The organism is Mycobacterium neglectum (assembly GCF_002591975.1).
In the GTDB taxonomy this organism is placed as follows: Bacteria; Actinomycetota; Actinomycetes; order Mycobacteriales; family Mycobacteriaceae; genus Mycobacterium; species Mycobacterium neglectum.
Genome location: NZ_NVQE01000047.1, coordinates 1 through 45,196 on the forward strand (window position 1 = coordinate 1; position 45,196 = coordinate 45,196).

Below are 45,196 nucleotides of genomic sequence, written 5' to 3' on the forward strand. Positions count from 1 at the left end.
CACTGCGATCAGCCCTCGAACGCGAGACCGCCGAATCTGTCGTACCCGAAGTGCACAATGATCAAGTGAGCGCAGCCTGATGCTCACCGGACCGCCACCGAAGTTCCACGGAACTCGGGACATCCTCGGAATTGCGTGCGACGAAGTTGCTGAAGGTGGCGGACTGGCGAGAAGCCGTCGAAAGCGGTGGATCCTAGGAGCACCGCCATCGCCGCTACGGTGCCTGGCCGCACCGGCATGTTGGGCAGATGATCGAGTGGATTCCCGAGGACGATGCGTCCTGTCGCGCGATTTCTTCTGAACGGTGCGAGGCGCGAGACGGTCACGCTGTACACCTCGAACGGGTCGGCTCGGGCGAACCATGTCGTTCCGAAAACTGCTGCGCCGACCAACATTGCGACGGCGTAGACGAGAATCCAGTCTTGATGGCCGTCAGCGAGCCTGGATCGGAACTTGCTAACTCCAGCCACACGAAGGCAAACAGTCCCACCACCGCTGGCCAGTATTCCCACCCCTGCCGGTACCGCACCCGCGCCGCTGAGGGCGTCGCATTCCGCGGGCCAACCCGAGCAGCCAGCGCACCGCAACGTCAAGATGATCCCCCGACAAGGATGTCGCGCCATCCAACTTCGATACCTCGATGAGGCGAACACCCCGCGCATCGTTGCTGGGCTCCTACTGGCTTCTTACGCACTTGGATCGTGCCACACAGCGGCCACCCTTTGGGGGGGCGAAGTACCTTTCAGGCCCGCTGTTTCGGGCGCACATTCCAAGCATGCGACCATCGAACAAGGCGATGTTATGAACCGGTAGGTAGCGAGACGTCACACGCGACGCGGGTTGCGGGACAACGCGTTGGCCGAATTCACACTCACGTTTCGATGGTTTGGGCATCAGACGGCCCAAGGCATCAGCACCGTCCTGCACTTCTTCGAAAGAGTTGCGGTTGGAATGAGCCGTGATCTACGGAGTAGGATAGTATATGGACGACGGCTGGGGCGTTGATCCACCCCTAGCTGGCATTGACGCCTCAGTCGTCTCCGTTGCTCAGTAACGCCATCACGCCGACTCGGCAACGGTGGTGGGACTACCGAGAGTCGCCAGGGCAGGATGGTTCACCCAACTGCCAGTCTGGCCCGCTTACCTTCGGGGCCACGATTAATAGACATTGAAAGTTCTGCGTATAGCACGGGCGGCGCCAATCATTCAAACGAGCAAGAACTTAGCCAGAACAGCTTCGTGGACACCGACGCCTTGAGCCCGAGATACCGCCATTTCTTACTGAGAGAGCATTCAAGAATCTCTTGATCACCCCCGGGCCCCGGGAGGCCAGATGCGTCGTCATCAGCGGCGCCAGGCGATCAGCAGTATCAAGCTGATTCGTCAACCCTTGACTGTTAGCCACGCCCAACGTTTCGACGAACAAACGATCAACCCTCTTGCCCTGCCAACTCTGCCGCAGTCGATCGATTATCGCGGTTCGGACCGTTCCTTGTCCGCTCAAGATAGTGAGTTCCCGCGCACAAATGCAGGAACATGTACGCTCGCACTTCTTGCGTGCCTAGCGTCTGAACGCCTATCACCATTCGCAGCCAAGCTGCGACGGTATAAGGTCGCAGAGACGCGTCGCAGGCCTTAAGCCCCGAACAGTAGGTACAGGCCGGCGAAGGTGTAGCCGACCATTGTCAGCATCATCGCGAGCTGGCCCGTCAGTTGATGGCCTACCGGAAGCACTCGCAGCGCTTTGTCGTGTGCCGCGATCACGGCCAACATATGCCCGGTGACAACGGAGGCGACCTTGATGGTCCACAGCAACGTCGGATTCAGCGATAGGAAGTACTGCACGTCGGCGGAGTCCAGGCCAAGTAAGTGCCAGCCCCTGCCAAGCGGATCGGCAAGCCGCACGATGGTCTCCTGGCCGCGCTCGACGAGGTAGGAGAGGTAGTGCGCGAAGATGTAGCCCACGACGATCGGAATGAGACTGTGAGCGAGCAGCGCTGGGAGCTCACGGCGTTGCTCGCGACTGACGCCGGCGGTCGCGCGAGCCGCGGCAGAGAATGTCAGGCCCACCGCGAGCACGAAAAGTATGAGCCCGAGCGATCGCAGCACCGTGCCGCCCGCGGAGATACCGACCAGAGGGATGCTGGCGGAATTGCGTGCGACGAAGTTGCTGAAGGTGGCGGACTGGGAGAAGCTGTCAAACGCGGTCGATCCGAGCAGCACGGCCATCACCGCGACGGTGCCTGGACGTACCGGCATGGTGGGCAGATGATCGAGCGGATTCCCGATGACGATGCGTCCTGTCGCACGATTTCTTCTGAACGGTGCCAGCCGCGAGACTGTCACGCTGTACACCTCGAACGGATCGGCTCGAGCGAACCATGGCGTCCCGAAAACTGCTGCGCCGACCAACATCGCGACGGCGTAGACGAGAATCCAGATCTTGATGGCCGTCAGCGAGCCAGGATCGGAACTCGCTAGCTCCAGCCAGACGAAAGCGAATAGCCCGACCACTCCCGGCCAGTATCCCCACCCCTGCCGATACCGGATTCGCCCCTCTGAGGGGGTCGCACCGCGCCGCCTGATGTGCAACAGCCGCCACACAGTGCGCACCGGCGAGATAACCCGCCAAACCGGGCCGATGACAACCGATATGGCGACCAACCCGACCCACAACAGCACATAGAACGCACCCGGCAACGCATTGTCATTGCCCTGGGGACCCCAGATAGCAGCAACAGCCACCCACGCGGTAAAGACCGCGGCGGCAATCGCGACTATCCAGCGGACAGCATGGGAGTCGACGACAGCAGATATCCACTTCGGCAGCTCTTGTCCTGGCTTCGCCGGGTCAAACCGCGGCGTCCTCCACGCCACAGCCACCACGGCAAAAGTCGCAGCTAACGCCCATGCGGCCCCAATCAGCGCGTATGACAACGGCACTGGAAGATCGGTCGATCCCCCTACGCCATGCGCTAGGAACGTCTCAGCGGCTTCGCGCGTCAAGGCCGGACTTCGATGGTGACGACTGTGACATGCAAGTCGTGCAATTCCACTGCGACGCGGCCGGGGATGTCGACGGTGAACTCGAAGCGCTGACCTGAGGTGGCTGCAACCTCGAAGACGTGTTCGGGCACCGAATGCACGTGCAGACTGTCGACAGCGTCGCTGGTCACTTGGAGCACTATCGGTTGCCCGGCGACCGCTTGAGTCTCCGCGTTCATGGGTGTCACCGTGCCGTTGGCGACTGTGACATCGATGACCGTCCCGGCTTCAGCACTCGCACTTGTCGGGGACGTGGTCGCAACTGGTTGAGCGGAGGTCGCCGGCGAAGCGGAAGAAGCATCCGTAGAGGACGGTGGCGAGCCACACGCGGCCATGACGACGGCAGCCGCCCCAATTGCGCTCGCTCTCAACCAAATACCGCATTCAACCATGGATTTGTCCGTCCAATCTCGTCATGCCGAGAATTGTGCACCCCACGCTGGTACAGCACATCAGCGCAAGACCAGTCGTTTCACAGCAGCTACTTCTCTGATGGAGTATCGGGTTCGTTGCTACTCGGTGACCGCGGACCGCTCGGGAGGCGCCGCAGCACTCACCGAGCCGGCATCAGCGGACCGACGGGCTCGGTCGATTGCGAAGATGCCGAGCGCCACGGCGATCACAGCGAAACCTAGAGCAGTCCAGGCGATCACCGAAGTCATAGCGTTCCCCCCGCTAGCAACAGTCTCCGCACTCGACCCGAGAGTCACTGTCGGCATGGGGAACTCGGGATCACTGCCTTCGGGCGCCGGTTCAGTCCAAGCGTCGGCGGTGCCATCGGCGAAGGTCTGAATGGTTGGCAACGCAAGCGTCTCGACGTCCGGCAACGGACCCGCTTCGAGGACGAAATCATCGAACTGACCAGGCAGGATTCCCTGGCCGGTTGCGGTCCACGTTACCGAACTGACCACCTCATCGACTGGTGTGCCATCGTCTCTGTAGATCGGCGGATTCGTCTTCTTCTTCGTTATGTCGAGTTGCCAGCCTGCAACCGGTTGAGCCCGCACGGTTCGGATCTGGATTCCGTCAGGGATCCGCAGTTCCACTTTGGTGGTAGCCGGGTTATCCGACTCTGCGGGGACCCGCAGGGTGATCAGACCCGTCTCCCCTGGCACCCCACCGTCAATGTATGCACCTACATGGGCGGTCGCCGCTGGGCTCGCAAGCAGTGCCGCCACTCCACTGATCATGAGAACTCCAACAATGCGCAGCAGGACTTTCAACACCGGCCACCTCCATATAAAGGATTGCAATCTTCGCTCGGCTTCGAGAGGGCTTCCCGCAGTTCAGCATTGCGTGTCAGAAGTGCCGGCTGGCACGCCGACACCGCTTCGGTGGCAGTATACGGGGTGGGACCGTAGACGCGGGCACCAGGGGTTCGGCGCGTTGCGTTTGCGTCTAATACCCGCGCTGGCTTGTGAATCATCACTTGCTCGTGAGTTTGTCAGGTGAAAGGGCTCCGGAAGGCCGCACCAGGGCGCATTCATTGAGCGGCGGAGGCGGTCCAGTACAGTCCGCCCACGTCGAGGACGGTGTTCGCGTCATGCCGGTATTTCTTCTCGATTCTCACATCGGTGGCCCAAGTCAATGTAGCCGCCGGCCTCTGCGCACTCCTGCTCGCGTGCTACGTCGTCATGGGAGCGGAGGCAGGCTGGGTGTGGTACCGAGGCCGCCGAGCAGGGCTGATATCGGGGCTCGGCAACGCAATGGTGTTTGGCGGCGCCAGCGCTGTGATCGTGCCGCGGCGACGGTAGGAGTGGCTGCAGGGTTGCTGCACGACCACCACGCGTCAGCTGGCGCCGAACGCGATGACCACCCGCCGATTAGCGGTCATGAAGACGGCCATCACGATCATCCAGAACCGGACGCTCCGCCGAATACCGAAGCGGTTCCCCCGCCCTCGGCGCCGGCGCCTGTGGCCCCTCCGGCGCCCACCCCAGATCCTTCACACAGCGCTGAGGGTGATCACCCCCACAGGGAGTGACACCGCCTGATCGCTCGCGGTTATCTGTCAGCAAGTGGCGGACATCAGACCGTGGCGTCGCGTTCTTGGCCCTTTTTCGGTAGCCGGCTGCTAGTGAGAAGGCAACCGGGTCGTATCGCTCAAGTGGTCATCATGCCGGCGTTTAGGTGAAAGTGTTGTGTCAGCCCGTCATCCGGACGCGGGGCATCGTCCGCGATCAACGTGATGAGACCAGCCTCAACAGTGCTGCGGCTTCTGTACTTACCCGTCCAGAACGGACCCGTCCAGAAATGCGGCCAGGTCCTGCGACGGCAGCGACACAGCGCGCCTTCTAATGGTCATGGTCGAAGAGAACGAGGGTGTTGGCCAGGTTGCCGTCGATGAAGTATGCACGGCAGCTGAAGGGGTCATGGATCGTGGACCCGAACGCGTTGCCGTCGACATCCACGACACCAGAAACGTTCAACACCGTTATGCGGGAATGGTCGACCCCCTTGAGCGGGTCATCGAGTAGTGAGAATAGATCCTTGCTGTCAGGGTCCAGGACTGCGCTTGCCACCTCGAGGTTTGACAGCATCGCCGTCGACGGCGAGGCCAAACGCTTAAGCACCTCAGATTCGCAGCGGTCCTGCGCCGTAAGGTCCTTCGAGGTACCGTCTGTAGAGTCGGCGAGGCCGAAACCGCGTGTCGCGACGGCGATTACGGCTAAGATCATTACGCAACCCGCCGCGGCCGCGAACAACCACGCACGCCTCCGGTTCTTCCGGGGTGCGGGTGGCGAACTACCCATTCCTTCCCTCTTCAATCTCGCGTGTCGAAAGCTATCTGCGGGTCGCGAGGCCGTAGTCGGGTCGTCTGGCAGCACAGGTACTAAAAACTCCGCAGCCTCGGGACCGAATAAGCCACAGTCCACAAGGTATCCGCTATCAGAGACCTGCCTGCAGGCCGACAACACTCCACCAGGCAGCCTCCGCCGTGATGGCTCGGGCGAAGGGAGACATGCATTGCTCCATCCCGTTGGGTTCCGGCTGCCGGCGTATGGCCCGACCTTCCGACATTGCTTCCTCACCCGCCCACCTGCTCATCGTTTGGCAGCCCGCTTTGCGGGCCGACGCAGTGCAGCGCGCAGGCGCGCCGACCTTTCGGGGCCTATCAGCTCAAGAAAGTAGGTGAGGACCAGATCGCGTTGGCCGCCGGAGTCCAAGGCCTCGCGCATAAGGCCGGCGCTGTGTTGCTCACGCGTCGAGGTGGGCCAATACCGGTAGGCTTTGCCGTCGCGCTGCCGGGACAAGTAGCCCTTGCTGTGCAGATTGTCCATCGTGGACATTACTGTGGTGTAGGCGATGTCGCGTTCTGCCGCTAGTTCGTCGAAAATCTCTCGCACCGTCGGGGTAGTGTCGGAATCACGGTTCCAGATGCAATCCATGATGACGGCTTCGAGTTCCCCAAATCCATGTGTGCGCAACTTTGGCCTCCCGGCCGCCCGTGTCGAGCCAGTGTCGCCCATGGTGCCCCTTTGACGGAATGCGTACTGCCTACGTACCAAGAGCGTAATGCAGTCACACCGTTTGGAATACCGAGACCATGTCGCCTCCCTCGTTGTGCCTGTGCCATTGCGCGATGCAGCGGGTCTCGCGTCACAAGCCTTCTGCGAAGTCGTATGTCCAGGGAATGGTTTCGCCAGGACGGGGGACGCCGTAGACCACGGCGATCTCGTCACGATCGCGCAGCATGATGGCGGCTGGGTTTCCGGCCTGTGGTGCGCCGTTGACGAAAACGCGCACGACCTTACCCTCGACGGCGCGCAGTGCCCCGATGTTGTCCGGCGACAGGCTGACCTGCCATTCGGTGAAGAAATCCCCCAGGCTGAACTGTCTTTTCACCGGGGACTCAACATGAATCACACCATTACCGTCATGGGTGTGGAGCGGACTGATAGTGCCGCGTTTGGTGTCGATACCCAGCCCGGCTGGAACCGGCACGGGCTCACCGTCAACCAGCACATCCAGATGGGCGTGAATGTGCTCCATGGCCCCTTCGCTACCTAGCATCGGCAACCCGGCTGCGGCCACCGCCGCACTCGCATCCGCAGGCGTCGGCCACGGCGGCATCGGTTCGGCGCCCACGGCGACGGTGGCCGGTGGACTCTGCATCTCGCCGATTCCGTCTCTGGTGTGCCCGGCCCGGGGCGATTTGGTGATGCTGAAGATCACGATCACCACGATGGGAGCTGCGACAACAACGCCGGCGGCGAGCCACAGCCAGCTGCTGCGTCGGCTCGACTGCGCACGTGCGACGGCCTTACGTCCATCTCGTGAAGACTTCGTCGCCATGAAGGCGCTCCGTTCATCTGCAGGCATGCTGTCATAGGTATCTACTGCATAGCTTAGTAAATAATCGTCCGCCCACTGCCGTTGCAGTGCTTTGGCGGGACGCTCGATCTGGCAGCATCGAGGCGGGTTAGTCCGGCGACGTCAGATGTGGTGCTGTCGCTCGGACTTCAGCTGGTCGATCTCCGCCCGCAGCCGCGTCATTTTCTCACGGTCAGGCATGTCGGTCCCGTGGCTGCTCCGCATCACCATGAACATCATCGCGCCCATACCAATCGGGCAGGCCAGCGCGGCACCCGCCAGGAGTAGATGCTCCATTCCGGTCTCCCTTCGGCGCGAAGACCCTGCGCGCCAAGGTTCACACACGCGGGCTGCGATCTACGTACACGAATAGTAGAGCTGATGGAAATGCATCACCAGTGGAGAACCGGTGCTCACTCGCCTGCGTGCACACGCTGTGTGCGCCATCGCGGCTGTTCTCGCGGTGGGATGTGTCACGGGACGCGATGCCGTCGCGCAGGGCGGCACCTTTGAGTTCGTGTCACCCGATGGCGAGACCGACCTGTTCTACGATCCGTCGGACAATCGGCGGCAGCGTTGGTGACCTTACGGTGCTGTCAATATGAGCCAGTCGCGCACCAAATCAACACCGGCCTTGCGGAAAATACCCCCGCCGGGTACGTCTAGAGGGCGCGCATAAATCGGCCCGAGTTGCTTCGCGGGCATTGCGACCGCGGGAGGTGCGTATGTACGCCGGGTTGGCGTGGACCTTGCTGGTCGCTGTCGCTGGCGTCGCGAGTGTCTATGGTGCGCACCGACTTACGGCAGTGTCTCCTACGGCGCTGGTGTCGCTGCCCTTCCAATCCGGATGGGCACCCGAGGAGCACGCCCTGTCGCGCTATCACGTCCGGTGGTACCTGGCCACGCTGGTCTTTCTGGCCTTCGACGTCGAAATGCTGTTCATGTATCCCTGGGCGGTCGTTGTCGTAGAGATGGGCACTACCGCGGTCATTGAGATGTTTCTGTTTCTGGCCGCGCTGCTCGTAGCGGTCGCCTGGGCATGGCGAGAGGGTGCGCTGCGGTGGACCTGAATCGATGGTTGGCCAAGTACGCCGCCCGGCGGGCGCACGTGTTCATCGCCGAAGTACCGGGAAACTGGGTTCTTCGCGCCGCGGTGCAGGACTTGATCGCTGCTCGCGCATGGCGACAGGCCGTCTCACCGGCCGACGCCGACGTCTTGGCGGTATGCGGAACCGCAGACGACGACCTCCTCGACCTCATCGATCGCATCTGGGACCAGCTGCCCGGCCCCCGGGCTCGCGTCGACATCCTCGATGTGTCGCCGGCGAGCCCAGAACTGGACCGCGCGGTCGGCGTCCTCATCGATGTCAAACGGCAGCGGACGGATGCCAGGGATCGTGTGCGGTCGCCCGAGCCGATACGTCATCACGACCCAGGCCCCCAGGGTCACCACATGCCCGACAGCGGACAAGGCAACGGTGCTGGACATCAGCACGTGAAGCTCGGTGGCGGCCCGCCGCACGGCAGCTCCCATCTTCAGCATCCCGAGGAAAGCCGTGAGCCGGCTGACCACGACGCATACGAGCACCACCACCATGACGCCCATGGCAGCCACGCCGAGCAGGACGAGCATGGCGGTCACGACATGGGACACAGCAGCCATGACCACATGGATCACGGCGATATGAATATGGCGCCGGCGGGGATTGCGCTGGCTCAAGGCGGTGAGGACCGCGACGGGTTGGAAATGGACGAGTTGCACCTACGATTGGGTCCGTTCCTCGCCTACTGGCCGGCTGGGCTGGTGCTGCGCTGCGCGCTGCAGGGCGATGTCATCACCGCTGCTCAGGCTCAGCTGATGGGTGCCGGCCACGGTGAGCAACCGCGGTCACCGCTGGCCAATTCGAGGGAGGCGGCCCGCCAGGCCGACCATCTCGTGGACCTCTTGGTGCTGGCCGGCTGGCCTCGCGCCGCCGCGCGCGCACGACGGTTACGCGAGCGACTGCTTAACGACCCCGTCGACGACTCCGCGGCGCAGAAACAGGTCGCCGCGTTGGCCACTCTGGTGCGCCGCTCTCGGGTGCTGCGGTGGGCGCTGCGCGACCTCGCCCCGATCGCAGTCGACGACATCGACCAGTACGGGCTGCCCGCGTCGCTGGGCGGAGATACCTATGATCGGTTGCTCACACGGCTCGACGTGGTGCAAGGATTGATTCGCCACGAGGCCGACACGCCCCGGTTGCACATGCCGTGGAGCGCCATCGAGCACATGCTGCCCACGCTGGTCGAGGGTCTAGATGTTGCCACGGCACGGCTGGTGATCGCAGGATTAGGTATCGCCACTGACCACGCCAAGGCTGAGCAGCGATGACTGAGGTGGCGACAGTTAGCGGCGGGTGGGCGCTGGCGGCCGCTGCCCTCTTGGGCGTGCTTGCACTGTTCGCGGCCAGCCTGGACAGCACACTTTCCGCACGGGCCAACGGCGTGGGCGGCGCGAGTAGCGCGGCGGGCGCACCGCTGTTTGAGGTGGCCCGCCTGATGCGTCAGCGTCGTCGGACCCTGGTGGCCGCTGACGCGTTGGTGTGGCGCATCGGGTGCATCGGGCCCATCGTGGTCGCGCTGCTGATGATCGTCGTTGTGCCGCTGGGGCACTGGACGCTGCTGGATCTTGATGTCGGTGTTATGTGGGTTAACGCCGTGGACGTGATGATGTGGGCGGTGGTGTGGCTGGCCGGCTGGGGACCCAATTCGGTGCATTCACTGATCGGCGGCTACCGGTTCCTCGCCCACGCGCTGGGTTATGAACTGCCTCTGATGTTCGCCCTCGTCGCGCCCGCCATCGCCGCGGGCAGCCTGCGGGTCGGGGACGTGGCCGCCGCCCAGCACGATTTGTGGTTCGTGGTGTGGATGCCGGTCGCATTCGTGGCGTATTGCCTTGGTGTCTTGGCGTTTTCGGTGTGGGGTCCGTTCAGCCCGGCGCTCGGAGACGACATCGCCGGTGGCATGACCGCCGAGCTGTCCGGGGTTGACCGGCTGGTGTTCGTTGCCGGGCGCTACGCCGTTCTGGTCGCCGGCGCGGCGTTCGCCGTGCCGATGTTCCTGGGCGGCGGCGCCGGACCGCTGCTGCCCGACTGGATGTGGTCCGTTGTGAAAACCGTTGCGCTGCTTGGCGTGTTGGTGTGGCTGCGGCGCGCGATACCCGCGCTGCGGCCGGACAAGTTCATGGAGATCGGCTGGGTCGTGTTGCTGCCCGCCGTCTTGGCCCAAGATCTAGTGGTGGCGGTCATCGCCATCGGCAGGAGTTGACACACCATGATCGTCCATATCCTGTTCTGGCTGCTCGCAGTCATCGCCGTCGCTGCCGGGGCCGCGGTGTTCTGGGTCAATTCGATGGCGCGCGCCACGTATGCGCTGGCGGCCTCGTTCATCGCGGTCGGTGTCGCAGTTGTGCTCTTGCAGCAGAACTACATCGGCGTAGTCACCATCTTGATGATGGTGATGGAGATGGCGGTAATGGCCGTCTACATGGTCATGTTCATGGGCATGAACCCCGCGCTGATGCCGATGAGCATGGTTCACGACAACCGGCGCGCACTTGCCGCCGCCGTCGCCACCTTCGTGTTCTTGGCCTCCGGGATTCTGCTGATCCACTGGCCCGCCCGGCAGGGCCAGCCCCCGCAGGACGTCACCATGGCACTCGGCGAGGAGCTGATGGGTCCCCACATGCTCACCATGGCGGTGATCAGCCCGGTCATGGTCGCCACGATCGTCGCGGGGATCGTGTTGGCGGCCGCCCGTACCCGCTACGACCGTTTCGGTGACGACCTCACACACCGCCGGGCACGCGACCCGCAACCCGGAGGAGTGGGCCGATGACACTACAAACGGTGTTGTTGGTGGCCGCCGCGCTGTTCAGCGTCGGGCTCTACGGTGCGCTGTCCCAGCAAGTCGTGGTGATGGTGATGATGGGCCTGGAGCTGATGATCAACGCGATCATCCTTGCCGCCGCGGGGTTTTGGTGGTTCGTCATGCCCGCACCCAGCGGCCAGGTGCTCCTGCTGGTGGTCATCGCCGCCATGACGGTGGAGATGGCCATGGGATTCGCCGTGGCCACCGCGCTGCACCGCGAGCGTCGCGCCGACATGACCGACACGGCAGCCGACCTTTCCGGATGAGCAGCCCCGTGATCCCTGCGCTGCTGTGGCTGCTGGTCGCAACACCGGCCGCGGTGGGAGTCGCCTTGTTGATCTCCCGCCGCGACAATCGGTGGACCGAAGTGATCTCGTTGGCCACCGCGCTCTCGTGCGTCGCCGTGTCGGTGATCGTGTCGGTGGCGCGGCCGTCGGTGCAGGTTGCCTTCATGGCCGGCGCGCCGTTCGCCCTTCGGGTCGACGCGCTGGCGGGGACAGTGCTGCCCGCAGTCACCACCGTGACGCTGCTGGTGCTGATGTTCTCGGCCGGGAACATCCGCGAGGCGCGGGGCCGCTTCCACGGGTTGATGCTGGTGTTCGCCGCCGCCGCCATCCTGACAGTGACCGCCGCGACCCTGCCCGCGCTGCTGCTGGGATGGGAGGTGATGGGGGCAGCGTCGTATGCGCTGATCGGGTTCTGGTGGCGTGAGCAAAACCGGGTATCGGATGGTTTGACCGCCTTTGTGACCACCCGCACCGCCGATCTGGGGCTGTATCTGGCCGCCGGCGCCGCGCTGGCCGGCGGCGCCGGGATGGCGCTGAACAGTTTCGCCGACGCCCGGGGCGGGTGGCGCGATGTCCTCGCGCTCGGGGTGCTCGTGGCCGCGCTCGGCAAAGCCGCGCAGCTGCCGTTCTCCTTTTGGCTCTCGCGGGCGATGTCGGGTCCCAGTCCGGTCAGCGCCCTGCTGCATTCGGCGGCGATGGTGGCGATGGGCGGATTCCTGCTACTGCGGACACAACCCCTGCTGGCCGCCACCGGCTGGGCCGCGACCGCGGCGGCATGGGTGGGTGTGATCACCGCGGTGGTGCTCGGCGCGGTCGCGGTGGCCCAGCGCGACATCAAGCAGCTGCTCGCCGCGTCCACCGCAGCCCAGCTCGGATTCGTGGTGATGGCCGCCGGGGTGGCTGCCGTCGGCGGCGGCGCCGCGCACCTGGTGGCGCACGCCGCCACCAAGGCCGGGTTGTTCCTCGCCGCCGGCGTGTGGCTGTCGCTGCTGGGCACCCAGCGTCTCGATGACCTCGGCGGTGTGGCGCGGCGCTGGCGGGTGGTGGGCTGGTCGGCCACCATCGCCGCACTCACGCTGGCCGGGATAGCGCCGCTGTCGCTGTGGGCCACCAAGGACGCTGTGTTGACCGCCGCAGCGCAGCACTCCCCCGCGTTGTACGGGCTCGGGTTACTCGCCTCGGGCCTGTCGGCGGCCTATGCGGCCAAGATGTTGGTGGTGATCTGGGCCAGGCCGTCGACCAACGTGACCGCCCCGTCGCCGACCGCGTCGCCCCGACCAGCACCGCGTCGGCTCACCGGACTCGAGCAGGCGCCTCTCGTGGTCCTCGCCGTGGGGGCGGTGATCACGGGCGTGCTGGCCCTGCCCCCAGTGGGCTCCATCGTCGCGCGCACCCTCGACGGTGTCCAGCCGATCTCGCATCCGAGCGTCGCCGAGCTGCTCGGTTCGGCGGCCCTTGCGCTCGTCGTGGTGGCCGCGGTGGCGCGTTGGCGTGTGCCCGAACCGCGGTGGGCCGCATCGTGGCTGGGGCTTCAGCGCGGCGCGCACCTACTGGTCGTGGCCCCGACCATGGGCGCCGCCCGGCTGGCGGCCCGGTTCGATGACAAGGTGCTCGACGCGGCGGTCGACGCCACCGCGGTCGCGGTGTTGCGTGCGGCGCGCGGGGCGGCTCAGACCGACACCGGGGCGGTGGATCGCGCGGTGGAGGCGGTGGCCGCGCGGGTCGGGCAATTGGGCCAGCTGGCGCGCCGACCGCAAACCGGTCAGCTGCATCAGTACTACCTGGCCGCCGTCGTGCTGCTGGTTGCCGGCTTCGTGCTCATTGTGGCGGTGAGGTGACGGCGTGCTCAGTGTGATCGTGTTCTTGCCGGTGGCGGCCGCGCTGGCGCTGCTGGCCGCGCCCCGGCTTGGCGGACGCGCCGCCAACGTGATGTGGGTGGCGGTCACCGTGATCGACGTGGCGCTCATCGCGGTGGTGTGGGCTCGCTACGACGCGCCGGCCGTCAACGCGCTGGCGTTCGAGGAGCAGGTGCCCTGGATTCCGGGCGTCAACAGCAGCTACCACGTCGGCGTCGACGGCTTGTCGCTGCCGCTGGTGGTGATGACCGCGGTGATCTTCCTGGCATGCGCCGTCTACGGGCTACGCAACGATGACCGTCCCCGGCTGCAGGCCGCGTTGTTTCTGTTCCTGCAAAGCGTCAGCCTCGGTTTGTTCGTCGCGGCCGATCTCATCTTGTTCTTCGTCTTCTTTGACCTGTCGATCGTGGCGATGTACTTCGTCATCGCCGGCTGGGGCCACGGTGACGCGGCGCGCTCGGCGCTGAAGTTCTTCCTCTATACGTTCCTGGGATCGCTGGCTCTGCTCGTGGGCTTCATCGGCCTCTACATCGCCGCCGACCCGCACACCTTCGACATGGTGGAGCTGGCGGCCACCACACCGCTGGCCGGCAGTCCGCTGGCGGGAGGCTTGGTGCTGGCCGCAATCCTGCTCGGACTGGCGGTCAAGATACCCACGGTCCCGTTCCATACCTGGCTACCGCCGGCGCACACCGACGCACCGGCCGTCGGGTCGGCGGTGCTGGCCGGGGTGCTGCTGAAAATGGGCACCTATGGATTCGTGCGGGTGGCGATGCCGATGCTGCCGCAGGCATGGCGCGATTGGGCCTGGGCGATCATCGCCGTGGGCATCATATCGGTCTTGTACGGGGCGCTGGTCGCGCTGGCACAAACCGATCTCAAACGCATGATCGCCTACACGTCGGTCAACCACATGGGCTACATCGTGGTGGCCGTCGGCGCTGCGGGTCTCATCACAAGCGGCACCGCCGACGCGCGAGAGGTCGCGGTGGTCGGTGCGGTCACCCAGATGGTCAGCCACGGCCTGATCACAGCCGCCCTGTTTCTGCTCGCCGGGGTGTTCTATGACCGCGCGGGCAGCTATGACATGGACTCCTACGGCGGCCTGGCCGGCCCGGCGCCCAAGCTGGCCGCGCTGTTCGCCGTCGGCGCGTTCGCCTCACTGGGATTGCCGGGCTTTTCCGGTTTCATCGCCGAATTCCAGATCTTCGCCGGCAGCATCGCAGCCGCACCGGTCACTGCGCTGGCTCTACCCGGCATTCTGATTACCGCCGCGCTGTTTCTGCGCGCCCTGCAGCGCGTCTTCACCGGTCCCACACGAGGGCATTCGGTCGACTTCACCGACCTGCGGGTCCCTGAGACCGCTTCGGTGTCAATGCTTCTTGTGCTCAGTGTGGCCATCGGTCTAGTGCCTCGACCGTTGCTGGATCTGATCGAACCTGCCGCCGCCGCGCTGGTCGCCCTCGTCGGGAGATAAGCGGTGAATCCCGACGCGGCAATGCGGCCGCTGCTCATGGCGCCGGAGATGATGATGTTCGGCGCCGGTCTGGTGGCGCTGATCGCGGGCTCGTTTCTGCGCCGGCAGCGGCAGTGGTGGGTCGGCGTCATGGCGGCCGCGGCGCAGGCCGGTGTTGTCGGTGTCGCAGCGGTGCAGATGGTCGGGCCGGATGAAATGGCTTTCGAGGGCGCGTTTTCGATCGACACCGCGACGGGCGTGGCCCGGATCGCCTGCGCGGCTGGATTGTTGTTGATCTGGGCGGTGGCCGGCGCAGAGATGCGGGCATCGCCGCGGGAAGCCGAAACCTACGCGCTGCTGATGTTTTCGGCCACCGGGGTTCTCGTCCTGGCCGGGGCCGAGGACCTGTTGCTGCTCGTGGCCGGATACTTTCTGGCCAGCATCCCGCTCTACGGGCTGGTGGGGTTGGCGCGGTCGGCCGCCGCGGCAGAGGCCGCCATGAAGGCCTATCTCATGGGCGCGTTGTTTGGGATCCTGCTGATGCTGGGTGCCACGATTCTCTACGGCCTCGCCGGCGCCACCCGATACCCGCAGCTCGCCATGACACTGGGCGGCGCTCCGGCGGTGGCGGTCGCCGCCGGAGTGGTCGGTGTGCTGGCGGGCCTGATGTTCGAGGCCGGCGGGGTGCCAGCGCACTTCTGGGTTCCCGACGCTGCAGAAGGCGCCAACGCCACCGCGGCGACGTTTCTGACCACCGTGCCCAAAATCGGCGCGCTGGTGGCGCTGTATCGCCTCACCACTGCGCTGCCCGACACCCTGGCCTGGCCCGTGCTGATCGCCGTATTCGCCGTCGCCAGCATGACATTGGGCAACCTGGCCGCATACTGGCAAAACGATCCACGCCGGCTGCTGGGATGGTCTACGGTCAGCCAGGTCGGCTACCTTCTCGTGCCGATCACCGTCGCCGACAGCAGCGAGTTGGCACTTCCGTCGCTGCTGTTTTACCTGGGCGGCTATACCGTCACCAACATCGCCGCGTTCGCGGTCACCGCAGCCCTGCCGGGCCGCCGCGATCTCCATTCCTACCGAGGCCTGGCCCGAACCCACCCGTGGCTGGCCGGCGCGTTGGTGGTGTCCCTGCTCGGTCTGGTGGGCACCCCGCCGACCGCGGTGTTCATCGGCAAAGTCACCACCGCCGCCGCGGCCTGGGATGGCCGATATGCGTGGCTGGCCGTCGTCGTGTTCGTCAACACGCTGGTCAGCCTGTTCTACTACCTGCGCTGGATCGTCCCTGCGTTCAGGCGCCCCGACGAAACCGGGGATGCCGACCAATCGGCTGTGCAGCATTGGCCCGCGCGTGCCGCGGTCTTGGCTGCCGCGCTCAGTCTTATCCTGGGCGTCCTCGCTGGGCCGGTTTGGCACCTGGTCGCCTAACACGGATCTTTCAGCTCCGGTTCTCGGGATTTGCTGCGGCACAGCGACGCAACGCGCGTCGGTGCAGAACGCTAGTGGATGCCAGTGAAACGCTCGCCCGCGACCCAATTTCTGCGCGGCGCTACATGTTCCCTGCGCAGCAGGGACATTGCTGCGCCCCATCACAGCAGGGACAATCGGCCATCGGCATCGACATGGGCATCATCATGTTGCCGTTGCAGCACCACATCATCGCCGGCATCGACCCGCCGTTGGCGTAGATGACCGCCATGGGATCGGCACCGGTCACATCGAAGTACGCCTTGCCCGTCGATGTCTGCCCTTGGTTGATGGTGGCACCCGAAATGGCGCTCGGACTCGCCACCTGCCACAACACCTGATAGCGCTCACCGGAAGGCGATACCGCGTACACGTTGGGAATGATCGGTGTCACGGTCCCGGTCAACGCTTCCACCGAGGCTGTGGCCTCCCAGAGTCGGCCCGCCAGTGGGTAGCCGGGCACTGGGTCGGAACTGACCCGCAGGTCGGTGACCGACCATTGCTGGACCGCCGCACCACCTGCCTCTGTCAGCTGTTGAGGTGCGCCGAAGCGATGGGGGCAGGTTTCGGGGGCCGCGGTTGCCGTGGGCATACCGACGCCTACCGCCACCAGCATCGCTGCCGCGGAGATAAAGATCACTTTCAATCTGCGCACGAATAATCCTTTCAGGCATTTGGAACCGTGGTCGAAAGATGAGCTCTAGCCGACACTCTGGTCGGCAGGTCCTCGCGGTTGGAGATCTCCGATGTGTCGCTGGCGCCTCCGCTTCCCCGTCATCTCAGTCCCGATCGCAATCTTCAACATCGACCTACCACCGCGGATCGCACACAGCGACCCCCGTCGACGACTGGAGATTCACGGCACCTGCGCCGCAGAGCCGGCCGTATTCGATGTTCGCTGTCGAACACTGCCGGCCATCTTATCTACGTATCGACACCGTAGAGCATCGTGGGGGCTAGCCGACCGCAACGGCCCAGGGAACCTCGACCCGTCCTCGGCGCGCTGACCGCAGCAGCCCCTTACCCATTGCCGGTAGATGCAACGATGGGCACTGGCGATATACCCGCGGGGGGTATATGCTGGCATATACCCCACCCCGGTATCGAAGGAGTATGTCATGTGTGTACGCGAGTGATCGCCGGCAGGTGCTCATCGCACTCCGGCCCAAGGCCCAGACAGTAATCGTGCCCAGATAGAGAGGGAATCACCATGGCCACCAGCCAATACCAGGTCACCGGCATGACATGCGGGCACTGCGAGAAGTCCATCCGCGAGGAAGTCGGCGAGATCGACGGTGTCGAACAGGTCGACGTCAGCGCGGCCACGGGCAGGCTTGTCGTCACCAGCGCCGAGCCGATCGACGATGCGGCTGTGCTCGCCGCCGTCGACGACGCCGGCTATACCGCGGTGCGCGTCTGATCGCCCGGACTCGCCGTGGACGGCGCTGTCTGGGGCCGATGTTCGACACCGCTGCCACGACACGCCGCGCCTCGATCGAGCAACTGACGAACGTTTGAGCACCGAAATCGAAGGACACCAACCATGACCGATCGCATCCCTGCCGCCGGCACCACCAGCCACGACCACGACCACGACCACGCACCGGTCAGCCCGGGCATCGACACGGCGGAATGCCCCGTGATGCCGGGACGGTTCGTCGCCAAAGCCAAGGCTGAAGCCAGAGGATGGGTCCGCCGGTATGCCGGGCGCACCTACTGGTTGTGCTGCGCTGGCTGCGTGCCCAAGTTCGACGCCGACCCAGCGAAATTCGCTGTTGCATAACCCTTCACCCGGCGGTGGGTGGTGTGGGCCCGGCGCGGCGCGCGGCAGCAAACACCACCCCTCGCCGCATTTCGCGCGACAATGGATTTCAACTACATAATGTGCAGGAATTCGGTGCGACACGCACATCGCGCGAGCGCACGGTCCGGGTGTCAATCCCCGGTCCGCCGCCCCGAGAGGAAAAGATGCCCACATCACCAACAAAACCCAAACCCGCGGACACATCACCGCGCCATGGCTACATGACGGACAAGGACCGCTACCTCGACCGGCTCAAGCGCATCGAAGGACAGGTGCGCGGAGTGCACCGGATGGTCGAAGACGAGCAGTACTGCATCGACATCCTCACCCAGGTCAGCGCGCTGACGCGGGCCCTGCAAGCGGTGGCGCTTGGTCTGCTTGACGATCATCTCAAGCACTGCGTGCTCGACGCCGCACACGTCGGTGGCGATGACGCCGACGCAAAGATCAAAGAGGCCACCGACGCCATCAACCGGCTCGTGCGATCCTGAGTTCTGCCGGGCGGCGGGTTAGCCCAGCGACGTCAGGAGCTCCTGGCAGGCCTGTTCACATCGCCTGCAGGCCTCCGCGCAGATCCGGCAGTGCTCATGATGATCGGCGTGGCGGTCACACTCGTCTCCGCAGGAGCGGCACGCCGCCGCACACGCCTGCAGCACTACACGGGTCAGATTGGCGTCGTAGCCAGTATGGCGCGAGAGCACCCGGGCCGTCGTCTCACACAGATCAGCACAGTCCAGATTGGTGCGCACACAGGTGGTGAGCTGCTGCACCGAGTCTTCGCTCAGGCACGCGTCGGCGCAGGCCGTGCACGCCTGCGCGCAGTCCTGGCACGCCTCGATACAGGACGCCAGCGCGGCGCGGTCGATACCGCCCAGGTCTTGCGGATAGGTTTCAAGCATTTTGCTTGCGGTACTCATACGGTCCTCCATCTCCATGACAGGTACGGGTGTGGCTGCGAGGAGCGTATGAAACAGGCCGCCCCACAGTGGCTAACCGGGACAGACCTGCCACGGTCGTCAGGCCGCATACCCCACTCATCTATGGTCTAACCCCGTAGATTGGTGCATCGAGAAGACCGCAGCGATACGTCACCGCCGGCATGCGATCAGACGGGCGTCGCGAAACGAACACGATGGTCGATCTCAATGCAAATCCGCTGTGGTGCATGCATTTGCGCCGATTGAGCCGACCACCTAGTGACAGCGCCGGTTGGATGATGCGCCGCGGCCACCGGGTGCACTGGGCCTGAACCCGAGACAGTGGGCGGCTGAGCCGACGAGTGCGTAGGCGATTAGCTAGCTAAGCTAGCGCCAAATCAAGGTGCGGCCACTTTGCTGCCACGCCTGCATTCCGCCGGCTAACTCCACCACGTCTTGATATCCCAGGTCCGCAAGGGTTCTGGCGGCGATGAGGCTCATCCGCCCGGTACGGCAATAGACCGCCAGTGGGGTGCTGCGTAGGATCGGCAACTTATCGATCTGCGCCTCAATCTGGTCGAACGGAATCGTGAGATCCGTGCCGGCAATGTCACCCTCGTAGGGCACGTGCACGTTGATCGTGACCCGATCGGGTGCGGCGATAGCGTCGCCGAACTGCTGAGGTCCCACCGAATGCGGCTCAGGGGCCGCGGTGTCGGTGGGTACTGCCGACGGCGGTGTGACCAACGAAGTCGTGTCGGCGGACGAGCCGCAGCCAGCCATCATCAGCACCACCACACAGCCGGCGGTGGCGACGTGGCCGCGGGTACCTAGGCGCAACAGCATCACTCTCCCATCATCGCGTCGTGGCCCGATCTTGACAACACCGCCGGAGAAGCCCGCTGGGGCCAGAAAACTTGAGCGGCGCAGGATCTCCGGGCTGTATCCAGCCCACCCGGGCGGCCGCGACGAGCACGAGGTTGGCGGCAAGCATCACCGCACAGATCGCAATGTCGGCGCGGCGGTCGCGCCGCTCGTCGGTGGGCACCGCCCCCGCCGGGGAGCGCGGGTCTGCGCGCAGGGGAAACAATCGCCCCCGAACGGCCGCCCCTTCGGCCTGTACTCGGCAGGCTGGTCGCGATACGGTTGGGGGGTATGGTATAGGCACACGGGAGGAGACAGGATGAACACAGAGGTGAAGCCCAAGACGGCCGGGCTACTTCGCGTCGCACGACACCCTGCTGTTCGTGCGGTCGGCAAGTGCGCGCTGATGTGTGCGCTTGGGGCTAACTCCCGCCCTCGGCGTTCTGTGAAGAACGAGCACAAGTGCTGCCCATGAGCATCGGCTGCCAGCGCCATCCGGACGTCATGGACGATTGAATCGACCGTATCTCAACTGAAATCAGGCCCGGCACGTGTATGCGCGGCTGGAACCTGAACCCCTGCGGGGGGCTGTCCGGGGACCCTTGTCGGCCGATGCATCGGTCGGCTCTTGGCGTCAGGCCTTGGCGGTCACCCCGAGAGTGATGAATCCGGCCAAGATCATTGCCGCGGCCATGGGATAGCCCAGCAGCACATCCTGCGGGCCAACAACTTTGAGCTGGCTCAGATGCGCGATGATGTGCGCACACGCCATCGCTGACCCGGCGACAACGAGCAGCCAGCCGGTGACGCGGCGTCTGCGCTCGCGGCGATAGGCTGCGGTATAGGTGGACCGGCGATGTTCACGATTCCAAAGCGTCTGCCTCACAAGTTTTCTCCGAATTCCATCGATGTTTGACATGTGCTAGACGAAGACCCTCTGCGCCCAGAGCCGTTGGTGAGACCTCCGAGCCGTGTGGCGGGTGGTTGCACGACGACGACCACCCGCCCGTCGGATTATTGGCAGGTCGCGTCGACGTAGACGGTTTTGTACAAGATGCGCTCGACAGTTTGGTCCCGCCGATTCCGGCGAAACTCGGTGACGTCGCGTCCAGGGCGCACCCCGCTGATCGTGCACTGATCCAACGGCGCTGACCCGACCTTGTTGAGGATCACCTTGTACCCGTTTGATTCCAGTCTGTTGACTGTGTCCTGCACCGAGCCGGGCCCGGCCGGCGCTGCGGCGGCTGGCTGTGCCGCCGCAATCATGAGTGGGGCGATGGCTGAAAGAGCAATAATCGCCAGTGCGGTCATCTTCACGGTCGATCTCCTTTCGCGCACCTCAAGCACATATATGGATGCGCTCAGTACGTAGCTAATTAGTAGCTGGTTTTAGCATAAATGCTTGAAACGGGAAGCCAAGCGAAACCCGCTACGATTCAATATCGGGTAAATATCCGGCATTCCAACGTCTTTCGATATCGGAGCGTCGAAGCGCATGAACGGCTCGGGCAGGGCGGCGCCGCGGCCGTGAGCCGCGTTCAGCAAACGCTGCGCGGTCCGCCGTGGCTTTTGGTTCACCGTGGCTACGTGTGACGCTCTATTCGATTGTGTTGTCGGCCTTGACGCAAAGCGTGCGGCTACCCGGTCGCCTCGTCGAGCGAGGAGCACAACTTTGGCCGTTCACCATCTCTCAAGTTGGGTTCGCGCCGGTGCAGCGCCGGAATCAGAGCGCGATGGATCATTGACGCGCCGATGTGGCTAGCGCTGGCTGGGGTGCTAGGTGTCCGCTGCGATCAAGTCGATGCAGGGCCAGGGCCGCCACCAAACCAACCAATGCCAGTCCGCCCCAGAGCAGTTCGTCCACGCCGATATCGCGGGCGGCTGACAAGAGCGCACCGGTGGCCAGGTTGCCGGCCAGAATGCCGACTCCCACGATGGTGTTGTAGAACCCGTAGTGGGTGGCCACCAGGCGGTTGCCGGCCAGGGACACCACGGTGTCCATCTCGAACGGGAAAACCGCTGCAGATCCGACGGCCAACAGCGCCGCCGACGCCAGCAAGGCGATGATGGCCGCGATGGTGCCGAAGCGCCCGGTGGTGGGAACCACCAGCAGCGGCAAGAAGGACACCGCCAGGATGATCATGCCGATCATCAGGGATCGTCCTGCCCCCCACCGGGCCGCGAACCATCGGGTGATGCGTAGCTGTCCGCCCACCGCAACCAGCCCGGAGACGACGAACACCGCGGCAACGACCAGCGTCTCGTGACGCGGCGCCAGCACAGCAGCGTGCAGCGGCAAAGCCAGATAGACCTGGAAACTCAGCACATAGGACCCGATCATCGCTGCGGCGAACCAGAGGAATGATCGATTGGCCACGACAACGCGCCAGTCATCGAGAATGGCCGTCTTCTTGGCGGGCGGGTCGGCGCTGTGTTGTGGCAACGCGAACAGCTGAGCCACCGTCAGGACGGCGAACACCGCGGCGGCGACGGCGGCCGCGATACGAAAGTCCATGAGCATCAGCGCCAGCCCTGCCAGTGGGCCTGTGAGAATGCCCGCCTGATAAAACACGTTGAACATCGCGAAGGCTTCGACCCTGCGGTCTCCGGAATCTGCCGCCAGGTAGGCGCGTACCGCCGGGTTGAACAACGCACCTGCGAAACCTGTTGCCGCCGAGGCGATCAGCACCGCGGGCAGCGAGTCCGCGAAGGCCAGCAGCCCGAATCCGGCGGTGCGCAAGAGACAGCCGGCCACGATGAGCGGCTTGTAGCCGAGCCGATCAGCGAGGGTACCGCCGATGATGAACATGCCTTGCTGGGAGAAGTTGCGCACGCCCAGGACCAGGCCGACCGTCCACGCCGCCAGGCCCAGCGGCCCGGCCAGGTAACCGGCCAGATACGGCATCAACATGTAAAACCCGAGGTTGATGCCGAACTGATTGATCATCAGCATTCTGCTGGGCCAGCCGAAGCTGGCGAATTGCCCGACCGCACCCATCAGCATTTACTCCGCACCGGATCGACCACGTTGAGGCACCGTGTCCAGGAGGTGATGATCCGTTCGGTCGGATCGGCGATGACGGCCGGCTCTTCGGGCGGTTGCCCGCCGAGAAGGCCGTGTTGGCTGCAATAGTCGTCGTTGTAGACGGTGTCGAAGTAGCGCTGCGGGCCGTCGGGGAAGACGGCGGCGATCGTGGTATCGACTGGGTGGGTGCGGGCGACCCAGCCGGCGACCAGCGCGACTGCGCCAACACTCCACCCGCCAGTGGCGTAGTGGGTTGCCGCCAGGGTGCGGCATGCCCGCACCGCCTCCGCTGGCGCTACCCAGTGCACCTCATCGAAGGCGTCGTAGTCCACGTTGCCCGGATAGATGCTCGATCCCAGTCCGCGCATCAAGCGAGTGGCCGCGGGCTGGCCGAAGATGGTCGATCCGACGGTATCCACCCCGATCAACCGCAGATCCGGGTTGAACTGGCGCAGCACTCGCGCTACTCCGGCGGAGTGACCGCCGGTGCCCACCGAGCACACCAATACGTCGATTTCGCCGAGCTGGGCATCCAGTTCGAGCGCCAGGCCCTGATAGGCCTCTACGTTGTCTGGATTGTTGTACTGGTCTGGATACCAGGAGTGTGGGTGGGCGGCCAGCAGCTCAGCGACCCGGTCGCGGCGGGCCTGCTGCCAACCGCCCTGCGGATGGGGCTCGGCCACGACATCGATTTGTGCGCCGTAGGCCGACAGCATCCGGTGCATGATCGGCTCCATGCCCGGGTCGGTGACAAGGGTCACGGGGTGTCGGTAAACGGTGCCGGCCAGGGCCAGACCCAAACCCAATGTGCCGCTCGTGGATTCCACGATGCGCGCACCAGGTCGCAGGTCCCCGCGGGCGCGGCCCCGCTCCACCATGTGCATGGCAGGGCGGTCTTTCATCCCGCCGGGATTGAAACCCTCCAGCTTGGCCCAAAAGCCGCGCTCGTCATCGCTAAAGGGCTCCGATATCCGCAGCACCGGGGTGTGTCCCACCATCGTGCCCGGCCGGTGGTTTCGGCCCAGCCCGCGGTGGCGCGAGAAGTGAACATCGGTGGAATGAATAGACAGAACATTTTTCATATGAGTGTCGCTTCTGCATCGGAGCCGCGACTTGTGCGCAGCAACTGACAATGGGCAGCGGGTAGCGACCGGCTGTATGTGCCTGGGCACGGTCGGTCTGGGGCTGCCTGATCAGCGCCGCGAGATGCAGAACCGGGCCAGCAACTGGCGGCCCGATGTGGGCGCGGCCAGCGCACGCGGCGGGCCGCGCCCGGTTGCCCAGACCGCGTGGCCGCCGTACAGCCAGGCCGCCACGACGGCAACGGCCACCCCGAGTGCCACCAGTACAGTGGTTACTCGTGGCAGCACGGCGGCCGCGAAGGTATCCGGCGGCGTGGCCATCGCTCGTTGAAGATGTGGGTGATCCATGACGACAGCAAGCTCATCGGCCATCGTGGTCGCGAGCGTGTGAGGCCCGTGATTATCCGGAGGTTCCGACCACGGCAACGCCGCTTCACTGCCGATAAGCAGGATCCAGAAAACGACCGTCAGCGCTAGCGCTGACCGTGATCGCTTTCCAGTAAGGGCGTCTTTGTATCTCACAATGTCGCCCACTGTAGCAGCTTGTACTGCCATCCTCCGTAGGTCCCCAAGTCGAGTCCGTCTCGTTACGCAGTCGCGATTCGAGGTTGCGATGCCCACAAATCGGTGGAACCAACGGATTATGTGATCTTCATGACTGTCTCAGTGGGACAAATGATTTCACAAGTCCGAGGCCGTCGATGTCAGCTCGGAACCGTATCCGCAGGTCCCCTACTGTCCTGGTACGTAGATATGTGTTCTTCCTCACCGCCGCGAGCAGACAGGCGGTGACCGACCCCAGGTCGTTCGATGGTGTACTTTGACTGGCAACACAGTGGCCCCAGCAATCACACTGGCAACACGCCCGGGGTACGCAGCGGCGGGTCGACGAAAGCCGTCTACACGGTGTTCTAGACGCTGTATCGCCACGCAAAGTCGGCAACGGAAGATCACCGAGATGCGGAGATCTGCCGGCCCGAAACGTCGACCGCCGCCGCACACCGAGTGGCCAGCTAACTTTGGCCCATCGATGCCGCATTGGTAAGCGCCCACGTCGGCGCCAATGACCCGGGTGAGCCGATCACCGTGCGTGGCGGCCGCCGATGGCTGAACCCCATGGAGGTTCGTTGCGCTAGGCCGGTGGACCGCCTGGATTCTGGTTGGGAATGTCAGTGATGGGCAGGTTGGGCGCCGGCTTGGGCGACGGGGTGTCGGGCAGCGCAGGAATCCGGGCCGTCGGGATGTCAACAATCGCGTTGGCCGCCGTAGCTGCTGCCGGGTGCGCGGTCGCCGAGAAGGTGGCTCACGGTCACCATGTGATCGCCGTTAGCGATCAGCACCGGAAGAAACTGGTACACCAAGTCCACGGTGCTGGAATAGGTGTCGTGCAACAGTACCGCCGAGCCGGGTTTGATCTGGGTCCTGAGCATGAAGGTCGTGGCTACCAGATCAGCGTCGTTGATCCAGTCGAAAGGAATAATATCCCAAAGGATTTCAGCGAGACCTTGCTTGCCTGCCTCGGCGCGAACGGCGTCGTTGGTCAGCCCGCCGGCCGGGCGGTACAGGTTCGGGGCACGACCGGTTGCGGCCGCGATTGCCCCGGTGGCTTTGCGCAATTGGCTGGGGATATCGGCGGCCGGAATGGTCGTCATGTTGGGGTGCTCCCAGGTGTGGCTGGCGACCTCCATGCCGGCGTCGGCGATGCGCCGTGCCGCGTCAGGGGTCAGTGGCGACCTTGTTGCCGATCAGGAAGAAAGTCGCCTTGGCGCCTTTGTCGGCCAGGACCTTTAGCAGCCGGTCAGTAAATGGGTCGGTCCGTCATCGAACGTCAACGCGACACACTTGTATTTTGAGCAATCCACCTCATCGGCGCCCGGTCCGCGTTGCCCGCGCGCGCCGGCCACGACGAAACCGCCCACCATGACGACCGCGGCGGCCAAGACGCTCAGCTGCCACCGCAGTCCGCTACAACACGCCGCAGCCGCACCCCTTGCCTTTCCGCACACCGCTGCTCGCATCGGCGGCCATATACTACTGGGCGCGACCGTAGATCCTGGCGGTCTCCCTATCCAGCCAGCACCCACAGCCGCTTCACATGGGTGAGCCCTTCGCTGCGGTCGTTGTGGGTGGCCCGTCCACCAGCGCCTGAGCTGCGTGGGTTCCTACTACCATGGCGGAGGTCCAAACAATCGCGGGAGGACACATGGGCTTCACCACTTCATCGGGCGCCCGTCCGGCGAGCTGGATGACCGTGTCGCTGACGGCGCGGCGCCCCGAATCTCCGGTGTGGACCTGGCTGGCACTGTCGGGTCTGCTGGGCGCGCTCGTGCTGGCCGTCGTGGGCGTCCCGACGGTCGATCTCCATGGGCCCCTGCACTACGCCGGAATCATGGATCCGTTCTGCGGCGCGACTCGATCGGTGTATCTGACGATGCACGGTCAATGGGAGTCCGCACTGCGTTACAACGCCGCCGCTCCCCTGATGCTCGTTGTGGCCGCCGGCTTGGCCCTGCGCGGCGCCGCCGGGTGGTGGACCGGACGCTGGGTGCTGGTCCGGATGCCACGTCGCGCTGCGATCGCGTTGGCCCTGGTAGCGCTGATCGCGCTCCAGTTCCGCCAGCAGACCAACGTGGCGCTATTGACCGCGCCCTGGACGGGAGGCTAACGGCGCTAGGGTCGGGGTTAATGCCGTGGAGCTCGTCGACGCGGCTCAGGATCGGGTCGTCGGCACGGTTTAGCCGGTTGATACGCGACGGCCTTCACGCGCAACCAGTTCCTCGTCGTCGACGAGGACAAGCATCGGCTGGCCCGGCGCGCACATCATCGTGACGAGGAAGCGCAGCGGGATGTCGGTGCGGTTGTTGGCATCCTGGTAATGAATCACATCCCCGCCCGGTTCCCAGAATGCTTCGCCGGCTTTGATCACCCGCGGCGCCTCACCTTCCAGTTCAAACAGGATCTCGCCTTCGAACACGTAGCCGAACGCTGGTCCGCCTGGGTGGCGGTGTGGCGGCGCGCCGGGGTCGCCCGGCGGGTATTCGATGACCACGGTCATCACCTCCGCACCTTCGGGAACCGCCGGCGGCGTCGCGGTTTGTATCACGGTCAGCGCCGTCTTCCACGCGGTGCTGCGCGCTGAGCTATTCGACACCGTTGTTCTCCTTATTGCCATTTACTTACTGGTTTCTCGAGGGCTTCAGGCTGAGGACGAACAAGACCTTCCTACAAGACCTTCCCGGACCATACCTCGCCGCCGGCGGCAAAACGGCGTGTTCAACTTCCCGTTCAACGGCACTCACAGCTGGGGCCACTGCGGTGCCCGGCTGCAACAGAAGAAGCCCGGCATCCAACGACTGCTGGCGCTACCCCACCCTCATGACGAGGCCGCACCCGATCGCCAGACACCAACACAGATCTGGCATTTCGGCGACGCCGACCAGCCTTTCGCGCTGGCGCGGACCCGATCGCGCCTCCTGTGTCGAAGGCCGCGCACTAAGGGTCAGAGGTGTGGCAACGAGCTAGCCGCCGCACATCAGCACGCCGGATGCGCCGAGCACAACGGTGGCCAGTGGAGCGAAGGCAATAATGGTGGAGGCACTCGTGAGGGCCGCCTGTGCGCGGACCCGGACATGCTGCGCCGGCGGAAGGGCAAGGCGTTCAGCGCGATTCAATACCGCGACATCGGCCGCGCCCAGCGCTGCGACGGGGGCGCCGCCGGCCAGGGCCATCAACCCGGTGAGCAATGCGCGGTGTCCATGCCGGCGCGCGGCGGCGTCATCGGCGCACATCTCCAACAGCCGGGACACCTCCTCGGCACCGCGCGTCATCAGAGCAAGGCGGGGAAAGACCAGCGCCAAACCGCGCAGCGCAGTGACCATTCTGGGGTGATGCCCATCGAGATGCGCGCGTTCGTGTGCGAGTACGGCTCCCAATTGCCGCGCGTCTAGAGCCGCTACTGCTGCAGTAGTGACCACGATCGCGGCCGGCTTGCCGGCGACGCAGTACGCGGTGCGCTGGGCGGCGTCGACGATGTACACGTCGCGTTCGGTGGTTGGGCGGCCCACCAATCGAACAGCTTGTGCATGACCGTGGGCGAGCGCATGTAGCCGCCCGATCGTGCGCACCAGCCGGATGCCAATGACAGCGACGGCGCCGATCACGCCAGCCGCCCCGATCAGGAGCATCAATTGCGGTGCGCTACCGGCTTTACCGGCAGCCAGGTCACATAGCAATTCGAAGCACGACACCACGAACGAGCCGCGCTGGCGCCAGTGGGCAATCACGTCGAGGATCACCAGGACCGCGATGGTCACCCAGGTGAGCAGGACGGTACCGATCGCGATTATCCAGGCCGCCACCCCGCACCTGGGAGCTTGCCCGCCGCGGGTGAGGAAGCCCAACACCGGCGGCCCGAACATCACCACTGCCACGCTGTAGACCAGCAGGCACGCGGCGATGCTCACCGCTTCTTCGCCCTGCTCGACCGCCTCGCCAGCCGCCGCAACGCTTCTCGAAGCCGCTCGGATTCTTTCGGCCCGATCTGCTCGATGAAGTAGCTGAGCACTAGCTCGGAGCGGCCGCCGCCATCGAGCGCTTCACGCATCAGTTGGGCGGTGTGCTCCTCGCGAGTCATGATGGCCCAATACCGGTAGGCCCGGCCGTCGCGTTCGCGCTCAAGCCACCCTTTGGTGTGCAGGTTATCCATCGTCGACATCACCGTCGTGTAAGCGATCCGTCGCTCCTCGGAGAGTTCCTCGAAAATCTCACGTACCGTTACCGACTCGGGATCGCGGTTCCAGATGCGATCCATGACGACGGCTTCCAGCTCCCCGAAACCTCGTACCCGCACCGTCTCACCCTTCAGCGTTGTTGCTGCCGAGCCTACATCGCGCGAGCGCGTAGGCGTGGTGCGACGCAGGATAGTCCGGCACGTCCGCTGCGCGCCACCTGCGCATCGCGACGCCGCAGGGCTGCCAGCCTGACCGAAGCCACCACTGGCGCAGTGCCGTTGAGCGGCCGAACACGCGACATGCGCACCGCTCGTGGGGCTCGCTTGTTCCCGTCGGCGACACCTCACCAGTGGGCTGCAGCTAGCTTCGCACAATCACCGGGTCGCCCACCTGCACGGTGTTGAAATACCATTCGGCGTTTTCCGGACTCAGATTGATGCACCCGTGGCTGACGTTGGCCGAGCCCTGCGACGCGACCGACCACGGCGCCGAATGCACGTACACCCCGCCCCATGTCACTCGCACGCCGTACTCGCCGTTGATCAGATAGCCCTCGGGGTCGTCGAGCGGAATGCCGATGGTACGGGAATCGAACACGACGTTGCGTTGCTTCTCCAGCACTGTGAAGGTGCCCACGGGTGTACCAAAGCCCGGTTTGCCCAACGACGCCGGCATCTCGCGCACCACTTGGTCGTCGATACTCACGGTAAACGTGTGGGCCGAGATGTCGGCGATGCCCACTACCGCCGCTCCGGTCGTGAAGTCGGTCTTCATGCCGTCTATACGCACCGTAATCGTCGAATGCGCCGGCCAGGAGCCGTCCGGGTTGAACTCCACGAGGCTGTCGTTGACCCAGGTAAAGCGGCCCGTCAGCGGCTGCGACGCGCCGAAGGTGATCCTGCGCTCGGCGGCAGTGCGGTCATCGACGGGCATAGCGAATCCCACCAGCACAGGATGGGCAACCCCCACCACCTGTCCAGGTCCCGGACGCACCATCACCACACGGCTATCCACGCTCGATGATGTGGCCGCACCCGAACCCACCGCCGGTACGCCGACGGTCACCGCTGCGGCTGCGACCATCAATGCCACTAGCCCGCGAAGCATGGCGCCCATGAGGCTCCCTTCACCACATATGCATTGCAAATATCATTCTACGTACTTACTGCGTATCCGGTTGAATCGGCGCGGTCGATCCGAGTTGACGGCGGATGCCTAAAAGACAACGCTTCTCACTCACTTCGACAATGGCGGCCGTCACACGACCAGCAGTCCCGCGCCGTCCCTGCAACGAAACACCGACTCGCACAAGTGAACGCCGGAAACGGGCCGCTACTGCGCCGCGCAGCCACCGTCAACCGACGGGCTGATCCATAAGGTCGGCAAGACTGAGCGTGGTGATTGCAGCCTGATTAACAACAGTCCGATGAGGACCAACATGGCGGCCATCGGAATCCGATCAGCGGGTCCTGCGTCCCGACGACGCGCATGTTCGCGAGGTGGCGATCAGGTACATGAGGTGACGCGCACCGCGGCGACGATGCCGTCACACCGCGGTACAGGACGCCAGCCCGGCGAGCGCGGCGAAGGTGAGCAGTGTGGTTGTGCCCAGCACGAGTGCCGCCCCCCAGACGGCGGTCGAGCGAGCGAAGCGGCCTGCGTTGGGTACCCGCCCGCCGGTAAGGCGGGCCAGTCGCAGTTGAGTGCAGTTGCCGCCGATGCCGAGTGCCGATGCGGGCTCGGCAGCGGACTGCAGTGTCTGCAACGCCCGGCGCAGGCCGTGGTGTCCGTGAGTGCGGGCAGCATGCGCGTCGGCGTCCAGTTCCACCAGGGTGCGCACGAGCGAGGGCGAATGTCGCATCAGCGGCAGCCAGCCCAGCCCAGCGGCCGCGGCCTGCGCGACGGCGATCAGCAGATGGTGGCGCCGACGCACGTGGGCGCGCTCGTGGGCTTCCACGGCGTTGACTGCTGCGCGGTCCAGGCATTGCCGTAATCCGGTACTCATCACCACCATGGGCGGCTCACCAGCCAGGCTGTAGGCCAGCGGCTCGCTGGCCGGCAGCCACAGCACCGTGCCGCTACGTGGACCCCGGCCGGTCAGTAGCCACGCCAACTCCGCGTGTTTGTCGTGTAAGCGGCGTCGGCGCCCGCCGGTACGGCTCGCCTGCCAGCCAGCACGTATCGCGGCGACGGCCAGTGCGGCGGCGCTGAGGATGCCCGCGACGGTTTCGATCGGCGCGGGTGGAACGTCGTGTAACGCCAGCCAGCACCGGTGCAGCAGCTCGGCCAGCGCCGGCAGCGCCACCGCAGCCAACGTCACGCACACCAGCACCCCCCACATGGCCAACAGCACCGCGGCGTCGGTTCCGCGGCGCGTCAGGGCACGCAGTATGGGCGGCGCAAGCACACCCACAACGATGCCTCCGATCGTCCACCACAACACAGCGGTCACGGCTGGCGTGGCGGCTTTCGGCGCGATGCCCGGCTGGTTGTCTTGCGGGCTGTCATCGTTCCTGCCTTTCCCCGAGCGCGGAGGCAACCGATTCCCTGACCTGAGCAACGTCGCGAAACACCAGCACATCCTGAAGGCGGCGCACTGATCCGTCGGTACCGACAAGGTAGCTCAGCGGCAACAGCGGCGGTGCCGCCAACGCACCGGCCACCTCATCAGCGTCGGTGAACGACGGATAGCCGATGCGTAAGTCACGCATCAGCGCCGCCGCCGAGGCGGGGCGGTCGCGCACATTGACACCAACCACCCTCACCGCCCCGGGGGTACTCGCATAGGCGTCGAGCACCGGCATCTCCTCGCGACACGGCGCGCACCACGACGCCCACAGATTGAGCACCGTCGGCGGACCGGCCACCGCTGTACCGACATCCACCGGCTGCGCCGAGCCCAGGCACCTGGCCATCGCGTCGGCAAGTGTGGGCACTGGCGTCGCGTCGAGCGCGGGCAGCGGGCAGGGAACGGCGCCGGCCTGGGTCCCAGCGGACTGCGCACCGGCCGCGACGTCCGCGGCAGACAGCCGCCTCGCCGGTGAGGACACCGGGTCGTGGCTGACGAGCACAACAGCGATGGCCGCCGCAGCGGCGATCAGTACGGCTAACGATCGAGCCCGCACAGTCAGCACTCACGCTTCGGAGCCGACGTTGCCGCCGCGGACAGCGGCCCGCCGCCCACGGCGGGGCAGGATCGCAGGGCCGTCAGCCGGCGCCACAGCGCCCAACCCAACAGGGCCAGCGCAGCGGCCGCGATGAGCGGCTGCAGCGGCGCCCACACATTAAGTGCCCCACTGACGCCGAGAGCGGCGACCACGAGCTTGTTGCACACCGGGCACCCGACCGCCAGCACTGACCCGATGTTGGCGAGGATCCCGGCGCGCCCGGGCCCCGAGAAAACTGCAGAAGGTCGACGCACATAGGTGGCCGCCAGCACGCCACTCACAACCGAAGTCAGTACCCACACGGCATAGCTCCACCACGGCGCGGGGGTCATGCGCACGAAGATCGGATTGGCCACCAGCGCGCTGGGCACACCGACCGCCACAGCGACCGCTGCCGCCGCCGCCACTGCGACCGCCAGCTGCAACGGCGCCATCCGGCGCACCATATCTGACCACCATCCCGGACGCCCAGCCCGATAACAACCCAACTTAGTACTAATGCACATAGTAGGCGATCGGTGTTTGTGAACGTGCGGTCCCACATCAGCCGGCATCACCGATCGAATCGCCCCCCGACACACTGCTACTGTTCTACATAGTAGATCCCTGTGCGGTGCGTCTTCGCACCTCACCGCGTCACTGCCAAGTTGCAGTCACTCCGTGTAGTTGAGGCTGGTCATCATGCCGGCCTCCTGGTGATAGGTGTTGTGGCAGTGCAGCATCCACACGCCCGGGTTGTCGGCCACGAACGACACGCGCAGCTGCTGCATGGGTAGCACGATCACGGTGTCCTTGCGTGCGCCTGGGCGCCCCTCGGCCGTGAGCACCTCAAAAGTGTGCCCGTGTAGATGCATGGGATGCCACATCATCGAAGTGTTCTTGAATGACAACGTAACGCGTTGACCCTCACGGACTTCCAGCGGACGCTTGTTCGAGAACGCCAGGCCGTTGATCGTCCAGTCGTAGGGCATCATCGATCCGCCCAGATCGGATGGCAGCTCCACATCGGCGCGCGCAGCCGGCAACGCCGAATCCGGCGCGGCCGCGAACGTCTCAACGGTGCCGACACGGCCCAGCAGCTCGGGGGCCGCATAATCGGCAGCCGGCGGCGAACCCGCGCCACTGACCAATAGTGCACGTGCCGACGCGTTCTTGCCTTCCGCGGCGGCAACGAGCGGGAATACTCCGTCACCGGCGGTGACCACCACGTCGTAGCGCTCACCCATGCCGATCAGCACCGCGTCAACATCGGTGGGCACGACCGGAAACCCGTCGGTGTGGGTCACCGTCAACCTGTGCCCGGCCAACGCAACCCGAAACGCCGTGTCGGAGCCGGCGTTGATCAGCCGGATCCGCACACGCTGACCAGGCTTGACTCGAAAACTGCTGGGCGCCTGTGGAATGCGCCCGTTAACCAGATAGTAGGGGTAGCTGACATCCCCGGCGTCACCACCGAGCAGCGCGCTGCTGCCGGCTCCGCCGACGCCCGGAACGGTGCTGCCCATGCCCGGCATGCCCGGCATGTTCATTCCGGGCATGTCGTGCCCGCCCGGCGAGTTTCGCAGCCCGTCATAGATCTGGGCCGGGCTGGATCCGACCCCGTCTGTCCAGTCATCCAGCATGACCACCCACTCGGCGTCATAGCTGCCCGGCTCGCTGCGGTCGTCGACAATCACCGGGAAATACAGGCCCGTGTCGGCGTCCAGACCAGTGTGTGGATGTGCCCAGTAGGTGCCCGCATATGGAACCGAGAACCGGTAGGTGAAGTCGCCGCCGGCGTCGATGTCCGGCGTAGCCGGTGATGCCCCGTCCATGTCGTTGCGCAAGGCGATGCCATGCCAGTGCACCGACGTGGCGCGATCAAGCCGGTTGCGCACCGTGACAGCCAGTTCGTCGCCCACCGACGCGCGCAGCAGCGGCCCAGGAACCGTGCCGTTATAGGAGACCGTCTCGGCGACAGTGCCGCCAAGATCTACCCGCGCTCGATCCACGGTGAGCGTGGCCGACACCGTGCGTCCGCTGTGCGGTCGGCGCGCCTCAGCGTCGGCCACCGCGTTGTTAGGCACAACGCTGCTGCTGCGCGTGCACGCCGCCAGTGTGACGCCGGCGGCCGCGGTAGCGGCAAGAAAGCTGCGCCGACTCCACTGCCCGGGCCCCCGCGTCTCAACCATTGCCCACGCCCGGTTGTGGTGAACGGCGATGTGCTGGCTTGTCGCCGCCCACGGAACCCGTATCACGGGCTGTTGCGATGGGGCGACCGTGGCGCCGGCCGGCGGGGCGGCCGAACAGTGTCGCCGTGGCAGCGACCACGACCCCCCAGCACAACACCAATACACCGGTCAGCGCCAGCCACAGCTGCCAGTCGTCGGCGGCCTCGAACGCCGTAGGCGCCCATCCCATACTCATATCGGTCTCCTTCGCTCACCACCATGAATCCGGCAAACCGCGAACCGATAAGGATCGTGTGAAGATTCGTTGAAGAATGGTGCGGGGCGTCAACACATCGTGGTCACCGGGCACCATGAAGGCCATGAGCAACACATCAGCGCCCACCGGTGGCGGTGCGCGAGGCTACCGGGCGCTCGTGGTCGATGACGAGGCGGCGCTGGCTGAGGTGGTGGCCAGCTACCTCTCCCGCGAGCACTTCACCACGCGCATCGTCGACAATGGTCCCGACGCTGTCAGTGTGGCCCGCGACTTCGATCCCGACGTAGTGGTTCTCGACCTGGGGCTACCCGGCATGGACGGGTTAGAGGTGTGCCGCCAGCTGCGCACCTTCTCCGACGCCTACGTGGTCATGCTCACCGCCCGCGACACCGAAATGGACACCATCGTGGGACTCACTGTCGGCGCCGACGATTACGTCGCCAAACCCTTCAGCCCACGCGAACTGGTGGCCCGAATCCGCGCGATGCTGCGGCGCCCGCGCGCCACCCCCCAGCCCGAGCGCGACCGCGGCGGCGACGTACCGGCCCCGCTGTCGTTTGGGCCGCTGCGTATCGACCTGGCGGCGCGGGAAGTGTCTCTGGATGGTGAACCGATCCTGTTGACCCGCACCGAATTTGACATCCTCGCCGCCCTGTCGGCGCGCCCGAGCGTGGTAATGAGCCGCCGCCAGTTGCTCGAGACGGTGCGCGAGGGGCCCTGGGTCGGTAACGAACACCTCGTCGATGTCCACATCGGACATGTGCGACGCAAACTGGGCGACGATCCGGCCGCGCCGCACTATGTCATCACCGTGCGCGGCGTCGGATACCGGATGGGAAGCGGGCAGTGATGGCCACGCCGACGCGCCGGCGGTCCGGGATAGCCATGCGTCTGCTGATCGCTCAAACCATGGTACTGCTGGCCGGCGCGCTGACCACCTGGGTGGTCGCCGCGATCGTCGGGCCGCCGCTGTTTCGTGAACACCTACACCGAGCCGGCGTGTCTGCCGGTTCCGCCGAGGAGTTCCACGCCGACGAGGCCTATCAGTACGCCACCGCGCTATCGGTCGGTGGCGCGGTGGCGGTCTCGGCGTTGGTCGCGTTCGCGGTCAGCTGGTATAGCAGCCGCAGATTGCAGCGCTCCATCACTGAAGTGGCGTCGGCGGCCACCGCGGTCGCCGAGGGCCGCTATGGGATCCGGGTATCACCGCCGCACCTCGGTGAGGACTTCGACTCGCTGGCGCAAGCTTTCAACCAAATGGCAGCCCAGCTGCAGGCTGTCGACACCAGCCGCCGCCAGCTGTTCGCCGATCTTGCCCACGAAATACGCACTCCTGTATCGGTTTTGCGGGCCTACACCGAGGCCATCGAGGACGGTGTGCGGTCATTGACTCCCGATACCACCGCGATGCTGCGCGACCAGACTCAGCGCCTGGTGCGTTTCGCCGAGGACGTTGCCGCGCTGGCGCAGGCTGAGGAAAGCGCAGCTTCGCTGGAGTTCGCCGACGTCGACGTCGCCGAGCTGATCGCCAAGACCGCGGCCGCGCTGAGCGGGCGCTACCGCGCCAAGGCCGTGTCGTTGGCGACGCATCTGCCCACCACCGAGCTGCCGCCGCTGTGGGGCGATGAGCAGCGACTGTCCCAGGTACTGGGGAACCTGCTGGACAACGCGCTACGGCACACACCGCCGCACGGGCGGGTCGACGTGCACGCCGACACCGATGGCAGCCGACTCCTGCTGCGCGTCAGCGACACTGGTGAGGGCATCGCTGCCGAGCACTTACCGCATGTGTTCGAACGGTTGTACCGCGCCGATACGGCCCGCACCCGCGACCACGGGGGCTCCGGGCTCGGCCTGGCCATCGCCAAGGCGCTCGTTGAGGCACACGGCGGCCGTATCAGCGCCAGCAGTCAGGGTGCGGGGACCGGGACAACGTTCACCATCGCGCTTCCGCTGCCACGCGGTGTGGCCGCACCGCATGCCAGCACGTCCGATCGGTCACGGTGAACGTTCACGCATCCGATGATGTCGGGCCGGTGGCGGGCTCTCACAACTGCAGCAGCGCCTCCACCGTCCCGTGCGGCAAGCTTCTCGCGGTCTGTGGGACTGATCGGCGCCGTGTCAAGCAGCGCCCGCGCTAAGGCGTTGTCGGTGTAGGGACAGTCGACCGAGAAGATCAGCCGGTCGATGCCGACTGTCGACAACGCGCGTAGCAGCGGCGGGAAGGTGGTATAGCCACTGGTGGTGAATCAGACGTTGATTCGGAAGTAGCACGGGACCGGTTGGCGCAGCCCGGCCACCGGGCTCAGCACCGCATCGATGCGGACCAGCGCGAACGGAATCATCTTCGCCATATGCCCCACGATCACCCGCAAGTCCGGGATGCGGTCGAGCACCCCCGGGCTTTTTCACCGCAGGACATGTAGTGCGGTCTCGGCGTGCCAACGCCCAACCGCCCGTGGCCAGGTGGTCGGCCAGAACCGGCGGCAGGCCGCCGAAGTAAGTTCGCCGTCCTGAGCTTGAGGGCTCGGCCTTAGCTTAGAGCGAGCCCAGAAGCTGCTGCATCGCGTCGATTTCTTGCTGCTGCGAGGCGCTGATCTTACGTGCGAGGTCGATTGCGGCGGGGAACTGGCCGCTGTCGACCTCGGTCTGCGACATCGCGATCGCGCCTTTGTGATGCTCGATCATCTGCGTCAGAAACAACCGGCTGGCCTCGACACCCTGGGCGTCGCGCAGGGCGGCCATGTCCTGCTCAGACATCATGCCCGAGCCGCTCGTGTCTCCCATGTCGTGGTCCGGCATGCCGGGCATGCCGCTGCCGGGCGACATCGTAGTCGTGGACAAGCCCCAGTCGTCCAGCCAGCCCTGGAGTTGTTGGATTTCGGGGCCTTGGTCCCCTTTGATTTGGTTGGCCAGCGACACAACGCGGGGGTCGATGCCCTCCTTGGCCATCAGCATGTCGGTCATCTCGATCGCCTGCTGATGGTGCGGGATCATACCCTGCGCGAACGCGACGTCCGTGTCATTGTGGGCCTGCGCCTGCGTGTCGCCGCCCGCTGGTGCTGACGGAGACGGCGTCGCCGCCCCCGTGGTCGTAATTGACGCCGTGTCTTGCTCGCCTTGCGGATTGTCGTTGCTACAGGCGCTCAAGATCACTGTGGCCGCGACCGCAGCGGCGAAGAATGTAGCTAGCCGCTTAGTGTGCACACCGATTCCTTCCGTAGTCATGAAAAGCGATGCTCTTTTGATGTGGACGAGCCACTGGGCGCCTAACCGCATGCCCTTGATGCCCGGCTGCGGGCTGTCCACTCTTGCGCTACCAGCGTGGGGCCAAGACCTAAGGGTCGGCTCGATATTCGATGAAGAATCGGTAAAGACCGCTCGCCGCGCCAGGCCCCCTACCGCCCGATCAAGCCCATCAGGCGATTGACTGCACTGCTAATGATTGCACCACGAACGGTCCTGCGCCCACATATACCCTGTTAGGGTATCCGGGAAGCGGTCTACGTCGAGCGACAGGTTCTATACCACCTCAGACGGGGCGAATATCGCCTATGAGCTCACCGGCCGCGGACGGCCCGTCGGCTACGCCCATCGCGTACTGCGCACCAGGACCGCCGTACGATCTTTGGAACTGTTCGACAGTCGACGGATTTTTTGGCACGATCATGCATCTTGCGACGCCGCTGTAGCAATACCGTGCGGCACTCCCAAGAGCGAGGGACAGATCACGCCCTTTTGCGCTTGGTTTATCCGCATGCTGGCGCCTTCTTCTGGGTATGGGTTCTCGATTGCGGTTATCGCTCGAACTACGGCGCGTTGACTGCCATCGCTAGCGGCCTGCACTTGTATTGAAGGAGAACAAGTATGAACCGGTCTTACGTCAAGTTCGGTATCACCATGGCAGCAAGCCTCATCCTGATGTTCTTGCTGACGATGTCGATGATCAGGACTGTCGATCACTTTTATTTGAACTTGAGCAACTTTTACATGGCGCTGATCATGGTCGCCGCGATGGGCGTCGTCATGCTTATCGTGATGGCGGGGATGTTCGGCAACAACCGGCTCAACATAGCTTTGTATGCGGCGCTGGCAGTGATCTTCCTAGGCGCGTTCGTCTTGGGGCGCACGGAAACATTCGTCGGTAACGAGCAGTTTCTGAAATCAATGATCCCGCATCATTCGCGCGCGATCCTAGTATGTCAGGAGTCGAAAATCACAGATCCCGAGATTATCGCGTTGTGCGACAAGATCGTACGCAGTCAGCAAGCGGAGATCGCAGAAATGAAGCGGATCCTCGACCGCTACTGATGTATGCGGCAAGTTCTCGTCATTTTGTGTTCAGGCGGTGCTGGGTGGAATCCCAGACATCGCCGTTGCAGGAACGGCAGCGCCTCTTGCGGCCTCTACAAACGTGAGTGCGCCTCGCGGAGTACCACTCATGTGCCCCCACAGCCACGGACGCGTACGGCGACAAACCGCTCTAGGGGTATATGGGAGGGAACTGATGTCTAGCGACAGTTTGTACACCACCCCCGACGGGTCGACGATCGCCTACGAGCTCAGGGGCCGGGGACGGCCCGTTGGTTATGCCCATGGAGTGTTGCTCAGCAGGGCGGGCGTGCGGGGCCTGGAGCTGTTCGACATCGATGCCGTTGCTGCCGGTCGCCGGCTGCTCACCTACGACCAGCGCGGGCATGGCCACTCCACCGAGCGCGCAGTTGCCGAGGATTACCGCTTCGAGCGCGCCGCAACTGATCTGCTGGGCGTACTCGAGGCTGCGGCGATCGATGCGCCCATTGACTTCGCTGGCTCATCCCTGGGTGCGGCGGCCGTGCTGTACGCGGCCTTGGCCGCGCCGGAGCGGTTCGGCCGACTGGCACTGCTGATTCCGCCGGTTTCCTGGGAAGCAGGCCCGCGCCCAGCCCGGCAGTGGTACGCCGATACCGCGCGCCGCATAGACAAGATCGGCCCGGCGGCGTGGCGCAAAGAATGGGCGCGGGCTGCACCGTTGCCCATCTTCGCCGACTATCCGCAGGCGAAGTTCAGCCCCGATGCCCCCGACGAACTGCTCGCATCGGTTCTCCGCGGAGTCGGCCTGTCGGAGCTGCCCGACCCGGACGCGCTGGCCGCGCTGCACCATCGCGCACTGATCTTGGCGTGGGACACCGATCCCCTGCACCCGGTGTCCACCGCGGCGCGCCTGCATGTGCTCATGACCAACTCGACCTTGTCGGTCGCACGCTCGATTACAGACGTCAAGACGTGGACGCAGCGCACCGCGCAGTTCTTTGGCTAACCTGACGCTTAGTAGCGGCGGGCGTTGTGGATCGGAGCGTTCGAGATGGGCGACACCTTCACCGGGGTGCCGTACGTCGAGGCATGCACCATCATCCCGTCACCGATATAGATGCCGGCATGAGAGACATCGGAGTAGAACGTCACTATGTCACCAGGTTGAAGGTCCGAGACCGCGACCGGTTGACCTCCCTGGGCCAAGGCCTGGCTCGAACGCGGCAGCGACTTACCGTTCTGCAGAAAGGCCCACTTGATCAGCCCCGAGCAATCGAAGGCATTCGGCCCGGTCGCACCCCACGAATACGGCGAGCCCACGCGCGACAACGCCGCCTGTACCACAGCAGCTTCCTCGCCGCCCGACACCGCCGGCGGGGGTGCAACGTCGCCCGGCGGCTGGCCAGGCATGGCGATAATCGCCGGGTTAGCCGGGGCCGGCGTAGCCGGCAGTGGTGGGGGTGGCGGGCCCGGATCGGCCAACGCAGTGCGCTGATCGGGCGTTAGTGCGTCGTACTGTGCCTTCACCGCGGTGATCTGGCGCTGCAGCTCACTTTGCTTGGACTGCAACTCCGCGCGCACCGCTGCCCCCTGCTCCGCCGCCGAACGCGCAGCGTCAGCCGATGCGGTTGACGCCTGGGCCGCCATCACGGCCCGCTCGTTGGCTTTCTGGAAAGCCCGCATCTGGTCGGCCATCTCGGTGGCCATCGCCCGCTCGACCGAAAGCTGATCGATCAGCTGCTGCGGAGAATCGGCGGAGAGCACCGCCGATACCCCGTCCGGGCGACCGCCCATGTACATCGCCGCCGCGACCTTGTCGACCGCGCCCTGATACTTAATCAGCTCCACCTTGGCCGTTTCCAGTGCCGCCTCGTCGGCGGCCTTGCGATCCTCGGCGGCCTTTTCCGCGGCCAGTTTGGCGTCCAAGTCCAACTGTGCCGTGTGCATGGCCTCGGTGGTCTGTTCCGCGCTGCGGGATAACTCGTTGAGCCTGGCCAGCGCGTCGGTGGCCGGATCGGCGCTGACATTGCCGGCCACCATCGATCCCATCACGGCCAGAGCCGCAACGGCACCGAAAAGCCACCGCTTCAACGAGTAAACCATTCGATGTGCGCGGGCGAGCTTCAAGACGGACGATCCTTAACTGCGATGGCCGAAGTCCGGTGAGAGTACGTAGATCTCGATTAGGTTACGAAATGGCATCGACGTTGTCTATACGAACAGCCAAACCTCACCACCCCCAGCGACGGCCCGGTCGGCTTTCCACCGCCCCACGAGGATGGGATGTACGTACTCTGCTAGTAGGTCGCGATAATAGGGAGGCGTTCGCTGGAGAAGGCTTCGGCCCGAGCAGATGCAGATCGTGCAAGCCTTTACCGAATCTTTAGCGAAGTACTAGTTGAGCCATACACGGGACGGCAACTCTGGAGGTGACCATGGTGGCGTGGAGCGCCCACCGCGGTTTGCGCAATGACAGGTGCTCGGCGGCCGCTTGAGCGATTGCCGGTGGCAGAGAGGGGAAGAGCAATGTGGCGGGTTAGGTCGGTTACCGGTTGGGGTGGGCGCCGGTGTGGGCTGACTGCCCTTGCTGCGGCCACGGCTGTGGTTCTGACGCTCGGTGCCTGCAGCAGCAACGCTTCTGCACCGTCGCCTCAGGTGATTGCAGACAAGGGAGATCCGTTCAGCGACCTGCTGGTGCCCGGGCTGCAGTCGTCAGTATCCGACGGCGCCGTCGGCGTTCCCGTCGATTCCCCCGTCACCGTGACTGCCGATGACGGCGTTCTTGGTGCGGTCACCATGGTCAATGAAGAGGGCAATCCAGTCGATGGACAGCTGAGCCCCGATGGACTGACGTGGGCGACGGCCGAGCCGTTGGGCTACAACAAGGAGTACACGCTGACCGCCGAGGCGCGCGGACTCGGCGGCGTCGAACACAACAGCATGACATTCGAGACGCAGTCGCCGGAAAACTTGACCATGCCCTACGTCATGCCCAATGACGGTGAAGTCGTCGGTATCGGCCAGCCCATCGCCATCCGCTTCGATGAGGACATCCCCAACCGGTTAGCGGCGCAGAAGGCCGTCACTGTGCGGACCAACCCGCCGGTCGAGGGTGCGTTCTACTGGCTCAACAATCGCGAAATGCGTTGGCGCCCAGCCGAATACTGGAAGCCAGGCACCACGGTCGACGTGGCAGTCAACACCTACGGTGTAGATCTCGGTGACGGCCTCTTCGGCCAGGAGGACATCACCACGCGGTTCACCATCGGCGACGTCGTCATCGCCACCGCTGATGACAACACCAAGACGCTGACCGTGCGGCGCAACGGCGAAGTCGTCAGAACCATGCCACTTTCCATGGGCAAGGACAGCACGCCCACTGACAACGGCGCCTACATCATCGGTGACAGGTATTCGCACCTGATCATGGACTCCTCGACCTACGGCGTGCCCGTCAACTCCCCAGAGGGCTATCGCCTCGAGGTGGACTGGGCCACACAGATGTCCTACAGCGGCATCTATGTGCATTCAGCGCCGTGGTCAGTGGGCAGCCAAGGCAGCACCAACGTGAGCCACGGCTGCCTCAACGTGAGCCCCGCCAACGCGATCTGGTTCTACGACAACACCAAACGCGGCGACATCGTCGAGGTCGTCAATACCGTGGGCTCGACCCTGTCGGGTACCGACGGTCTCGGGGACTGGAACATCCCATGGGAACAATGGCGGACAGGCAACGCAAACCTCTGACGCCGCCGATTGACGGCGCGCCGGGACGACAACGATTCATGTTCGTAGCGGCAAGTTCTGAGCATGAAACGAGGAGAGAATGCGTTCAACGCTGATTGCCCTGCTTGGCGTGACGGTGCTGTTGGCCGGCGCGTGCTCCAGCAGCGACACCAGCTCGATCCAACGCGACACCAGGGGTCTGGCCCACATCCACGGCCTCGGCGTCAATCCAGCCGACGGCGCGCTGTATGCCGGGACGCACTACGGCGTATACCGCCTCGCCAACGAGGGTGATCCCGAGCTCGTCGGCGACATCGTGCGGGACTTCATGGGTTTCACCGTCGCCGGACCCGAGAACTTCCTCGGTAGCGGCCATCCCGGCGAGACTGACCGTGGCGCTCCGCCGCATCTCGGGTTGATCGAGAGCACGAATGGGGGACAATCATGGACGTCGGTGTCGATGGCCGGCGAGGCCGATTTCCATTCCCTCGAGTACCGCCATGGGCTGGTCTATGGGCTTAACAGCGGAACCCAGACCGTGATGGTGAGCGCGGACAAACGCAGCTGGGATCAACGTGCCGCGATCAGCGCCGTCGACATCGCGGTGTCACCCCAGAATGCGAACGAGATCCTGGCGACGACCGCCGATGGACTGGCGCGCAGCCTCGACCAAGCCAGGACGTTCGCGCCGGTCGGTGCTCAACCCCAGCTGGTCTTGCTGAGCTGGCCCGACGACGGCCCGCTAATCGGGGTTGATTCCATCGGGACGGTATATGCCAGCGAGGATTCGGGCGCCACGTGGCAAGCGCGGCGGGCATTGGGTGAGCAAACGCAGGCTGTGCTCGCAGCCGGCCGCGGACTGGTGTTCGTTGCCACCGAGAAGGGTATTCACCGCTCGACCGACAACGGAACGACGTTCGAGGCCTTCTATGCCTTCGACGCACAATGAACACGATCCACCCGCGCTGAGCGGACGCCGCACGCCTGCCGCACCGGGGCCGTGGAGTCTGGACAAGCTCGCAGCGCTGGCCGGCGAAACCGAGACCGACATCCGGGGGCACGCCGATGCCGGCCTGCTTCACCGACAACCGGATGGACAGTTCGAACCCGAATCTCTGCACCGGCTGCGTCTGATCCAGTTCGCGCGCAGCCGCGGCGTCAGCGAAGACCAGCTGGCGGCGTCGATCGCTAGCCAGAGCGATCTGCTGGGCATATTCGACGAATTGGTCCCCGTCGGCGATGGCACGGTGAGCCTTGTCGACGCCGCCCGCGAACTAGGCCTCGACGACGCAGTGATCAATGACCTGGCCGAGATCCTGGACTGGAACGACGTCAGCGCCGGAACAGAAGCTGACGTCGCCACTTTGCAGGTACTTGTCAAAGCGCTGGCACTGGGGATGCCGCGCGATGCCCTGATGCAGCTGATCCGCGTCTTCGCCGATGCCACCGATCGCCTGGCCGACGCCGTCGTGCGCACCTTTCACGACTACGTCCACGAACGCTTCCGCGCCCAGGGACTCACCGGCCCGGAGCTGCTCGCAGCCAGCGAGGGCGTCGGCAAGCCACTGCTGGACCTGGTCGAACCGACCGTCGTGTACTTCCACCGGCGGGCCTATCAGCGCGCCCGTCGTGAGGACCTGCTGCGCCATCTAGCCGAGCCGACCACCCCGCCCTCGACCGCACCCGGCGAGGAACAGGCGACGGTGCTTTTCGTCGATCTGGCCAGCTTTACCTCGCTGACCGCGACCATGGGCGACCATGCGGCGGCCGACGTTTTGCGCAGATTCAGTGTCACCGTGCGCAGCAGCGCAGCGCAACACCGAGGCCGGGTCCTCAAGCAGATCGGTGATGAGTTCATGGTGATCTTCGCCCGACCCTTCGACGCCATCGCATTTGGCCTGGCGATGGACCGCTTCGTCGACGCCGAGCCACAGTTCCCGGCGCTGCATATCGGCGCGCACAGCGGCACGGTCCTCTACCGTGAAGGCGATTATGTCGGCGGCACAGTCAATCTCGCCGCACGTGTAGCGTCGGCCGGCGTCGCAGGCCAGTTTCTGATCACCGAAGAGCTCCGAGACACGGCCGGACCCCACCCTGAGGTGGACTTCGCTGCTCTGCCCCCGCAGCGACTCAAGGGGATTCCCGGTCCCGTCTGTCTTGTCGAAGTCCGCCGCCGGCGTATCCCCAGTCGCTCGAACCGCGCAACCGATCCCGTGTGCGGGATGCTCCTGCACCCCAGCGACGTCGCAGCCCAGACAACCTGGGCCGGAACCACATTCATGTTTTGCAGCGAGGCGTGCCAGCGTGCTTTCGTCGAGGAACCCGAGCGCTTCGCTACCCCGCGCCCGAGTTAGCCGCGCTGGGACTTATTGTGCGCCAGAGCCCCCCGCACGGTGTCGTCCCCCGCGGTGCTCGCCGCCTCGGCGCGCAAAGACCTCAAACATGGCTCTTCTTCCATGGCTCAGTGTGGCCTGCCGCCGAAGTGGCGATGCCGTTCGACCTACTGCCCGCGTACGTAACCAGTAGACTGGCCGCCGAGGCACCGCGGTCTGCGCGCCGGGTGATACAAAACGAAGTTATCGGAGGTGAGAAATGCGCAAGCTGACCAGGGCCAGGCTGATCACAGCCTTGATCGCGGCCGGGCTGGTTGCAGGTCTGGCGCTAGGCAACCCATCTGCGTTGGCTCAACCCGATGTTCCACCGCCGCCTCCGGCGCCGGTCGACCCCTTGGCGCCTCCTCTACCACCTCCTCCACCGGCGGCGCCTTTGCTGGCCGAGCCCCTCCCTCCGGGCGCGCCGCCGGTGGAGGAGGTGGTAGAGG

The 45,196-nt window shown here is 65.0% G+C and carries 45 protein-coding genes and 6 pseudogenes; 22 read left to right on the forward strand and 29 right to left on the reverse strand.

Annotated elements, in window-relative coordinates:
* Positions 1–167: 167 nt before the first annotated feature.
* From CSQ99_RS31545 to CSQ99_RS31075, 8 genes and pseudogenes are all read right to left on the reverse strand, one after another.
* Positions 168–577: pseudogene (locus CSQ99_RS31545) on the reverse strand (hypothetical protein); the annotation flags it as partial.
* A gap of 1,058 nt (positions 578–1,635) precedes the next feature.
* Positions 1,636–3,006 carry a hypothetical protein gene (locus tag CSQ99_RS25790; RefSeq protein WP_099041851.1) on the reverse strand — a complete coding sequence of 457 codons (1,371 nt, stop codon included), beginning with the start codon at positions 3,004–3,006 and terminating at the stop codon, positions 1,636–1,638.
* Positions 3,003–3,224 (reverse strand): hypothetical protein, encoded by a 222-nt coding sequence (locus tag CSQ99_RS31550; RefSeq protein WP_245909092.1) that lies wholly within the window; start codon positions 3,222–3,224, stop codon positions 3,003–3,005. The genes CSQ99_RS25790 and CSQ99_RS31550 overlap by 4 nt, the downstream gene beginning before the upstream one ends.
* A gap of 333 nt (positions 3,225–3,557) precedes the next feature.
* Positions 3,558–4,235 (reverse strand): YcnI family copper-binding membrane protein, encoded by a 678-nt coding sequence (locus tag CSQ99_RS25800; protein ID WP_099041853.1) that lies wholly within the window; start codon positions 4,233–4,235, stop codon positions 3,558–3,560.
* A gap of 1,104 nt (positions 4,236–5,339) precedes the next feature.
* Complete coding sequence (locus CSQ99_RS25805; RefSeq protein WP_245909093.1) at positions 5,340–5,723, reverse strand: hypothetical protein; 384 nt, start codon at positions 5,721–5,723, stop codon at positions 5,340–5,342.
* A gap of 366 nt (positions 5,724–6,089) precedes the next feature.
* Complete coding sequence (locus tag CSQ99_RS25810; protein WP_099041883.1) at positions 6,090–6,473, reverse strand: BlaI/MecI/CopY family transcriptional regulator; 384 nt, start codon at positions 6,471–6,473, stop codon at positions 6,090–6,092.
* A 172-nt stretch (positions 6,474–6,645) separates the two neighbouring features.
* Positions 6,646–7,341 carry a hypothetical protein gene (locus CSQ99_RS25815; RefSeq protein WP_099041855.1) on the reverse strand — a complete coding sequence of 232 codons (696 nt, stop codon included), beginning with the start codon at positions 7,339–7,341 and terminating at the stop codon, positions 6,646–6,648.
* 141 nt (positions 7,342–7,482) lie between these two features.
* Positions 7,483–7,656: a hypothetical protein gene (locus tag CSQ99_RS31075; RefSeq protein ID WP_176561221.1), complete on the reverse strand. Its 174-nt coding sequence runs from the start codon at positions 7,654–7,656 to the stop codon at positions 7,483–7,485.
* Positions 7,657–7,768: 112 nt separating this feature from the next.
* On the opposite strand from CSQ99_RS31075, the pseudogene CSQ99_RS25820 reads away from it, so the two are divergent.
* The 9 genes and pseudogenes from CSQ99_RS25820 to CSQ99_RS25860 all read left to right on the forward strand — a co-directional run.
* Positions 7,769–7,927, forward strand: a pseudogene (locus CSQ99_RS25820) (TlpA family protein disulfide reductase); the annotation flags it as partial.
* Between the two features lie 157 nt (positions 7,928–8,084).
* Positions 8,085–8,429 carry an NADH-quinone oxidoreductase subunit A gene (locus tag CSQ99_RS25825; RefSeq protein WP_099041856.1) on the forward strand — a complete coding sequence of 115 codons (345 nt, stop codon included), beginning with the start codon at positions 8,085–8,087 and terminating at the stop codon, positions 8,427–8,429.
* Entirely contained in the window at positions 8,420–9,730 is a 1,311-nt protein-coding gene (locus CSQ99_RS25830) for a hypothetical protein (RefSeq protein ID WP_245909094.1), read from the forward strand. Before CSQ99_RS25825 ends, CSQ99_RS25830 begins: the two co-directional genes overlap by 10 nt.
* The gene (locus CSQ99_RS25835) at positions 9,727–10,665 is read left to right on the forward strand and encodes a complex I subunit 1 family protein (RefSeq protein ID WP_099041858.1); all 939 of its coding nucleotides are present in this window, start codon (positions 9,727–9,729) and stop codon (positions 10,663–10,665) included. The genes CSQ99_RS25830 and CSQ99_RS25835 overlap by 4 nt, the downstream gene beginning before the upstream one ends.
* A 6-nt stretch (positions 10,666–10,671) precedes the next feature.
* Positions 10,672–11,235, forward strand: coding sequence for an NADH-quinone oxidoreductase subunit J (locus tag CSQ99_RS25840; RefSeq protein WP_099041859.1), 564 nt, complete (start codon positions 10,672–10,674; stop codon positions 11,233–11,235).
* Positions 11,232–11,534, forward strand: a complete 303-nt coding sequence (locus CSQ99_RS25845) for an NADH-quinone oxidoreductase subunit NuoK (protein WP_099041860.1) — start codon at positions 11,232–11,234, stop codon at positions 11,532–11,534. Before CSQ99_RS25840 ends, CSQ99_RS25845 begins: the two co-directional genes overlap by 4 nt.
* Positions 11,531–13,393 carry a proton-conducting transporter transmembrane domain-containing protein gene (locus tag CSQ99_RS25850; RefSeq protein ID WP_099041861.1) on the forward strand — a complete coding sequence of 621 codons (1,863 nt, stop codon included), beginning with the start codon at positions 11,531–11,533 and terminating at the stop codon, positions 13,391–13,393. The genes CSQ99_RS25845 and CSQ99_RS25850 overlap by 4 nt, the downstream gene beginning before the upstream one ends.
* Before the next feature lie 4 nt (positions 13,394–13,397).
* Positions 13,398–14,888 (forward strand): complex I subunit 4 family protein, encoded by a 1,491-nt coding sequence (locus CSQ99_RS25855; RefSeq protein ID WP_099041862.1) that lies wholly within the window; start codon positions 13,398–13,400, stop codon positions 14,886–14,888.
* Between the two features lie 21 nt (positions 14,889–14,909).
* On the forward strand, positions 14,910–16,301 hold the full coding sequence (locus tag CSQ99_RS25860) for an NADH-quinone oxidoreductase subunit N (protein ID WP_099041884.1): 1,392 nt from the start codon (positions 14,910–14,912) through the stop codon (positions 16,299–16,301).
* 121 nt (positions 16,302–16,422) lie between these two features.
* Here CSQ99_RS25860 and CSQ99_RS25865 read toward each other — a convergent pair whose 3' ends face one another.
* The gene (locus CSQ99_RS25865; RefSeq protein WP_176561222.1) at positions 16,423–16,995 is read right to left on the reverse strand and encodes a DUF1942 domain-containing protein; all 573 of its coding nucleotides are present in this window, start codon (positions 16,993–16,995) and stop codon (positions 16,423–16,425) included.
* Between the two features lie 555 nt (positions 16,996–17,550).
* Between CSQ99_RS25865 and CSQ99_RS25870 the strand changes: the two genes are divergently transcribed.
* The 3 genes from CSQ99_RS25870 (at position 17,551) to CSQ99_RS25880 (ending at position 18,635) form a co-directional block, all read left to right on the forward strand.
* Positions 17,551–17,760 (forward strand): heavy-metal-associated domain-containing protein, encoded by a 210-nt coding sequence (locus CSQ99_RS25870; protein WP_099041863.1) that lies wholly within the window; start codon positions 17,551–17,553, stop codon positions 17,758–17,760.
* 123 nt (positions 17,761–17,883) lie between these two features.
* Positions 17,884–18,123: a hypothetical protein gene (locus CSQ99_RS25875; RefSeq protein ID WP_099041864.1), complete on the forward strand. Its 240-nt coding sequence runs from the start codon at positions 17,884–17,886 to the stop codon at positions 18,121–18,123.
* A 185-nt stretch (positions 18,124–18,308) separates the two neighbouring features.
* On the forward strand, positions 18,309–18,635 hold the full coding sequence (locus CSQ99_RS25880) for a metal-sensitive transcriptional regulator (protein ID WP_099041886.1): 327 nt from the start codon (positions 18,309–18,311) through the stop codon (positions 18,633–18,635).
* A gap of 18 nt (positions 18,636–18,653) precedes the next feature.
* On the opposite strand, the gene CSQ99_RS25885 is transcribed toward CSQ99_RS25880, so the two are convergent.
* The 8 genes and pseudogenes from CSQ99_RS25885 to CSQ99_RS25920 all read right to left on the reverse strand — a co-directional run bounded on the left by CSQ99_RS25885 (position 18,654) and on the right by CSQ99_RS25920 (position 25,954).
* The gene (locus CSQ99_RS25885; protein WP_099041887.1) at positions 18,654–19,061 is read right to left on the reverse strand and encodes a four-helix bundle copper-binding protein; all 408 of its coding nucleotides are present in this window, start codon (positions 19,059–19,061) and stop codon (positions 18,654–18,656) included.
* 387 nt (positions 19,062–19,448) lie between these two features.
* Positions 19,449–19,907: a rhodanese-like domain-containing protein gene (locus CSQ99_RS25890; protein ID WP_218014617.1), complete on the reverse strand. Its 459-nt coding sequence runs from the start codon at positions 19,905–19,907 to the stop codon at positions 19,449–19,451.
* Between the two features lie 652 nt (positions 19,908–20,559).
* Positions 20,560–20,811: a hypothetical protein gene (locus tag CSQ99_RS25895; RefSeq protein WP_099041865.1), complete on the reverse strand. Its 252-nt coding sequence runs from the start codon at positions 20,809–20,811 to the stop codon at positions 20,560–20,562.
* A 128-nt stretch (positions 20,812–20,939) separates the two neighbouring features.
* Positions 20,940–21,236 (reverse strand): hypothetical protein, encoded by a 297-nt coding sequence (locus tag CSQ99_RS25900; protein ID WP_245909099.1) that lies wholly within the window; start codon positions 21,234–21,236, stop codon positions 20,940–20,942.
* Between the two features lie 427 nt (positions 21,237–21,663).
* The gene (locus CSQ99_RS25905; RefSeq protein ID WP_176561225.1) at positions 21,664–22,923 is read right to left on the reverse strand and encodes an MFS transporter; all 1,260 of its coding nucleotides are present in this window, start codon (positions 22,921–22,923) and stop codon (positions 21,664–21,666) included.
* A complete protein-coding gene (locus CSQ99_RS25910) occupies positions 22,923–24,032 on the reverse strand; it encodes a PLP-dependent cysteine synthase family protein (protein ID WP_099041867.1) in 1,110 nt (369 codons plus the stop codon). The genes CSQ99_RS25905 and CSQ99_RS25910 overlap by 1 nt, the downstream gene beginning before the upstream one ends.
* Positions 24,033–24,143: 111 nt before the next feature.
* A complete protein-coding gene (gene lpqS / locus CSQ99_RS31985) occupies positions 24,144–24,587 on the reverse strand; it encodes a putative copper homeostasis (lipo)protein LpqS (RefSeq protein ID WP_099041868.1) in 444 nt (147 codons plus the stop codon).
* Between the two features lie 577 nt (positions 24,588–25,164).
* A pseudogene (locus CSQ99_RS25920) lies at positions 25,165–25,954 on the reverse strand (polysaccharide deacetylase family protein).
* Positions 25,955–26,235: 281 nt separating this feature from the next.
* On the opposite strand from CSQ99_RS25920, the gene CSQ99_RS25925 reads away from it, so the two are divergent.
* Positions 26,236–26,697, forward strand: a complete 462-nt coding sequence (locus CSQ99_RS25925; RefSeq protein ID WP_099041869.1) for a DUF2752 domain-containing protein — start codon at positions 26,236–26,238, stop codon at positions 26,695–26,697.
* 69 nt (positions 26,698–26,766) lie between these two features.
* Here CSQ99_RS25925 and CSQ99_RS25930 read toward each other — a convergent pair whose 3' ends face one another.
* On the reverse strand, positions 26,767–27,183 hold the full coding sequence (locus CSQ99_RS25930; RefSeq protein ID WP_099041870.1) for a cupin domain-containing protein: 417 nt from the start codon (positions 27,181–27,183) through the stop codon (positions 26,767–26,769).
* Between the two features lie 32 nt (positions 27,184–27,215).
* Between CSQ99_RS25930 and CSQ99_RS31560 the strand changes: the two are divergent.
* Positions 27,216–27,400, forward strand: a pseudogene (locus tag CSQ99_RS31560) (diacylglycerol acyltransferase/mycolyltransferase Ag85A); the annotation flags it as partial.
* A 150-nt stretch (positions 27,401–27,550) separates the two neighbouring features.
* Here the strand turns inward: CSQ99_RS31560 and CSQ99_RS25940 are convergent.
* From CSQ99_RS25940 to CSQ99_RS25975, 8 genes are all read right to left on the reverse strand, one after another.
* Positions 27,551–28,495, reverse strand: a complete 945-nt coding sequence (locus CSQ99_RS25940; protein WP_099041871.1) for a M56 family metallopeptidase — start codon at positions 28,493–28,495, stop codon at positions 27,551–27,553.
* Positions 28,492–28,881 (reverse strand): BlaI/MecI/CopY family transcriptional regulator, encoded by a 390-nt coding sequence (locus CSQ99_RS25945; protein WP_099041872.1) that lies wholly within the window; start codon positions 28,879–28,881, stop codon positions 28,492–28,494. Before CSQ99_RS25945 ends, CSQ99_RS25940 begins: the two co-directional genes overlap by 4 nt.
* Before the next feature lie 241 nt (positions 28,882–29,122).
* Positions 29,123–29,878: a L,D-transpeptidase gene (locus tag CSQ99_RS25950; RefSeq protein ID WP_425437880.1), complete on the reverse strand. Its 756-nt coding sequence runs from the start codon at positions 29,876–29,878 to the stop codon at positions 29,123–29,125.
* A 430-nt stretch (positions 29,879–30,308) separates the two neighbouring features.
* A complete protein-coding gene (locus CSQ99_RS25955; protein WP_245909096.1) occupies positions 30,309–31,214 on the reverse strand; it encodes a M56 family metallopeptidase in 906 nt (301 codons plus the stop codon).
* Positions 31,215–31,266: 52 nt separating this feature from the next.
* Positions 31,267–31,887 carry a TlpA family protein disulfide reductase gene (locus CSQ99_RS25960; RefSeq protein WP_099041892.1) on the reverse strand — a complete coding sequence of 207 codons (621 nt, stop codon included), beginning with the start codon at positions 31,885–31,887 and terminating at the stop codon, positions 31,267–31,269.
* A 2-nt stretch (positions 31,888–31,889) separates the two neighbouring features.
* A complete protein-coding gene (locus CSQ99_RS25965) occupies positions 31,890–32,363 on the reverse strand; it encodes a hypothetical protein (protein ID WP_245909097.1) in 474 nt (157 codons plus the stop codon).
* A gap of 219 nt (positions 32,364–32,582) precedes the next feature.
* Positions 32,583–34,100 (reverse strand): multicopper oxidase family protein, encoded by a 1,518-nt coding sequence (locus CSQ99_RS25970; RefSeq protein WP_099041874.1) that lies wholly within the window; start codon positions 34,098–34,100, stop codon positions 32,583–32,585.
* Positions 34,093–34,335 carry a hypothetical protein gene (locus tag CSQ99_RS25975; protein WP_099041875.1) on the reverse strand — a complete coding sequence of 81 codons (243 nt, stop codon included), beginning with the start codon at positions 34,333–34,335 and terminating at the stop codon, positions 34,093–34,095. The genes CSQ99_RS25970 and CSQ99_RS25975 overlap by 8 nt, the downstream gene beginning before the upstream one ends.
* A gap of 115 nt (positions 34,336–34,450) precedes the next feature.
* Here CSQ99_RS25975 and CSQ99_RS25980 point away from each other — a divergent pair, with 115 nt between their 5' ends.
* Entirely contained in the window at positions 34,451–35,206 is a 756-nt protein-coding gene (locus CSQ99_RS25980; RefSeq protein WP_245909100.1) for a response regulator transcription factor, read from the forward strand.
* On the forward strand, positions 35,206–36,363 hold the full coding sequence (locus CSQ99_RS25985; protein ID WP_099041877.1) for a sensor histidine kinase: 1,158 nt from the start codon (positions 35,206–35,208) through the stop codon (positions 36,361–36,363). The genes CSQ99_RS25980 and CSQ99_RS25985 overlap by 1 nt, the downstream gene beginning before the upstream one ends.
* A gap of 242 nt (positions 36,364–36,605) precedes the next feature.
* On the opposite strand, the gene CSQ99_RS31565 is transcribed toward CSQ99_RS25985, so the two are convergent.
* Complete coding sequence (locus tag CSQ99_RS31565) at positions 36,606–36,752, reverse strand: hypothetical protein (protein ID WP_245909098.1); 147 nt, start codon at positions 36,750–36,752, stop codon at positions 36,606–36,608.
* Positions 36,753–36,894: 142 nt separating this feature from the next.
* The gene (locus CSQ99_RS25995; protein ID WP_099041893.1) at positions 36,895–37,563 is read right to left on the reverse strand and encodes a DUF305 domain-containing protein; all 669 of its coding nucleotides are present in this window, start codon (positions 37,561–37,563) and stop codon (positions 36,895–36,897) included.
* Positions 37,564–38,223: 660 nt separating this feature from the next.
* Between CSQ99_RS25995 and CSQ99_RS26000 the strand changes: the two genes are divergently transcribed.
* Both CSQ99_RS26000 and CSQ99_RS26005 read left to right on the forward strand, forming a co-directional pair.
* Positions 38,224–38,667: a DUF305 domain-containing protein gene (locus CSQ99_RS26000; RefSeq protein WP_099041878.1), complete on the forward strand. Its 444-nt coding sequence runs from the start codon at positions 38,224–38,226 to the stop codon at positions 38,665–38,667.
* Between the two features lie 196 nt (positions 38,668–38,863).
* Positions 38,864–39,655, forward strand: a complete 792-nt coding sequence (locus CSQ99_RS26005) for an alpha/beta fold hydrolase (RefSeq protein WP_099041879.1) — start codon at positions 38,864–38,866, stop codon at positions 39,653–39,655.
* A gap of 8 nt (positions 39,656–39,663) precedes the next feature.
* On the opposite strand, the gene ripC is transcribed toward CSQ99_RS26005, so the two are convergent.
* Complete coding sequence (ripC, locus tag CSQ99_RS26010) at positions 39,664–40,776, reverse strand: peptidoglycan hydrolase RipC (RefSeq protein WP_425437881.1); 1,113 nt, start codon at positions 40,774–40,776, stop codon at positions 39,664–39,666.
* Positions 40,777–41,175: 399 nt separating this feature from the next.
* Between ripC and CSQ99_RS26015 the strand changes: the two are divergent.
* The 4 genes and pseudogenes from CSQ99_RS26015 to CSQ99_RS31180 all read left to right on the forward strand — a co-directional run.
* Positions 41,176–42,288 (forward strand): annotated as a pseudogene (locus tag CSQ99_RS26015) (L,D-transpeptidase); the annotation flags it as partial.
* 187 nt (positions 42,289–42,475) lie between these two features.
* Positions 42,476–43,324 (forward strand): F510_1955 family glycosylhydrolase, encoded by an 849-nt coding sequence (locus CSQ99_RS26020; RefSeq protein ID WP_099041881.1) that lies wholly within the window; start codon positions 42,476–42,478, stop codon positions 43,322–43,324.
* Positions 43,305–44,729, forward strand: a complete 1,425-nt coding sequence (locus CSQ99_RS26025) for a YHS domain-containing protein (RefSeq protein ID WP_099041882.1) — start codon at positions 43,305–43,307, stop codon at positions 44,727–44,729. The genes CSQ99_RS26020 and CSQ99_RS26025 overlap by 20 nt, the downstream gene beginning before the upstream one ends.
* A 238-nt stretch (positions 44,730–44,967) precedes the next feature.
* A pseudogene (locus CSQ99_RS31180) lies at positions 44,968–45,196 on the forward strand (L,D-transpeptidase); the annotation flags it as partial.

Bases quoted from the DNA above. Each gene is read 5' to 3' on its own strand.
- CSQ99_RS31550 (WP_245909092.1), bottom strand. From the start codon at position 3,224: ATGAACGCGGAGACTCAAGCGGTCGCCGGGCAACCGATAGTGCTCCAA.
- CSQ99_RS25900 (WP_245909099.1), bottom strand. From the start codon at position 21,236: ATGACCGCACTGGCGATTATTGCTCTTTCAGCCATCGCCCCACTCATG.
- CSQ99_RS25950 (WP_425437880.1), bottom strand. From the start codon at position 29,878: ATGGGCGCCATGCTTCGCGGGCTAGTGGCATTGATGGTCGCAGCCGCA.
- CSQ99_RS25835 (WP_099041858.1), top strand. From the start codon at position 9,727: ATGACTGAGGTGGCGACAGTTAGCGGCGGGTGGGCGCTGGCGGCCGCT.
- CSQ99_RS26025 (WP_099041882.1), top strand. From the start codon at position 43,305: ATGCCTTCGACGCACAATGAACACGATCCACCCGCGCTGAGCGGACGC.
- CSQ99_RS25985 (WP_099041877.1), top strand. From the start codon at position 35,206: ATGGCCACGCCGACGCGCCGGCGGTCCGGGATAGCCATGCGTCTGCTG.
- CSQ99_RS31075 (WP_176561221.1), bottom strand. From the start codon at position 7,656: ATGGAGCATCTACTCCTGGCGGGTGCCGCGCTGGCCTGCCCGATTGGT.
- CSQ99_RS25860 (WP_099041884.1), top strand. From the start codon at position 14,910: ATGCGGCCGCTGCTCATGGCGCCGGAGATGATGATGTTCGGCGCCGGT.
- CSQ99_RS25875 (WP_099041864.1), top strand. From the start codon at position 17,884: ATGACCGATCGCATCCCTGCCGCCGGCACCACCAGCCACGACCACGAC.
- CSQ99_RS25980 (WP_245909100.1), top strand. From the start codon at position 34,451: ATGAAGGCCATGAGCAACACATCAGCGCCCACCGGTGGCGGTGCGCGA.
- CSQ99_RS25910 (WP_099041867.1), bottom strand. From the start codon at position 24,032: ATGAAAAATGTTCTGTCTATTCATTCCACCGATGTTCACTTCTCGCGC.
- CSQ99_RS25880 (WP_099041886.1), top strand. From the start codon at position 18,309: ATGCCCACATCACCAACAAAACCCAAACCCGCGGACACATCACCGCGC.
- CSQ99_RS25885 (WP_099041887.1), bottom strand. From the start codon at position 19,061: ATGAGTACCGCAAGCAAAATGCTTGAAACCTATCCGCAAGACCTGGGC.
- CSQ99_RS26000 (WP_099041878.1), top strand. From the start codon at position 38,224: ATGAACCGGTCTTACGTCAAGTTCGGTATCACCATGGCAGCAAGCCTC.
- CSQ99_RS25870 (WP_099041863.1), top strand. From the start codon at position 17,551: ATGGCCACCAGCCAATACCAGGTCACCGGCATGACATGCGGGCACTGC.
- CSQ99_RS25925 (WP_099041869.1), top strand. From the start codon at position 26,236: ATGGGCTTCACCACTTCATCGGGCGCCCGTCCGGCGAGCTGGATGACC.
- CSQ99_RS25845 (WP_099041860.1), top strand. From the start codon at position 11,232: ATGACACTACAAACGGTGTTGTTGGTGGCCGCCGCGCTGTTCAGCGTC.
- CSQ99_RS25890 (WP_218014617.1), bottom strand. From the start codon at position 19,907: ATGCTGTTGCGCCTAGGTACCCGCGGCCACGTCGCCACCGCCGGCTGT.
- CSQ99_RS25965 (WP_245909097.1), bottom strand. From the start codon at position 32,363: ATGGCGCCGTTGCAGCTGGCGGTCGCAGTGGCGGCGGCGGCAGCGGTC.
- CSQ99_RS25805 (WP_245909093.1), bottom strand. From the start codon at position 5,723: ATGATCTTAGCCGTAATCGCCGTCGCGACACGCGGTTTCGGCCTCGCC.
- CSQ99_RS25800 (WP_099041853.1), bottom strand. From the start codon at position 4,235: ATGATCAGTGGAGTGGCGGCACTGCTTGCGAGCCCAGCGGCGACCGCC.
- CSQ99_RS26020 (WP_099041881.1), top strand. From the start codon at position 42,476: ATGCGTTCAACGCTGATTGCCCTGCTTGGCGTGACGGTGCTGTTGGCC.
- CSQ99_RS25975 (WP_099041875.1), bottom strand. From the start codon at position 34,335: ATGAGTATGGGATGGGCGCCTACGGCGTTCGAGGCCGCCGACGACTGG.
- CSQ99_RS25905 (WP_176561225.1), bottom strand. From the start codon at position 22,923: ATGGGTGCGGTCGGGCAATTCGCCAGCTTCGGCTGGCCCAGCAGAATG.
- CSQ99_RS25850 (WP_099041861.1), top strand. From the start codon at position 11,531: ATGAGCAGCCCCGTGATCCCTGCGCTGCTGTGGCTGCTGGTCGCAACA.
- lpqS (WP_099041868.1), bottom strand. From the start codon at position 24,587: ATGGCAGTACAAGCTGCTACAGTGGGCGACATTGTGAGATACAAAGAC.
- CSQ99_RS25825 (WP_099041856.1), top strand. From the start codon at position 8,085: ATGTACGCCGGGTTGGCGTGGACCTTGCTGGTCGCTGTCGCTGGCGTC.
- CSQ99_RS25970 (WP_099041874.1), bottom strand. From the start codon at position 34,100: ATGGTTGAGACGCGGGGGCCCGGGCAGTGGAGTCGGCGCAGCTTTCTT.
- CSQ99_RS25815 (WP_099041855.1), bottom strand. From the start codon at position 7,341: ATGGCGACGAAGTCTTCACGAGATGGACGTAAGGCCGTCGCACGTGCG.
- CSQ99_RS26005 (WP_099041879.1), top strand. From the start codon at position 38,864: ATGTCTAGCGACAGTTTGTACACCACCCCCGACGGGTCGACGATCGCC.
- CSQ99_RS25840 (WP_099041859.1), top strand. From the start codon at position 10,672: ATGATCGTCCATATCCTGTTCTGGCTGCTCGCAGTCATCGCCGTCGCT.